A 55,693-nucleotide genomic window follows, 5' to 3' on the forward strand; every position below is an offset into this window, starting at 1 on the left:
GAAGACGAAAAAGATGGCATTGATCGGCGCGCTCGCGCTGGCATTCTCGACGACGGCATTCGCCCAGGCAGCCTCCGATGCGGCAGCCTCGGCGCCGGTGGCGAAGAAGCAGAAGGGCACCAATCTGCATCAGCAGAACAAGGCGCATAAGCTGCACGGCGCATCCGCAGCGGCAGCGGCTTCGGCGCTCGGCACCAATGACAAGGGTCAGCCGCAGTAACCCGCGTCGTACTGCCGCTTGATGAACAAACGGCCGCTTCGTGCGGCCGTTTGCTTTCGAAGCGGCCCGGAAAGCCGGGCCGCGTGCTTCACCGCGTCAGCATCAGGACTTCGCGGCTGCGTATTGATCGCGCAGATCGCGGATGCGGTCGTGGTTCTCCAGCACGCCCTGATACTGGCGCTCCACCACGGCACGGACATCGGCGGGCAGGTCCTTGTCGAGCGCCTCGCGATAATTCTTCTTCGCTGCATCCTCGCCGCGCTCGCATTCGGCGAGGATCGCGTGATCGCTATGGCCGGTTACGGCCGACTTCACGTCGACCCAGCCGCGATGCAGCGCGCCCGACACCGATCCGCCGGTTTCGGGCTTGCCGCCCAGGCGTGCAACGATGTCCTGCAATTCGCGCGCGCCCTCTGCGCACTTTTGCGCGCGATTCTGAAACAGCAGCTTGAGGCTTGGATCACGCGTATCCTCGGCGGCCTTGAGAAAACCCTTTTCGCCGTCCTTCGAGGTTTCGACCAGATCGTTGAGTACCGATACGACATTCGTGCTCATATGAGACCTCCTTTTCGTTAGGACATTGCCACTGCGCAACCCCTGCGGGATGCGGCTCGCGGATTCATGACGCACGCCGCGTGCCCGATCGCGGGCCGCGCGGCATACGCCTTGCTGCCGTCACCGCACTACAGCGCGCGACCGGTTCGGGACGCGCGCACGACAAGGCAACAGGAGAACGCAGTGAAATTTTTCAACCGGCTCGCGCATCGCGAGTTTCTGGTGCTGGCGGCTGTCGCCGCATCGGCGCTGACCTTGCATGTCCGACAAGAAAGCATCGACGCGCACGCGCGCTCGACACACGTTTCGCGCGCGGAATACGGACGCATCTGCGAGCCGCCCATCGCACATGCGGAGAAGGGGCGCGTGCTGCCGGCCGACTGCGCCATTCGCGCCAACGTGCAGCCGAATCGGCCGAACGCCCCCTGGGTCTAGCACAGACGAAAACGCCCGCACGAAGCGGGCGTTTCATGGATACGGCGCGAAACTACGATCACACGCGCGATTGCGCGAACTCGCCAGCCGGTTGCGGCGGCTTCAGCGGATCGAAGTCGCTCCAGCGGCCTTGTTGCCAGCGGCCCGACGCGCGTTCGATGTCCATTCCGCCTGCTTCACGCAGCACCGCCGCGGCCTGATCGTGCGTTTCCGGCGAAACGTGCACGGCCACCAGCACGCCCGCATGACGCGCGGGCTCTTCCGCTTGCGCCGCGCCGTGCGGCTTCTTCTTCGTATGCGACATCGCGCCGACGAGCGATCCGACGTACGCGCCGACGCCCGCCGCGATCACCGAAACCAGCAGCGGCGCCTTGAAGACGGCGAAGATCGCGGCGCCGATGACCGCGCCGACCACCGCGCCGATCGTCACGCCCTTGCCGGCGCCCTTGGGCGCGCCGCTCGCACCCGCATCGGTGCCGACATCGCCGCCGATCGGATGGCGTGCGTGCTGGCCGCTCGGATTGACGAAGAAAAGCGTCACGTCTTCTTCCAGGAAGCCGCGCGCAAAGAGCTTCTGCGCTGCCGTTTCGGCCGCGCGAAAAGTCTGAAATCGGCCCGCAATGATCAGGGACATGTTCCCTCCTTGTTGGCTTGGGTTTTGGGAATGCGTCGTTCAGACGACGAGGCCGCTCACTCGGGCTCCAGGCCGGCGACGCGGAACAATCCGCTCCTCAGCACGGCGGGCTGGCCGCCGTTGTCGTCGAGCACTTCGGCGCACACCGCGCGGATGCGCGACGCGCCTTGTTCGAACGCGGCGAGCAGATCGTCCTCGCGCGGCGATTTCGCGCCGAAGTGATCTTCGAGGGCTTCGGCGGTGATCGAGCAGACGACCGGCTCGCCGTCGATGAGCGCGGCGAAGTGAATCGCGAGATCGTCGCCGTCGTAGACAGGCGGTTCGTCGGCAAACGTGATGTGCATGGTCGAGTCCTCATAAGCGGGACGGGAAACGGAACGCAAGGCGGCGCGACCGGCGACGTGCGCGATCCTCATGACGCCGCCTTCGCTTTTGCGAGCTGCTGCGCCATCTCGTAGTGATGGCTGATGATCGGCAACGCCTTGGTCGCCGCGGCTTTCAGCGCGGTGTCGTTGCCGGTTTCGCTCTCTTTTCTGAACAGTTCGACGGCCTTTTGATGCCCGCCCACGGCCACCTTTTCAATATAGGCCTTGTCGAACTCGGCACCCTGGAGATTTTGCAGGCTGCCAATCACGGCGGTATCGGCGGCGGGCGGCGCGGTGATGCCGTGACGCTTCGCGAGCACGTCGAGATTGCGCGCGAGCTTCGTGTGATCGACGATCATTCGCTGTGCGAACTCCCGCACCTGCCGGTCGCTCGCATGCGTGAGCGCGAGCTTGCTCGCCGTGAGTTCGGTTGCGCCCGCCTGACCCGCGTCCTGCAGGAATTGCTGATCGATGAGCGAGAGCTTCTCGCTTGGCGTCTGTGTCTGCGCGAGCGGCGCGAAAGCAGCGGCGAGCGACAGCACGACCACGCGCGTCACGGATGGAAAGTATTTCGGCATCGGCGGGCCTCCGATGAACATGCGCTCACGCGCGCGCCTTGCCGAGCGCGTCGATCAGCGCCTCGTTGAACGCCGGAATATCGTCGGGCTTGCGGCTCGTGATGAGATTGCCGTCGATCTGCACTTCCTGATCGACCCACGTTCCGCCCGCGTTGCGCACGTCGTCCTGCAGGCTCGGCCAGCTCGTCATCGTGCGGCCCGCGACGATGCCAGCCGAGATCGGCAGCCAGCCGCCGTGGCAGATCACTGCGATCGGCTTCTTCGCGCGGTCGGCGTCCTTGACGAAGGCTTGCGCTTTCGCGTCGAGACGGATCGCGTCGCCGTTGACGACGCCGCCCGGCAGGACAATCGCGTCGTAGTCGGCGGGATTGGCGGCGTCGAAGGTCACGTCGACATCGACCTTGTCGCCCTTGTCGACATGCTTGAAGCCCTGAATCTGACCGGCTTTCTGCGATATGACGTCCACCTGCGCGCCCGCTTCCTTGAGCGCGCGTTGCGGTTCCACGAGCTCGGCCTGCTCGAAGCCGTCGACGGCGAGAATCGCGACCTTGCAACCGTTGAGGGAATTGGCCATGAACACACTCCTTATTGCTGATTTCGACTCTTCCGCGCGTGCGGAATCCATGGTCGAAGTTCAGCAAAGGCTGTGCCCAGCGGAACGGCCGGGCGGCCTTGAGCGGGAAGGGCGGATCAGGCGGGCTCGACGCTGCGTTTGCCCGTCAGACGCAGCACGCTGACGACCGCTGCGGCAGCCGCGAACACGGCTGCGACGCCGAGCGCGATCACCGGGCCTTGCTTGGGCGCGACGCCGAAGATCAGCGCGACGAGCGCGGCACCGAGCGTCTGACCGGTGAGGCGCGCGGTGCCGAGCATGCCGCTCGCGCCGCCGCTGCGATGACGCGGCGCGGAGGCGAGCATCTGACGATTGTTCGGCGACTGGAACAGCCCGAAGCCGAGCCCGCACACGGCCATGCGCCATGCGACGTCGAGGGCCGTCGGATGCGCGCCGACGCTCGCGAGCAGCACGAGTCCGACGGTCAGTATCGCGAGACCGATGCCGCCGAGCAGGCCGGCCGAATACCGGTCCGCGAGCACGCCCGCGAGCGGCGCGACGAACACGATCACGAGCGGCCACGGCGTCATCAGAAACCCGGTCTCGACCTGGCCCATGCCGAAATTGTTCTGCAAAAGGAACGGCAGCGAAACGAACGCGAGCATCTGCGCGCAGAACGAACACACCGACGCGCCGACTGACAGCGCGAACACCGGAATGCGCAGCAGATCGACGGGCAGAAGCGGCGCGCTTTGCGTCAGTTGCCGCTTCACGAAGAAATAGCCGATGACCGCCGTCGCGATGAATTCGGCGACGAGATACGGCCGATGCTCGCCGTGCCCGATGCCGTCGACGGCAACGATCGCGAGGCCGAAAAAGAGCGCGTTCATGATCGCGCTGATGTAGTCGTACGGCTGCCGATGCCCCGGCGTGCGCGGCATCGCGTTCCAGCCGATGGCGAACGCCGCGACGCCGATCGGCACGTTGATCGCGAAGAGCCACGGCCACGTCGCGACCGAAAGCACGCCGGACGCGACGGTCGGCCCGATCACCGACGAGATCGCCACGACCGTCGCGTTGATCGACACGCCGCGACCGAGCTGATCCTGCGGATAGATGATGCGCACGAGCGCCGTGTTCACGCTCATGATGCCTGCCGCGCCGAAGCCCTGGACCACGCGCGCGATGGTGAGCGCAGCGAGCGAGCCCGACAGCGCGCACGCGAGCGACGACAGCGTGAAGAGCGCGAGCCCCGTCATGTACACGCGCCGGTAGCCGATGCGGTCGCCGAGCGAGGCGAGCGGCAGCAGCGATATGGTGATCGTGAGCTGATACGCATTGACGATCCAGACGGAGTCGGCGGGAGACGCGTTCAGATTGCGCGCGATGGTCGGCAGCGCGACGTTGGCGATGGCGCCGTCGAGCACCGCGAGCGTGATGCCGAGCGCGACGACGGCAATGGCCCAGTATCGCTGGGGCAGCGGCAGACCTTTATCGGAGTCCATCGATGGGCGGGAAGTGGCGGGCGGCGCATCGTGTGTCGCGCCGTTTTTTCGAATGGCCAGGACGAAGACGCCGCCACGCGGGGCCGCGTCTTCGCCCGCGTGCTTACTTCAGTTCGTAGAGGCCGGTGTAAGTTGCCGAATCGATCTCGTTGAGATGCGTCATGAAGCGCGCGACGGCATTGGTCACGTTGACATCGAGCGGCAGGCTTTCCGCCGAGAGCGCGTGGATGCGAAAGATGTAGCGATGCGGCTTGTCGCCACGCGGCGGCGCCGCGCCGCCGAAGCCGACCGTGCCGTAGTCGTTGCGCAACTGCAGCGCGCCTGGCGGCAGCAGGCTGCCGTCGGCCTTGCCGGCGTTGCGCGGCAGCGAGCGCACGTCGGGCGGAATGTTGACGACGATCCAGTGCCAGAAGCCGCTGCCGGTCGGCGCGTCGGGATCGTAGACGGTGAGCGCGAGACTGCGCGTTTCGGCGGGCGGATCTTCCCATTGCAGCGCCGGCGATACGTTCTCGCCCGAGCCGCCGAAGGCCTGCTGGTCGAATTCCTGCGCGCGCGTCATGAAGCCGTTCGCCGGAAATTCGTCGGACCAGATGCGGAAATCAGCCATGAGAGTCGAGCCTCCTTCTTATAGCGATGTGGATGGATGCGGCACGGCGCATCGGACTGCGTGGCGCCGCGAGCCTCGCGTGAGCCGGTGCAGCAAACGTGCCCGAGGCGGCAAGGACGAAGCCAGTCGAGTGTAGCATCCGCCCCCGATATCCCGCATGAGCGCGAATGCCGCCGGACGGAATGCGCGAAGACGGCCGGAAGCGGGCGATCGAGCCCTCGAAATATGACGCGCGTTACAATAATGAGATGAATTCAGCCGGCGCGAGCCGAAAGGACGACCATGCCAAACGACCCGCGCCGCGCTGCCGGTCAATTCGTGCCGGCGAGCATGCCGGCGGACGACGCCGACATGTTCGAGCTCGCGCCCGTTTCGCTCTGGCTCGAAGATTTCAGCGCCGTGCGCGAGCAGTTCGAACGCTGGCGCGCGGCGGGCGTCGCCGATCTGCGGTCGTTTCTCGCGGAGAATCCCGGGCGTATCGCGGAGTGCTCGTCGCGCATTCGGGTCGTGAAGGTCAACCGGCGCACGCTGTCGCTCTTTCACGCGAAGGATGTCGATCATCTCGTGCAGAACCTCGATCGCGTGTTCCGCGACGACATGCTCACCACGCACGTCGACGAACTCGAGCAACTCTGGGCGGGTCAATCGCGCTTCGTCAGTCAGACGGTCAACTACACGCTCGACGGCAAGCGTCTCGACGTTCTGCTCAAGGCGGTCGTGCTGCCGGGACACGAGGACACATGGAGCCGCGTGCTCGTCACGATCGAGGACATCACCGAGCTCGAAGCGATGCGCCGCAGCGCCGCCGCGAGCGAGCTCTATGCACGCGGGCTCTTCGAGCATTCGCCGGTGTCGCTGTGGGTCGAGGATTTCAGTTCCGTCAAGTCGTTGCTGGACGATGTGCGCGAGCGCGGCATCGTCGACTTTCGCACTTTCACGAACGTGCACCCGGAGTTCGTCGAGCGCTGCATGCAGGAGATTCACGTTCTCGACGTCAATCAGCACACGCTGCGGATGTTCGCCGCGCCCGACAAGGCGACGCTGCTCGCGCGCCTGTCCGATGTGTTCCGCGACGACATGCAACAGTACTTTCAGGAACAGCTCATCGATTTGTGGGACGGCAAGCTCTTCCAGCAGCGCGAAGTGCTGAACTATTCGCTCGAAGGCCACGAGGTGCACGTGCATCTGCAGTTCTCGGTGTTTCCGGGGCACGAGGCGCGCTGGGATCTCGTGCTCGTCGCGCTGACGGATATCACCGCGCGCAAGAAGGCCGAGGCGTATCTGGAGTTTCTCGGCAAGCACGACGTGCTCACGAAGCTCAAGAATCGCTCGTTCTATATCGATGAGATCAATCGTCTCGAACGCAAAGGCCCGTTCCCGGTGACGGCGATCGCCATCGACGTGAATGGCCTTAAGGCCGTCAACGATCAACTCGGCCACGCCGCCGGCGATGCGCTTCTGCGGCGCGCCGGCGAAGTGCTCGCCAAGGCGGTGGAGAAGCCGTTCCAGGCGGCGCGCATCGGCGGCGACGAGTTCATGGTGCTCTTGCCGGGCACCGACGAACGCGGCGGCGAGACGGTCATCGAGAGCATTCGCCAGTTGCTCGAAGTGAACAATCAGTTCTATTCGGGCAATCCGCTTTCCTTCGCGACGGGCGCGGCCACCGCGCACGAAGGCGAGCGTCTCGAACCGATGCTGCAACGCGCCGATGCCGCGATGTACGCGGAAAAGCGCGCGCATTACGACGGCGCGAGCGAGTGATCACTGCGACTGTGTGACTTCGTCGATGCCGCGGCTGAGCGCCGGACACGCTTCGCCGATCTGCTTCTTGTACTCGGCGGGATTGCTCGTCTTCAGCTTGTCGAAGCGATCGACGGTCGGTTGCGCCTGCGCAAGGCCGAGCTTCCATTCGCCATCGAAATCGGGTGCGTCGGGATAGCTTGTCCGCACGACGTTCTTGAAGCGCGCGACCTTGGCGGCGTCGATATGACAGACATCCGCCGCGCCCCGAGCGATGTTCGCGCTCGTCATCACGCCTTCCGCAGCCGCCAGTTCCTTCGATGACGGATGGCCCGGCGGCATCGCGGTCTGCGCCATCGCACACAGGCACCATGTGGTCAGAACGGCGGGAACGAGTAGGGTCGAGCGCTTCGTCGGCATGTGATTTTTCGCTTTGTTCGTGGGGTCAAAAAATTATAGGTGAAGCCCTCCGTGCGCAACGTCTGTTATGGCGAGGATGCGTCAATATCGCGTGCTAGAATCGATTTTCAACGCCGTTCTCAGACAGAAAAATGAAAAAAGGAAGCAAGGCCGCTAGCGCCGCGCCCTCGTCGACCACGGAGCAGGGGCGGCGCAAGTACGATCCTGAGGAGACCAAGCGGAACATTCTCGACATCGCCACGCAGGAGTTCTCGGCGATGGGACTCGCGGGCGCGCGCGTCGATGCCATCGCGGAGCGCACCAACACCACGAAGCGCATGCTGTATTACTACTTCGGCAGCAAGGAAGGGCTGTACGAAGCGGTTTTGGAGCAGGTCTATGGCGATATCCGCGCGCTCGAACAGGAATTGCAGCTCGCAGAAATGGAGCCGGAGGAAGCGCTGCGCGAATTCGTCGGCTTCACGTTCGACTATCACGACAAGCATCGCGATTTCGTGCGGCTCGTGACAATCGAAAACATCCACGGCGCGAAGTACATCGAACAATCGAAGACCTTCAAGGCGCGCAATTCGACGGTCGTGAAGACGATCGAAGATCTCATCGCGCGTGGCGTCGCTGCCGGCAAGTTTCGCGAAGACGTCGATCCGATCGACCTGCATCTGATGATCAGCTCGTTCTGCTTTCATCGCGTGGCGAACCGTCATACCTGGGGCGCGGCGTTCGGGCGCGATCCGTCGGGCGCGCGCTCGCGTGCGCGTCATCGCGAGATGATCGTCGATGCGGTGCTGCGGTTCATGCGGCGCGACGGCTGATTTCCCCGCGCGCAAAGCAAAACGGCGACGCTCTCGCGAGGTCGCCGTTTTTTCATTGCTGCCGATGCATCAGCGTTCCAGCAGGCTCTGGAAGTGCGCGAACATGCGCTCGGCATCCGGCTCCAGCCCGGTGAAGATGCGCAACGCATCGACCGCCTGACACACCGCCATCCCGCCGCCGCTCACCGTGCGGCAGCCGAGCGCCTTCGCCACTTTCAGCAGCTCGGTTTCGAGCGGGAAGTACACGATTTCCGCGACCCACAGTTCCTTGTGCAGATACTCGGCCGGCAACGGCAGGCCGGGCAGTTTCGCCATGCCGGTCGGCGTCGCGTGGATGAGGCCGCTCGCGCCGGCGAGCGTGTCGCGCAAGTCGCCGCCGCTTTTCACGACGCGATCCGGAAAGCGCGCCGCGAGCTCGGCGGCGAGCGAAGCCGCGCGGGCGTCGTCGGAATCGAAGAGCGTGAGTTCGCGCGCGCCCATCGTGAGCGCCGCGTGCGCGACGGCCGCGCCCGCGCCACCCGCGCCCAGTTGCACGACGCGTTCGAGCGGCGCGTCCGGCAGACCGCGCTGAAACGCGCGCGCGAAGCCCGACCAGTCCGTGTTGTAGCCGATGCGCTTGCCGTCCTTCAGCACGACGGTGTTGACCGCGCCGAGCGCGCGCGCGTCGGGATCGAGGTCATCGAGCAACGGGATCACGCTTTGCTTGCACGGATACGTGATGTTCAGGCCGTCGTAACCCATGCGCTCGGCGGCATCGAGCAGATCGGGCAGGGCGGACGGCTCCAGTTCCAGCGCCTGCAGGTCGATGCGCCGGTAGACGTAATTGAGTCCGAGGTTGCTGCCTTCCTTTTCGTGCATGGCGGGGGTGAGCGAGCCGCCGATGCCCGATCCGATCAGGCCGATGAGATACGAAGTCTTGTTGGTCATGCGAGCGCTCCGGCATGGATGAGCACTGCATGCTGCAGTGCGAGATGAATACGTCGCAGTGTGAACGCCCGCGCGAGGCTTGTCGGTTCGTGTTTCCACTGATTTGTACGGTCTAGTTAGTTTGTTATTATCTCGCAGAATGACATGGATTGCGCGCGTTCGCCATGCGGACGTCCTACACTGGAAGGCACCGCTCGATCCATCCCGCATTCACTGAATTGCAACGAGGAGGCAGCGATGCTGCGTTCGATCCGCACTTCCATCGCGACGGTTTCCATCAGCGGCACGCTTCCCGAGAAGCTGCACGCTATCAAGGCCGCCGGGTTTGACGGCGTCGAGATCTTCGAGAACGACCTGCTGTATTTCGACGGCACGCCCGCCGACGTGCGCCGCATGTGTGCGGATCTCGGCCTCGAGATCTATCTGTTTCAGCCGTTCCGCGATTTCGACGGCGTGAGCGCCGAGCGTCTCGCGCGCAACGTCGAGCGCGCGAAGCGCAAGTTCGAGCTGATGCACGAGCTCGGCACAGACCGCATTCTCGTCTGCAGCAACGTGTCGCCGGATACGATTCGCGACGACGCGCTCATCGTCGACCAGCTCGGCGTGCTCGCCAAAATCGCGGAAGAAGCGGGGGTGATCGTCGCGTACGAAGCGCTCGCGTGGGGCCGCTACGTCAACTCGTACAAGCACGCGTGGAAACTCGTCGATGCCGTGAATCATCCGAGTCTCGGCCTCGCGCTCGATACGTTCCACACGCTGTCGATCCGCGATTCCGTCGACGAGATCGCGTCGATTCCGGGCGAGCGCATCGCGTTCGTGCAAATCGCCGATGCGCCCATTCTCGCGATGGACGTGCTCGAATGGAGCCGTCACTATCGGTGCTTTCCGGGGCAAGGCGCGTTCGATGTCGCACGCTTCACCGCGCGCGTGCTGGAAGCGGGCTACAAGGGGCCGCTGTCGCTCGAAATCTTCAACGACGGCTTTCGCGCCGCGCCGACCGCGATCACGGCGGCGGACGGCTATCGCTCGCTGCGCTTTCTGGAAGAGCAGACGCGCGAGCTGCTGGTTTCCGAAGGCAAGGCCGTGCCGCCGGAGCTGTTCAATCCGCCCGCGCCGCCCGAGCACATCGGCTTTCAGTTCCTCGAATTCGCCGTCGACGATTCGACGCGCGAGCATCTGTCGCAATGGCTCGGACGGCTCGGCTTCAGGCTCGCGGGCAAGCATCGCTCGAAGGATGTCGCGCTGTATCGGCATGGCGCGGGTTCGATCGTGCTGAACGCCGAGGCCGATTCCTTCGCGAGCGCGTTCTTCCAGAAGCACGGCTTGTCGCTGTGCGCGTCGGCGTTTCACGTCGATGACGCGAAGCAGGCGTTCGAGCGCGCCGCCGCGTATGGCTCGCAGCCGTTCTCGGGGCGCGTCGGTCCGAACGAGCGCGTGGTGCCGGGCGTGCAGTCGCCCGACGGCAGCCTCGACTATTTCGTCGACGAAGCGAAAGGCGGCCCGACGTTGTGGGAATCGGATTTCATCCTGACGGACATCGACGGGCCGTACGAAGTCGGGCCGCTGTCGCGCATCGATCACGTGTGCCTGTCGCTTCCCGCCGATGCGCTCGATACCTGGGTGCTTTTCTTTCGCAGCGCGTTCGGTTTCGAGACCGAGCCCGCCGTGCTCGTGCCCGATCCGTACGGGCTCGTGCGCAGCCGCGCGGTGCGAAGCCGCGATGGTTCGGTGCGAATCGCGCTGAATGCGTCGATGGATCGCTATACGGCGGTGTCGGAGTCGCTGTCGACGTATCGGGGCTCGGGTCTGAATCACGTCGCGTTCAGCACGCCCGATATCTTCGACGCGATTCCGCGCCTCGAAGCCGATGGCGTCAAATTCCTGCGAATCCCGCGCAACTACTACGACGACCTTGTCGCGCGTTTCGGCCTGCCCGACGAGCAGATCGATCAGATGCGCGAGCACAATATCCTCTACGACCGCGACGAGCGCGGCGGCGAGTTCTTCCATGCGTACACGGAGCAGCTCGATCAGCGCTTCTTCCTCGAAGTGATCGAGCGGCGCGGCGGCTACGACGGCTACGGCGCGGCCAACGCGGCGGTGCGGCTCGCCGCGCACGCGCAACAGCGCGCGCGTCAGTCGGCCTGAAGACGCTCAGGCGCTTGCGGTTTTTCCGCTGCCCGCGGCGAGTTCACGCTCGCGCCTGAGTTCTTCTTCGCGGGCGCGGCCGGCGGCCTCAAACGCGTCGATGTGCAGAAACAGCCGATGCACGGTCTGGATCTGCGTATGAGAGAGATGTGACCGACGCGTGATCGATGCGAGCCGCTCGCGCCAGTACGAAGGCGGCAGCAGCGGGCCGCCGAGATCGCACGACAATGAACGGCGCAGCACCAGTTCGAGGTGCGTCAGGTCTTGGTCTGCCAGCAACGCCGAAAACGCGCCCTGCGGCTTTGTATCGGGAAATGGGTCCATTACTCCGATGGCGGCGCGATCAGGCGGAACTTGATAGGTGCAAACCCTGGTTTTCGCCGATTTTTCGGATACGCGGCGAACGAAAGCGTTTGCTATACTCTGCGCTCGCTTCGCCGACGCTGTCGGCCCTGCGCGGTCCGCTCCCCGTAGTTCAATGGATAGAACGAGTGCCTCCTAAGCGCTAGATGCAGGTTCGATTCCTGCCGGGGGGACCACGATTCCCGCACGCCGTTTTTCCCCCTTCTTTTTCTTCGCCGTATCCGGTCCGCATTGGACCGCGCGCGCTTTCCCGTCGATAATGCGTCCACTCCGGTCACGCCATCACGGCTCGCGCGCTCATGACGGAAATTCAATCCGCGGTGCTCGTCTTCGTTCTCCTTCTGGCCAGCACGGGCATCGGCGCGATCGTGCGGCCGCTTCTGCCCGAGGAACACAAGGCGCAGGAGACGGTGCAACTGGTCCAGTTGCTCGTCGGCATGCTGGTCACGTTCGCGGCGCTCGTGCTCGGCCTTCTGACCGCATCGGCGAAAACGGTTTTCGACACGACCAACAACGACATGCGCAGCTACGCGTCCTCGATCATCGAACTCGATCGCACGATGCGCGACTACGGCGCCGAACTCGGTCACGCGCGGCAACTCCTGCGCAAATACACGGCGGCGGCGGTGGCGAGCACGTGGCCGAGCGAGCCGCGGCCGCCCGGCGAATATCCGGCGGTCGAGGCACCGAACAAGAACGACAGTCTCGCGAGCAGCACGCTCGGCGCCATGCTGAGCGAGGCGCAGCGCGAAGTGCGCTTGCTGGTTCCGCGCGATGACTATCATCGCCAGCTCGCGGTCGAAGCCGCCGCGCGCTTCGAGCAGCTGATCGCGCTGCGCTGGAAGCTGATCGAGGAGGCGCACGGATCGATTTCGTATCCGTTCGACCGGATTCTCGTCGGCTGGCTGCTCATCATCTTTCTGTGCTTCGGGCTGATCGCGCCGCGCAACGCGCTCTCGCTCGTGACGATCATGCTCGGCGCGCTGTCGATCGCGTCGGCGGTGCTCGTGATCCTCGATCTCGATACGCCGTTCACCGGGCCGATCATGGTCGGCAGCCAGCCGATGCGCGACGCGCTCTCCTACGAATCCCGCTGATGCTCTACGACGATCCGCGCCTCGTCGCGCTCTACGACGTCCTCAATCCGTTCGCCGCCGACACGGCGTTTTATCTCGCGCTGGCGCAATCGGCGCGGCACGTCGTCGATCTGGGTTGCGGCACGGGGTTGCTGGCTTGCGAGCTGGCCAAGCGCGGCCATCGCGTGACGGGCATCGATCCGTCGCCGCAGATGCTGCGCGTCGCGCGCTCGCGTCCCGACGGCGACGAGGTGACGTGGATCGAAGGCGACGCGAGCGCGCTGCCGTTCGTCGGCGCGGCCGATCTGCTCGTGATGACGGGCCACGTCGCGCAAGTCTTTCTCGACGATGACGCGTTTCTCGCGACGCTCAAAGCCGCGCGCCGGGCGATCCGGCCGGGCGGCGCGATCGCGTTCGAGAGCCGCCATCCGGCGGCGCGCGCGTGGGACAACTGGACGCGCGAGCGTTCGTCGAGATGCGTGAGCGCGCCCGATGGACGCGCGGTGGAAGTGTGGCAGGAGCGGCACGCCGAGCCCGATCCGCTTTCGACGGGACGCGTCGCGTTCACGACGCATTACCGCTTCATGCCGACGCCCGATGCGCCGGAGGAAACGCTGAGCGCCGTGAGCGAGCTGCGCTTTCGCACGCGTGACGAACTTGCGCGCTTGCTGACCGATGCGGGTTTCGCAAAAATCGACTGGTTCGGAGACTGGAACCGCGCGCCGGTCGATGAAGTGAGCCGCGAGTTGATCGCGGTGGCGCGCTGACTGGATCAAGTTCAATCGCCTGACTTAACGCGTTGGCATTCTGTCCAGCGGATCGATGTTCTTCGCATTGCTTGAACCTCGGCGCGCGCGGTGTCATGCGCGAACCCTATGCGTTTCGCCGGGATCGATAAGTTGACGCGCCGAAAACCTCGGACGTTTGCAATCTAATTCGCGATATTATCCTGATAATAGGCTTTATAAAAATAGCAGTTGCGCATCTAAACCTGTACATCGGAAAACAATTTATCACAGAATAAACGCCGAAATTTCCTAAATCATCGTTGTATTCGGCGCATCATGATCGACCTGTGAGCGTCGGCGATTACACTTATAGTGTTCAGGCCTTAGCGGAAGATGCGAAGGTTAATTCCGAAGGTCTGCTGAAGGGCAAGCGTCTGTTGATTTTCGGCAATTATCGCGCATGGCTCGGATCGTCAATTTGAGACCCAGTTAGACATCCGGCTGGTTCGGGCCTTAAGGCGCATAAAAGCAAATGGTTCGCACTTTATGAATTCAACCCGTCCCATCTCGGCATCGGATTTCTCGATGTCGCGAAACCTCTACAAGTCAGCGGTCAAGGAATCGTCATGATCGGGATTGTGATGCGTACGAAGGACCGGCCAGTCCTTCTGCGTAGAGCGCTGAAAAGCGTCATGCGGCAATCGTGGAAAAAATGGCACGTCGTCATTGCTAATACCGGTGATCCGCGAGTCGTTCAACGCGTGCTGGAAAGCTTGGGAGCCACCGACGGTCTAGCTATCGAGATAGTGCATCTGGACAAGGAGCTCAGCGCGGAAGATGCAACGAACGCGGCGCTGGAGCGTCTGAGCGGCGCAGAGCATATCGCATTTCACGACGATGACGATAGCTGGGCCCCGGATTTTCTGGGAATCTGCGTTAGGCAATTAGAAACATTATCGGAAATATATCCGGCAACGGTGGCCGTGATAGCTTTGGGAAAACGCGTCGATGAGGAAATCGACGGTAACGTGGTGCGTGCCAAAAGCACGGAGCTGATGCGGCCGCATATGAGCGCGGGATTTATTTCGCTTAATGCGATGGTGGTCGAAAATCAGTTCAAGAACATTCAGCTACTCGTAAAGAAAAGTGCGGTTGCCAAAATTCGCTTCAATTCGCTATTCGGCGGAATGTCAGACTGGGATTTTCACCTTCGTCTGCTCATGGCAGGAGATATCTATGTTATTCCGCAGGTGCTAGTGTTTTCTCACGTCCGAAGCTCGGTACGCGGCCCCTATGCAAACCGTTCGGCCGCCGCTCGTGCATTTGCCGGGACCGTCGCAGAAGCAACGATTTTGGGAAATGCCTGGCTTAGAGCCGACATTTCATCGGGAACAGTCGGCCTTGGGTTTCTGAACAGCATTCGACCGGTTCTTGAGCACTTGTCGTGGTACGCGACGCAAAGCAGCAACGCGTCCCGAGCGATGCTCGAACGATTACACGGCGACATAGGGGCCTTGGGGGCGGAGCTGTCGAACGTGTCCGGCAGAGTCTCACGTCGTCCAGTGCGAAACGTGTTCAAGCTCGGCTATTTGTGGCTGCGCTCTGGCCGCGCACTTCATTACTTGCTTCAGTTCTTGCGGACGGCGAATTCGGTCGGCTTGCGGCAAGCCGTGGACCGAACAAAAACCTGGTTACTCCTGCAGCGATAGATATGTGGCGCATAAACAAGAATTGCAGTTTTGAGGACGCAAAACGTCTGATCGACGAAGCAGGAATCGTGTCGTTCGACGTGTTCGATACGCTCATTCATCGTCTGGTTGCAAGACCTGCTGACGTTTTCGACTGGGTGGCGGCTCAATTGCGGCACGATGAGTACACTGAATTGGATTACGGGATGGTCGACTCGTTTCCGGCGAATCGACTTCTCGCAGAAATTCAGACGCGCGAGAAGTACTACAGGCTCCGCAACTCCTACGAAGTGACTTACGACGAGATCTATGAAGAGTTGGCATCGCAACTGGGAGCGGATCGCCTGGTTGACCGGTTCAAGGTGGTAGAACTCCAGGTGGAGCGGGCAATCGTCTATTGCAACCCAGTCATGCGGGAGCTAGTGCAATACGCGCAAGCCATTGGCAAGCCCGTGGTGCTTTGCTCCGACATGTATCTCCCGTCGACGGTCATTCTCGAACTCATTCAGGCATGCGGATACGGAAAGATAGAACTGGTGGTGTCCTGCGAGGAGGGAGCCAGCAAGCACGAAGGCTCTCTTTTCGCGATCGCTGCAAAAAGGGCAGGCGGCACGACGCGGGGCATGCTGCACTTCGGTGACAACCTCCACGCAGATGTAGAAATGGCGAAGCGCGCTGGCGTGAAGGGCGTGCATTTCGATTATCTCGCCCGCATCGAGTCCGATTTCTTACGGAATCCGATAGTGTCGTCAGTGGACATGCCGCACACCGCCAGTCTCATCGCCGGCGGGACGCGGGCAGTACTTATGCAGAGAAAGCGCGAGGTGGCGGAGCCATGGTTCGACATCGGCGCACAGGTGTTTGGGCCGTTGTTCCTCGGCTACTTCATCTGGATGATGCATCAGTTGAAGCTGGACAACGTTGACAAGGTTCTGTTCTTCGCGCGTGACAGTTACCTGTTCCATAAGCTGTATGAGCAGTACGCGGAGCAAATGGGTGTCAAAATTCCGAGCGAGTACGTTTACATTTCGCGCGCCGCCACGCTCCTGCCGAGCTTCGTCGATTTTCCGCCCGATCGTGTGTGGCATCTTTTCGGTGGAAAAACGGAGAGAACGGTCAAGCAGCATTTCAAACGTCTGGGGCTCGACGTTTCGCGTAATCGTGCCGCGATAAAGGCGGTCGGCTTCGCAAGCGAAGACGAGCGAGTAGTAGGCGGCGACATGCGAATGCACCGGCTGATCAGTATTCTTCTTTCGCAACTCATGGACGTCGCAGCCGAGCAGCGTGCGCTGGTATCTGCGTACTTGTCGAAGACAGTTATCGGATGCAAGAGAATCGCCGTGTCTGACATTGGCTGGGGAGGAAACATGCAAGGGGGCCTCTCACGTATCCTCCAGACGTCTCGAAGCGACTTCCGTACGTTTGGCTATTATTTCGGGACTTTCGAATCGGTGAGAATCAATCAGCTACCGAGTGACGCCTACTTCGGTTTCATGGTTCAGAACAGCGATCCCCGTCACGAAACGGAGCTTTTGCAAGCGGGGGGCGTCGAAATTCTGGAGTTTGCGACGGTAGCACCGCACGGCACGACATTGGGATACCGTCGTGAAGGAGAGGAGATCGTTCCCATACTCGAGGAGAACAACGAAGACATCGCCGTGCAAAAGCTTGCGGCGGAGGTTCAAGCTGGCGCGCTCGAATATGTGCATACGGTCTTGCCGACGATCCTGGCTTTCGGCTACGAGAAATTCATCTCGCCGGCATGGGCGCAGCCGTTCAGCCGACTGGTCGAGCGTCCGAGCAAGAGCGAGGCGGCGTTATTCGGCGCGCTCACGCACTCGGATTCTGCAGGCGACACCAGCGCACGAACGAGCCTCGCCGAACGGCTTGACGTCAAAAATGGCCGGCCGAGCAACGAGGAAATCGCGCTCAGCAGAGCTCGCTCTTTCTGGAAGGCTGGTTTTGATGTATTGAATGCGCTAACTTAAAACAAGTAGCTGGATTGCTGAGAGGAAGAAGCGCCGCAAATGGCTCGCGCACGACGCGAGGACGCATTGCACGCTTCGTTCAAGTCCCATCGAAAATAACGAAGCATCAGACCGGCAAATCGTATGACGCATTTCGTCCTGTTCGTTCCACTCGTCGCTCCGGTGGAAGGAACTGCTCATTACTATTGGGTAATCCTGAAATGGCTTCACGCGTTCAGAGCAAAGCAGTCGACCATTCTTTTACCGCGGTACTACTTGAATATCGAATCCGACCTTTCTCGTTGGGAACTGTCGGACTGGTCAAAGCAGTTTCACGAGTATAACGTGGGGAATTTGGATTCTGAAAGGGTCCGGCTGGTTTGCTATGAAGACGGTTTGACGGACTGGTCACTTGACAAAGCACCGCTTGAGCGGTTCATCTCTTACGTGACACGAGACTTTTCGGAATTGCATCGATATTTCGCAGACGCCTTTTCGCGCTTGAAAGCGCTGCATCAAGAAGTTGTCGCGGTCACATGGCTCAATTGTCCGTCAATGCGACGCGCGGCCCAAGAGTCCGGTTGCGCGCTTGTTTTCAATGAGATCGGACCACTGCGAAAACCGTATTACGCACAATGCGCCTACTGGGACACGAGCGGAGTCAACGGAGATACTGAAGTCGGCATCCGGTGGCAGCGCGAGAAAGCCGCATTTCGCGATTGGGTCGGCGATCGAGGTGACGCCGCGATTTCCGAGACTCTCGAATCGGTACTGATCTCGGATGCAGCGCGCGAGATGTATCGTTCTTCGGAAGGCTCGCATACGATCGGCGTCGCGCTGCAGGTGGAAACGGACTCTAACGCGCTCGCCTTCAGCAAAGGATGGAACAATCTCTCGCTGCTCGAATTCGCGTCGAGATCAACCTCCGAACACACTCCGCTTGTCCGATATCATCCGAACGGAAAGGCGCTTTATCCCGGCAAGGTCGACCTGGGAAGCTCGCCATTGAAATTCCTTGGCGCGATTCAGGAATTATGGACCATCAATTCGAGCCTCGGGATCGAGGCGGTACTGTGGCGCAAAAAGGTTCGATTCTTCGGTAGCACCCCTATTCAGACTTTTTTCGACGAGTCCGGCGAGTCGTCACGGTTATTTCGGATATGGTTCTTCCTGACTTATTTGATACCGTATTCGCTGTTGTTTTCGTCTAAATACTACTTATGGCGGTTATCGAACCCTTCAGTTGCGGACATCGCAGAAAAGCACTTCGTTTCGTTTCAGAATCAACGGCGCGGTGAACGGCTCGTGGGCAAAAAGCCAGTTCCGGAAACTAGCGGCCGAACGCTGGAGGTTGATGCTCCAAATAAACTCCTTGATGAGCTCTTCAATCTGAGACGTCAGTGCGCTGAGCAAAATACCAGTATCTCACAACTGCAAACGTTCATTCTCGACCGTGATCGCTGGATAAGCGATAGGGACGGCTGGATCAAAGAGCGTGATCAGTGGATCGAGGAGCGAGACGCCAGAATTCGGGTGCTGGAAACCTGCGGCATCGAGCACAACGCAAGTTCGGAAAGACCGGATGGCCGAAGCGCTGCCGAGGAACTCGCGCTGAATGACCGCAACGTTGCGCTTGATCGGCTGTCGGCAGAAGCCGAAGTGTTACGGCTGGAGTTGGCGGAGTCGAAGGAAGCGCGGGAAATTGAAAAGCAAGAACACGAGCGTTTAAGGGAGGAATTTGCAAACATCAACGCGCAGAAAGCAACGGAAGTCGCGTTGCGCGAGAAAGCAGAAAGCGATGCGGTGATGTTGAGTAGCAGGCTGGCGGCGCTAGAATTGCGCCATGACCGACTGCTTCATGCCGCGCGCATCGTAGCGTCATATCTGCAAAGTAGATTGGTCACAACCAGATGGCGCACCCGCCACCTTGTCGCGATGCTAAAACTTTGCGATTGACAGGGCCTGCGCCGCGCCGCCAATTAGGCGCGGCGCCAGCATCAAAACTCGACGACGACGAAATCGGCCTTGCCCACGTCGCACAGCGGGCAGCGCCAGTCGGCGGGGATGTCGTCGAAACGGGTTCCGGCAGCGATGCCATCGTCCGGCAGACCTTCTTCCTCGTTGTAGATCCAGCCGCAAATCAGGCAGACCCAGCTTTTGAATTCGATGACTTCGCTCACGACAGACTCTTGATTCGAAAGAAATAAACGGACCGCGTGCGTTCGAAGACGATGCGCGGCGCAGCGAGCCGGCATCTTACCGTAATCGGCGCGATCGTTCCCCGATCGCCGTAGGCAGGATGGTCCCGATTCCGGCGTGCCGAAAGCCCGGTGTATGCTTTTCGAGGCTCCGGCGCCGACTCGCGCCATCGACCGGTTTCACAACGTGGAGAAAACGATGAAGAAAAAGCTCTTGGGCGCGATGCTGACGGGCGCGGTCCTGCTCACCCAGTACGCCGGCGCGGCGCATGCGCAGGCGCGCGTCTATTTCGTCGAACCGAAGGATGGCGCGACCGTCACGAGCCCCGTGCACGTCAGATTCGGCGTCGACGGCATGTCGGTCGCTCCGGCGGGCACGATGACCGATGGAACCGGCCATCACCACCTGCTGATCGATAGCAAGCCGCTGCCCAAAGGCACCGTGATTCCCGCGAACGACACGTCGCTGCACTTCGGCAAGGGCCAGACCGAAGCCGACGTGAAGCTGCCGCCCGGCGATCACACGCTGACAATGCAGTTCGGCGACGGCGCGCACCGCTCGTACGGCCCCGAAATGAGCCAGACGATCAAGGTGCACGTGCAGTAAGTTGTTTCGGCACGACGCGAGGAAAGGCCGCCACGGAGCGCATCCGGGCGGCCTTTCGCGCTTGCTGGCGCTGCGCGCCTCGTCCGTTCGGCCAATGGCGGAGGCAGCGTGCGTGATCGCGCGCCGCGCCCGGTACAATGGCCGCTTCCATCGGTTGCTCGCGTGTTCGGCGCCGATTCTTCGCCATTCATCCGGTTTTCCCATGTCGCTTTATTCCATCTCGGACGCGCAGCTCGCGTTCGGCCACGTCGCATTGCTCGACCACGCCGACTTCTCGCTCGAAGCGGGCGAGCGTGTCGGGCTGATCGGCCGCAACGGCGCGGGCAAGTCGTCGCTTCTCAAGATCGTCGCGGGGCTCGCCGCGCCCGACGACGGGCTCGTCACGCGTCAGAGCGAGCTCACGACCGTCTACGTGCCGCAGGAACCCGAGTTCGATCTCGACGCATCCGTGTTCGATGTCGTCGCGTCCGGCCTCACCGAAGCGCGCGCGTTGCTCGACGAGTACGACGCCGTCGCGCACGCGCTCGCCGATACGCCCGAAGGCGCGAAGCACGACGAGCTGCTCGCGCGCATGAACGCGCTGCAGTCGGCGCTCGATACCCGCGACGCGTGGAACTGGCGCACGCGCGTCGCGACGACACTCGCGCAGATCGGTCTCGATGGCGATGCCCGCGCAGGCGATCTGTCCGGCGGCATGAAAAAGCGCGTGGCGCTGGCGCGCGCGCTCGTCGTTCAGCCCGACGTGCTGCTGCTCGACGAGCCGACCAACCACCTCGACTTCGACGGCATCCGCTGGCTGGAGGATCTGCTCGTCACGTTGCGCACGGGCCTGCTCTTCATCACGCACGATCGCGCGTTTCTGGATCGCGTGGCGACGCGCATCGTCGAACTGGATCGCGGTCGGTTGCTGTCGTATCCCGGCAATTTCAGCGCGTATCAGACGAGGAAGGCGCAACAGCTCGAAGTCGAGCAGATCGAACAGGCGAAGTTCGACAAGCTGCTCGCGCAGGAAGAAGTGTGGATCCGCAAAGGCGTCGAGGCGCGGCGCACGCGCAGCGTCGGACGCATCGCACGGCTCGTCGAAATGCGCAAGGAACGCGCCGAGCGCCGCAACGTGCAGGGCAATGTCAGGCTCGATGTCGGGCAGGGCGAGAAGTCCGGCAAGATCGTCGCTGAACTGACCGATGTGACCAAACGCTACGGCGAACGCACGATCGTCGACCGGTTCACGGCAACTGTCATGCGCGGCGACAAGATCGGTCTCGTCGGCCCGAACGGCGCGGGCAAGACCACGCTGCTCAAGCTCATCCTCGGCGAACTGCAGCCCGACGAAGGCCGCGTGCGGACCGGCACCAACATTCAGGTCGCGTATTTCGATCAGATGCGCGCACAGCTCGATCTCGACAAATCGCTTGCCGACACCATCAGTCCCGGCAGCGAATGGGTCGAAGTGAACGGCGTGAAGAAGCACGTCATGAGCTATCTCGGCGACTTCCTGTTCGCGCCCGAACGCGCGCGCTCGCCGGTGCAGTCGCTCTCCGGCGGCGAGCGCAATCGCCTGCTGCTCGCGCGCCTTTTCGCGCGGCCGGCGAACGTGCTGGTGCTCGACGAGCCGACCAACGATCTCGACATCCCGACGCTCGAACTGCTCGAAGAACTGCTGGCGGATTACGACGGCACCGTGTTGCTCGTGAGCCACGACCGCGCGTTCCTCGACAACGTCGTGACGTCGGTGTTCGCCGCGGAAGGCGGCGGCAAGTGGCGCGAATATGTCGGCGGTTTCTCCGACTGGCAGGTTCAGCGCGAACGTTCGGAGCGCATTGCCGAAGAAGCGGCGCGTCAGACCGCGAAGGACACGCCGAAAGACGATGCGCCGAAAGACAGCGCCGCCGGCCGCAATGCGCAGCGCACGGTGAAGCTGTCGTTCAAGGAACAGCGCGAACTCGAAGCGCTGCCGGGGCGCATCGCCGAACTCGAAGACGAGCAGAAGGTTATCGGCGCGCAACTCGAAGACGGCTCGATCTTCGCGAAGGACGCGAAGGAAGGCGCGCGTCTTTCCGAGCGACACGCGGCGATCGAAGAGGAGTTGCTCGTCGCCCTCGAGCGCTGGGAAGAGCTCGAAGCGAAGCGCAAATAGCGGCTCGCGCCCGCTGTGCGTGTGCTGAACGCATGTACGCGAACGAAGCGCGTTTTATCGCGCCGAGGTGGGCGCGGCGGGCGAAAACCGCTATTCTCCTAGCGCGGCTCGGATCGGCGGGCGTTTTTTTGCCTCGCTTTCAACGCATCCGGCCAGGCACAACATCAAGCATTTGCCGGCAGATCGGGCGTCATGTCGTGACATTCCGTCAGGCGTTCGAGAGCCGGATCAACGTTCAACTATGTCCACGAAAAAATCCAGCGCAATGGCGACAGGCACTGAACGAGGCAAGCGCCAGGTCATGAACGCCAAGGCAGCCGGCTACAGCGAAGCATCGATCAAGGTGCTCAAGGGCCTGGAGCCGGTCAAGCAGCGGCCCGGCATGTACACGCGGACCGAGAATCCGCTGCACATCATTCAGGAGGTGATCGACAACGCCTCCGACGAAGCGCTCGGCGGCTTCGGCAAGCAAATCACCGTCACCGTGCATCAGGACAACTCCGTGACCGTCGAGGACGACGGCCGCGGCATTCCTTTCGGGCTGCATCCGGAAGAAGGCGTGCCGGTCGTCGAGATCGTCTATACGCGGCTGCATGCGGGCGGCAAGTTCGATAAGGCCGCGGGCGGCGCCTATACGTTCTCGGGCGGTCTGCACGGCGTCGGCGTCTCGGTGACGAACGCGCTCGCAACCCGTCTCGAAGTCACCGTCTGGCGCGACAACAAGGTCGCGCAGCTTGCGTTTTCCAATGGCGACGTCATCGAAGAACTGACGACGCGCCCAGCCGAACGCGGCGCGAAGAAGAGCGGCACGCGCGTGCGTGCATGGCCGAATCCGAAGTATTTCGACTCGCCGAATCTGCCGCTCGGCGAATTGCAGCGCCTCCTGCGTTCGAAAGCCGTGCTGTTGCCGGGTGTCGAAGTGGTGCTCGTCATCGAGAAAACGGGCGAGCGTCAGACGTGGAAATACGAAGACGGTCTACGCGGTTATCTGCTCGAAGGCATGGGCGGCAGCGAACTGCTGATTCCGTTGTTCGAAGGCGAACGCTACGCGGAAAGCTCGAAGAACACCGAGGAAACCTTCGCGGAAGGCGAGGGCGCGTCGTGGGTCGTCGCGTGGACCGAGGAAGGCCCGCTGCTGCGCGAATCGTATGTCAACCTCATTCCGACGCCCGCGGGCGGCACGCATGAATCCGGTTTGCGCGACGGTCTCTTTCAGGCGGTGAAGAACTTCGTCGAGATTCACAATCTCCAGCCGAAGGGCGTCAAGCTGCTCGCGGAAGACGTGTTCGCGCGCGTGTCGTTCGTGCTGTCGGCGAAGGTGCTCGATCCGCAGTTCCAGGGGCAGATCAAGGAACGCCTCAATAGCCGCGATGCCGTGAAGCTCGTGTCGTCGTTCTCGCGGCCGGCGCTGGAGTTGTGGCTGAATCAGCACGTCGAATACGGCAAGAAGCTCGCGGAGCTCGTGATTCGCCAGGCGCAGGCGCGCACGCGCGCGGGCCAGAAGATCGAGAAGAAGAAGAGTTCGGGCGTCGCCGTGTTGCCGGGCAAGCTCACCGATTGCGAATCGACGGATATCTCCCGCAACGAACTCTTTCTCGTCGAGGGCGATTCGGCGGGCGGCTCCGCGAAAATGGGCCGCGACAAGGAGTTCCAGGCGATTCTCCCGTTGCGCGGCAAGGTGCTGAATACGTGGGAAACGGAACGCGACCGGCTCTTCGCGAACAACGAAGTGCATGACATCGCGGTGGCGATCGGCGTCGATCCGCACGGTCCCGACGATCAGATCGATCTGTCGAATCTGCGCTACGGCAAGATCTGCATTCTCTCCGATGCGGACGTCGACGGCGCGCACATTCAGGTTCTGCTGCTCACGCTCTTCTTCAAGCATTTCCCGCAACTGATCGAGCGCGGCCATGTGTGCGTCGCGCGTCCGCCGTTGTTCCGAGTCGATGCGCCCGCGCGCGGCAAGAAGCCCGCGCAGAAGCTCTACGCGCTCGACGAAGGCGAACTCGAAGCGATCCTCGACAAGCTGCGCAAGGACGGCGTGCGCGAAACGGCGTGGACCATCAGCCGCTTCAAGGGCCTCGGCGAAATGAGCGCCGAACAGCTCTGGGACACGACGATGAACCCGGACACGCGCCGTCTTCTGCCGGTCGCGCTCGGCGATCTCGGCTTCGATCTCACCGTTTCGCGCATGACGATGCTGATGGGCAAGGGCGAAGCGGCCTCGCGCCGAAGCTGGCTCGAAGAAAAGGGCAACGAAGTCGAAGCGGACATCTGACGCGAACGCATTAACACGGACATTCGATGGGAATCACAGACGATCTCTTCGCCGAACAGACTGCACCGGACGGCGAACAACTGACGCTCGGCGATTACGCCGAACGTGCTTATCTCGACTACGCGGTGAGCGTGGTGAAGGGCCGCGCGCTGCCCGACGTGTGCGATGGACAGAAGCCCGTGCAGCGCCGCATTCTCTACGCGATGAGCGAGATGGGCCTCGCGGCCAACGCCAAGCCGGTGAAGTCGGCGCGCGTGGTCGGCGACGTGCTGGGTAAATATCACCCGCACGGCGATCAATCGGCGTACGACGCGCTGGTGCGTCTCGCGCAGGACTTTTCGATGCGCTATCCGCTCATCGACGGCCAGGGCAATTTCGGCTCGCGCGACGGCGACGGCGCAGCGGCCATGCGATACACCGAAGCGCGTCTGACGCCGATCGCGCGTTTGCTGCTCGATGAAATCGATCAGGGCACGGTCGATTTCATGCCGAACTACGACGGCTCGTTCGAAGAGCCGAAGCTATTGCCCGCGCGCTTGCCGTTCCTGTTGCTGAACGGCGCATCGGGCATCGCGGTCGGGCTGGCGACGGAAATTCCGTCGCACAATCTGCGCGAAGTCGCGCAAGCCGCTGTCGCGATGATCCGCGATCCGAAGATCGGCCACGCGGGCTTGATGGAGAAACTGCCCGGACCGGATTTCCCCGGCGGCGGGCAAATCATTTCATCGCCGACGGAAATCTCGACGGCCTACGAAACCGGACGCGGCAGCCTGAAGGTGCGTGCGCGCTGGAAGATCGAGGATCTCGCGCGCGGCCAGTGGCAGGTCGTCATCACGGAATTGCCGCCGGGCGTGTCGAGCCAGAAAGTGCTCGAGGAAATCGAGGAACTCACGAATCCGAAGATCAAGCTCGGCAAGAAGACGCTCACGCCCGAGCAGGTGCAGACCAAGCAGTCGATGCTCGCGCTGCTCGACGCCGTGCGCGACGAGTCGGGCAAGGACGCGCCCGTGCGGCTCGTGTTCGAGCCGAAGTCGAGCCGTATCGATCAGACCGAGTTCGTCAACACGCTGCTCGCGTACACGAGCCTCGAATCGAACGCGTCGATCAACCTCGTGATGATCGGCTCGGATGGCCGGCCGCGTCAGAAGGGCATCGTCGAGATCCTGCACGAGTGGATCGGCTTTCGCTTCGTCACGGTGACGCGGCGCACGCAGCATCGTTTGGGCAAGGTCAACGACCGCATCCATATTCTCGAAGGACGAATGATCGTCTTCCTGAATATCGATGAAGTCATCCGCATCATCCGCGAGTCGGAGGAACCGAAGCAGGCGCTGATCGCGCGCTTCAATCTCTCCGACCGGCAGGCCGAAGACATTCTCGAAATCCGCCTGCGTCAGTTGGCGCGGCTGGAGGCGATCAAGATCGAACAAGAGTTGTCCGACTTGCGCGACGAAAAGACGAAGCTCGAAGAACTGCTCAACAGCGACGCCGCGATGAAGCGCGTGCTGATCAAGGAAATCGAAGCGGACGCGAAGCAGTACGGCGACGATCGCCGCACGCTGATTCAGCAGGAGAAGCGCGCGACGTTCGAGGCGCGTGTCGTCGACGAACCGGTGACGGTGGTCGTGTCGCAGAAGGGCTGGGTGCGCGCGCTGAAGGGCCACGGGCTCGATCCGGCGGGCTTCACGTTCAAGCAGGGCGACGGGCTGTACGCCGCGTTCCAGGCGCGCACGCCGGATTCGCTCGTCGCGTGGGGCAGCAAGGGTCGCGTGTATTCGGTGCCGGTTTCGGCGTTGCCGGGCGGACGCGGCGATGGCGTGCCGGTGACGTCGCTGATCGAGCTCGAATCGGGCACGCATCTGCTGCATTACTTCGCGGCGAATGCTGAACAACAACTGCTGCTGGCATCGAGTAACGGCTTCGGCTTCATCGCGAAGCTCGGCGACATGGTGAGCCGCCAGAAGGCCGGCAAGGCGTTCATGACGATCGATGAAGGCGCGGCACCGCTCGCGCCGATGCCCGTCATTCCGGGCGCAATCTATGTCGCGTGCTTGTCGAGCGCAGGCAAACTGCTCGTCTTCGGCATGGACGAGATGAAGACGTTGTCGGGCGGCGGTCGCGGCGTCATTCTGATGGGCCTCGATCCGAAGGAAACGCTGCGCCAGGCGCTCGCCATCGATGCGCGCGGCGTGATGATGATCGGCACCGGGCGCGGCGGGAAGGTGAGGGACGAGAAGCTCAGCGGATCGCAGTTGCAACTGCATCTCGGCAAGCGATCGAGAAAGGGAAGGGCGCCGGATTCGTCGTTGAAGGTGACGGAGCTGCGGCCGGTGTTCGAGGGGTGATGTTTCAATGGGGCGCCGCGCGCGCTCCATGACAGCATGAAGCCCGCTCAGTGCGGGCTTTTTATCGTCTGTCGTTCGCGAGATTCAGACATCAATCATTTCAACGCTTCTTGGCATCAGTCAGCCCAAGCTCTCGCAGCTGATGCGTGGCCAGTTTCGCGGGCTCGGCGAGGCGAAGATGCTCGAACTGCTCGCGCGCCTTGGTCGCAATGTGCAGATCGTCGTCGGTCCACCGCGGCGCTCGGCGAAGCCGGGGCGGGAAAGCTGCCCGGCGGCCGATATCCGTCACTAAGGCAAGCCTCGGACTGGCATGAGGCATCGGCAAAACATATCCCATTCGCGCGATCCTTAGGGTCACGAATAATCTGATTCTTTCGCGTGCCACGCTGTCATCGTCGAACAAAATCGGCCGGGCGGGGAACTCCACACTCCGCGCGTATTCCTATGCCTTGTGCCTGCACGTACTCAACAACTCAAATCAGCCCCGGAATACACAATGAACAAAGCCATCGAAGCGGCGCTCTTTCTGCATTTGCTCGGCGTCGCCGTTTGGATAGGCGGAATGATCTTCGCGCATTTCTGCCTGCGTCCCGCGCTCGGCGATCTCACGCCGCAACTGCGTCTTCCGCTTTGGGAGTCGGTATTCGCGCGCTTCTTCAACTGGGTGGGCGCCTCGGTGATCGTCATCCTGCTCACCGGCGGTTTCCTGCTCATGCAATTCGGCGGCGGTCATGCGGCGTGGCCGCTGCACGCGATGGCCGGTCTCGGCATCGTGATGATGCTGATCTTCGGTCACATCCGCTTCGCCGTTTTTCCGCGCATCCGCCGCGCGGTGCAGGCGCAGAACTGGCCCGATGGCGCGAGGGCGGTCGGCACCGTGAGAAGGCTCGTCGTGATCAATCTCGTGCTGGGCGTCGTGACGATCGGCACGGCGGTTCTTTCGCGCGGCTTCTGATTCGACCCGTCGCTTAAACGCCGCGCTCGTCGCTGAGCGCGGTGCTCGATTCGTGGCCGGCGTCCTTGCGCGATCGCGGGGCGTGTCCGCGCGGCCATCCGCATACGCCGAAACGGTCGAGCAGCGCCTGCACGCCATCCGCCGGCACCGGGCGAGAGAACAGGAAGCCTTGCGCTTCCACCGGCCCGAGCGCGGCGAGCCACGCAATCTGCTCCTCGCGCTCCGTGCCTTCGACAATCACCGTCAACCCGAGCGAGCGCGCCAGATTGACGATCGCCGACACCATCACGCAGACGCTGCGATCTTCCGGAATCGCCTGGATGAACGAGCGATCCACCTTCAGCGTATCGACCGAAAAGCGGTTCAGATACGACAGCGACGAATATCCCGTGCCGAAGTCGTCGAGCGCGATACGCACGCCCAGCCGCTTCAGCGCGACGATCTTCTCCTGCACGAGCTCCGGATACTCCACCATCACGGTCTCGGTGATTTCGAGCTCCAGCTTGTCGGGCGGAATGCCGCTCGCCTCGATCGCGCGCGCGACCGTCTCCAGCAAATCGCCGCGCCAGAACTGCACGGCCGAAATGTTCACGGCGAGCGACAGTCCCGTATACCCGTCGCGCTGCCATTGCGCGAGCTCCATGCACGCGGTGTGAATCACGAAATCGCCGACCGCGACGATCAGTCCTGTCGATTCCGCCACCGGAATGAACTCGTTCGCCGGAATGAGCCCGTGCTGCGGATGATTCCAGCGCACGAGCGCCTCGAAACCGGTGATGCAGCGGCGCGTCAGATCGATCTTCGGCTGATAGACGAGGAAAAGCTGCTGCTCCGTCAACGCGACGCGCAGTTGCTGCTCCCACTTCATCAAATGGTCCGCGCGATGCGACAACTGCGGCGAATAGAACTGATAGCAGTTCCGGCCCGCGTCCTTCGCGCTGTACATCGCGAGATCGGCCTTCTTCAGCAGATCGATTTCGCTCTCGTTCGACACGGAAAAGAGCGCGATGCCGATGCTCGCATGCAGCACGAACGCGCTGCCGCGCACGTCGAAGGGCGTGGCGAACATCGTCGAGATGTCGTCGGCGAGCGTGACGGCGCGTTGCTCGACGTCGTCGCCCTTCACGACGACCACGAACTCGTCGCCGCCGATGCGCGACAGCGTGCCGCTTTGCCCGACCGTTTCGGCGAGCCGCGACGCGGTCATCTGCAGGACGATGTCGCCGGCGTTGTGGCCGAGCGTGTCGTTGACGGTCTTGAAGTTGTCGAGATCGATGAAGAGCAGCGCCAGGCGCCCGATGTTTTCCGGCTGCGCCACGTCGAGCCTGAGCGCGCGCAGCGTCGAATACCGGTTGCGCAGGCCGGTGAGCAGGTCGTATTCGACGAGATGCGTCATCTCGCGCTCGCGCCCGAGCAGCTTGCCGATGAGGCCCGTCGCGACCGCGAAGAAGCCGAGCATCGCGAGCGAAATGAAGCTCGCCATCAGCAGATAGACATTGCGCGTGTGGTTGTAGTCGACCATCTCCTCGCGCTCGGACAGGCCGACGAGCACGCCGAGCGGATAGCCGTCGATATGCCGGTACGACACGATGCGCTTCACGTGATCGATCGGATCGACGTAGATGCCCGACGCGTGATCGGTCGTCGGATACACGCCGGTCGCGCTGAACGCGGCGTGCGAGCGATCGGCCGGGCCGCTGCGCGCGCTGCCTTTCGCCGGGGCGCTCGCGGCGGCATTCGCGGCGGCGCTCTCGGCCAGGCTGCCGCCCGTGCTGCGCGCGAGCACGGAGCCGTTGTCCGACACGACCGCGATCACGCCTTCGTGCCCGATCGACGCGACGTTGTAGAAGTCGTTCGTGAAATACGCCGGGTCTTCCGACACGACCACGACGCCCGCGAACGAGCCGTCCGGATGATTGAGCCGCCGCGTGATCTGCAGCGTCCAGAGCCCGGATACCCGCCCGCGCACCGGGCGGCTGATGTAGAGCAGATCGTCGTTCGAATGCGCGTGGACCTTGAAGTGTTCGCGGTCGGAGAGATCGATCGGTTTCGGATGCGGATCGGATGTATTGGCGATCAGCGTCCCGTATTCGTCGATCAGCGAAACCTGCACGAGCGTGTCGCTTTGCACGACGCCTTTTTCGACGGTGGCGATCAGATCGAAGTTGTCGGGCGACTTCTCGTACTCGTATTTGACGAAGCGCGTGATCTGGTCGACCTGGTGAATCGCCTTGATGGTGTGCTGTTCGAGCGCCGACGAAAGAATGGCGGCGGACGACATCGACTCATGCGTGGTCGCTTCGCGCTCGACCGACAGCCGGGCGAAGATCACCGCCCACAGCAGCACCAGCACGAAGGTGCCGAGCACGGGAATCGCGAGAAGCGCGCGCCGACGCCGCGCCGACGGCGCGCCGAGGACGGTGTCGGAAAAGGCGTGGGAGCGCGTGCGCTTCATGGGGTGTCCGTCGGCGCTCTGTCGCGTGGCGCCTTGCGTGCTGCGGACTGCGCGAGGTGGATGAAGCGATGCATGTTCTGAGGCGTTCGACCGAAACGAGTGAATATACCGCGCGCGGCGCACAGCGGATGATCGGCGGATATTTTCTCCGAGACCCGATCCACATCTCGATCCACCTCAGGTCCGCGCGCGACGGCCGTTCGGCGAGCCGTTTGCCGCTGCAGCGCCCGAAGCCCGGCATGAGCGAGACGGCGAGCATCCGGTGTCGTCGCGTGCATACGTTTGCGCTGCGGCGCGAGCGGCTCACCCTCACGACGCCTGTCGCCCGCCGATGTGAACCGCCATTGCGTTCCGATCCCCGATTGTTCAGATATTAACGAAGCCGCCGGGATTAAGAAAGGGGCCGCGCTTGGGGGTATACGCGCGGCGTCGGGCAGCGCGTAGGTCATTGTTTCAGATGCGGAATGTGCCGTCGATCACAGTTACCGAGGCGCCGCCGATCCAGATCGGTGCGCAGTCCGCCCCATCGTCATATTCGATGCTGACGCGGCCATCGCGGCCGAGCGCCGTGCCTTGTCTCACCGTGAAGCGCTGGCCGGGCCGCTGGTCCCGCGCGCGCAGCAGCGTCGCGAGCGCCGCGTTCGCGCTGCCCGTCACCGGATCTTCGATGTTCTCCGCGCCGAGCAGAATCACGCGCAATTCGAACGTCGCGGGTCCGCCGGCTTCGTGCGGCCCATACATGGCGATGCCGTGCGTGCCGACCTCGGCGACGAGCGCCGCGAGCGTTTCGCGCGCCGCGCCTTGCAGCGACGTCGCGAAACACTGCGCCGCGTCCTTCACGCGCACGACGAGCCACGGCACGCCGTTGTCCAAGGCGGCGGGCGGCGAACTGAAATCGATTACGGCGGGCGCGAGTGCGGCGGCGAGGCGCTCGCACTGCGCATCTGAAAGCGGTGCGATGGTGGCGGGCGGCGCGGCGAACGCCCACTCGCCGCCATCGGCATCGCCATTGGTATCGCCGCGTTGCGCGAGCTCCACGAGTCCGACGCCGCATTCCTGCACGAGCCGGCCGGGCGTCTTCGGCGTGTAACCGGCATCGATGAGCGCGTGCGCGCTGCCGAGCGTCGGATGTCCGGCGAACGGCAGTTCGACTGCCGTCGTGAAGATGCGTACGCGGTAGTCGGCGCGCGGATCGTTCGGCGGCAGGAGAAACGCCGTCTCCGACAAATTCGTCCAGCGGGCGATTTCCTGCATGCGCTCGGCCGTGAGGCCTTCGGCGTCGAAGATCACCGCGAGCGGATTGCCCTTGAATGGAACGGCTGTGAAGACATCGACCTGCTTGAACTGGACGGTGCGTGAGGACATGGTTTGGGAATGAGTTCGATGGAAGGGCCATTCTGCCCCCAATACACTCCGGCGCGGTCTGTGAAAGGCCGCGGTCCGCGCTTCACGTTGCGGTCTGGCGCCGGGCGCGAGCGACCAATGCGGCGGCAAGCCGCTTCGTCGGCGTTTCACCTTCGACGGTCGACAATGCGAAGTACGCGATCTCGCTGGCGATCGACTATCACCGATCTGAAGGGCGTCTCCGCCGCGGCATACGATTCGCTGACCTTCCGCGTCGCCGTGGTGCGCCCGATGGGGCTGGACCTCGAGTTCCAGAGCTTCGGCCGTCCGGCAAAGTAAGACTCACATGAAGTGACGTGACGCACGCCCCGTTCTCGCGGTCCGGAGACGGGGCGTTGTCATTGGTGCAGGCGTTGGTTCGCCTCCATGCAGAAGCGAAAGCGCGCCTTACGCGACTTCCGCGATCAGCTCGATCTCGACGCACGCGCCGAGCGGAATCTGCGCGACGCCGAACGCCGAGCGCGCGTGCTTGCCGGCATCGCCGAAGATTTCCGCGATCAGCTCGGACGCGCCGTTCGTGACGATGTGCTGCTCGGTGAAATCGAAGGTCGAGTTGACGAGGCTCATCACCTTGACGATGCGCTTGACCTTGTTCAGATCGCCGACGTGCGCGTGCAGCGTCGCGATCAGGTCGATGGCGACGCTGCGCGCCGCCGCCTTGCCTTCTTCCGTCGTGATGTTGTCGCCGAGCTTGCCGACGTGGACCTTGCCGTCCTTCTTCGCGATGTGTCCGGAGAGATACACCGTGTTGCCGCTCTGCGCGCTCATCACGTAAGCGGCGGCGGGCGCGCCCGCGACGGGCAGGTCGATGCCGAGTTCCTTCAGCTTGTCGTACACGTTCGATGCCATCGGTTGCTCCTCTAAACGTTGAAATCAGATGCTCGCGCGGATCAGCGCGCCGAGCTTCGCGACGCCTTCGTCGATCGTGGCGGGCGGCACCGTCACGAACGAAAGACGCATGGTGTTGTGTTCGGCTTCGTTGGCGAAGAACGGGCCGCCCGGCACGAAGGCCACATTCTGCGCGATCGCCTGTTCGAGCAGCTTCATCGAATCGATGTGTTGCGGCAGCTTCACCCACACGAACATGCCGCCTTCCGGCCGGTTCCATTCGACGCCCGCGGGCATGTGGCGTTCCAGTGCGTCGAGCATCGCGTTGCATTGATCGCGATAGAGCGCGCGGATCTTGGGAACGTGCGTGTCGAGGAAGCCGTCTTTCACCACCTCATAAACGATGCGCTGCGTGAGGCTCGGCGTGTGCAGGTCGGTCGCCTGCTTGGCCTGCACGAGTTTGAAGTGCAACTCCTCGGGCGCGATGATGTAGCCCACGCGCAGGCCCGGCGCCAGCACTTTCGAGAACGAGCCGAGATGCACGATGTGATCGGGCGCCATCGACAGCATCGTGGGCAGCGGCGCGCCCGCGTAGTCCAGCGCGCCGTAGGGATCGTCCTCGATCACCGGGAACGACGCTTTTTGAGCCAGCGCGGCGAGCGCGCGGCGGCGTTCGAGCGGCAGGCGGCGGCCGGTCGGGTTCTGGAAATTCGGCTGCGCGTAGAGCAGGCGCGCGTTCGCGGTGAGCGTGGCGTCGAGCGCTTCGGGGATCAGGCCCGATTCATCGGTCGGCACCTGCACGTAGTGCGGCTCGAATAGCGAGAACGACTGCAGCGCGCCGAGATACGTCGGCGTTTCGACGAGCACGCGGCTGCCCGGATCGACGAGCGTCTTGCCGAGCAGGTCGAGCGCCTGCTGCGAGCCCGTCGTGATGAGCACCTGCGTCGGACGGATATGCGCGCCGTTCACCGAATACCGCTTCGCGATCCACTCGCGCAGTGGCATGTAGCCTTCGGTCGCGCTGTACTGGAGCGCGGCGGCGGGCTGGTCGCGCAGGATGCGTTCGGAGGCGTGGCGCATTTCCTCGACGGGGAACGTCGCCGGCGAGGGCAGGCCGCCCGCGAACGAAATGACTTCCGGCCGCTCCGTGACCTTCAGGATTTCGCGAATCGCCGAACTGGTGAGCTTGCGAGCACGTTCGGAGAGTTGCCACGGCGTGGCGCGGAGATCGGCTTGATTCATGAAATGCCTCGATTGTCTCTGGGGTGATTTCTTATCGCGGAACGTACCGCAAACGTCGATTATCGCGCGAAGGCGTCATCTTGCGTGCGTCGTGCCGGCAGCGACCACGGCCGGCTGCGGCGCGGCGCGCACGGCGGACTTGCGCCCGAGCACGACCGTCACGATGACGGCGGCCGCGTACAGCCACGTCGACCCGCTTACGTGCTCGCCGAAGAAGAGCGCGGAAAACGCCATCGTGAAGAAGATCTGCAGCAGTTGCACTTGCCCGACGCGCGCGATGCCGCCCATCGCGAGTCCGGCGTACCACGCGAAGAAGCCGATGAACTGCGAGAACAGCGTCACGTAGCCGAACGCGAGCCAGGTCTTGAGAGCGAGCGGTTCGGGATGCGTCGCGTGGCTGCCGAACAGTTGCGCCCACGCGAGCCAGCCGACCGGCAGCAGCAGGAACGGCGCCGAGAGCACGAGCGCCCAGCAGATGACCTGCCAGCCGCCCATCTGACGCGCGAGCCGCGCGCCTTCCGCATAACCGAGCGCGCCGATGCCGACCGCGACGAGCATCAGCAGGTCGCCGGCCTGCAGCCCGCCGCCGCCCGCCTGCAACGCGAACGCGACGACGATCCCGCTGCCCGCGATCGCGCTCGCCCAGAACGCCTTCGACGGCCGCTCGTGCGAGAGCCACGCGGCATAGATGGCGACGCACAGCGGCTGCAGGCCGTTCACGACCGCGCCGTGCGACGCGGGCACGGTTTTCATCGCCCACGCGGAAAACACCGGAAACGCGATGATGACGCCCAGCGCGACCACCGCGAGGCTCTTGACCTGCGGCCACGTCGGCAGCTTTTCGCGACGCCACAAAAGCAGCGCGGCGGCGGGAATGGCCGCCACGAGCGCGCGTCCGAGGCCGTTCAGGATCGGATTGACTTCCGCGACGACGATGCGCGTCATCGGCAGCGTCAGGCTGAAAATGACGACGCCGATCAGGCCGAGCAGCATGCCTTCGGTTTCGCGGGTCTTCATTGTGCGGTGTCTCCGTGGTCGGTCATGTCGGGTGAATCCGTTTTCTTCGGGCGACGTGGCTTCGATGCCGCCCGCGCCTCGGCCTGTTCCGCCGATTCGCCGAGCGTGAGCGTCGTGCCATCGGGCAGATCGAACTGCGCGACGAGCACCGGCGCGCCCGCCGTCTCCTCGACGCGCATCAGATGCGCCGCGCCGAGCCACGCGAGCTGCTCCGCCACGGCCCGCGCGCGCGGATGAAACCCCGTCAGCGAACGCAGCGCGATGCCGGTTTCCGCCAGCGCGCCGCTCGGATGACGCGGCGTGTCCCACTGAATCAGCGACGGCAGCACGCCATCGCCGGCGCCCTGCCACGCGGGGAACGCGCCGTCGTCGGGTACGGTCAGGCCCCAGGTATTGCCTGCGCGCGACATCGCCGCGACGGGCGCGATGCGCTCCGGATACTGCTCGCGCCAGCGCGCGAGCGACTTCGGCCGGTCCACGCGCGCGACCCAGTGCACGAGCTGCGGTCCGTGCTCGTCGAGGCGGCGCTGCATCGACGGATCGTCGAGTGCGAAAAGGCGTGGCCGCGCTGCTTCCGCATTCGCCGCCGGATCGATCGCGATCACTTCGAGATACGCGCCGCCCCACAGATTCAGCAACCGGTTATGCGTGCCCATCAGCGGATGCGCGCCGCCGGGCGCGGTTTCCACGCCGAATTTCGCGGCGACGAACTGCGCGCCTTCTTCCAGCGTGCGTGCGGCGATTACGAGGTGATCGAGTTTCAGTCGATGGTCGGTCATGACGGGCAAAGCGATAAAAAGGGCCGATAGCATAGCGCTTCGTTCGCACGCGACGCGCAGCCCGAAAGCAAAATGTAGCCGCTTGCACCGGAACAGTAACGGTACAATCGGCCCCATACTATTCGGTACACTTTTTGACGGCCCAGTCACGCTGCGCGCCGCAGACCGGAGGCCCGCATGTCCGTTCCGCTCGATCAGATTCCCGCCCCGCACGACGCCGCGCAGCTCACGCTCGTCGATCAACTGGTGCAATGGGGGCGCAGGCGCATCGACGAGCGCGTGTTTCGTCCGGGCATGCGGATGCCGTCGATCCGCAAACTCGCGCTGGATAAAGGCGTGTCGCGCTTTACCGTGGTCGAGGCGTACGAGCGGCTCGTCGCGCACGGCTATCTCGATTCGCGGCGCGGCTCCGGTTTTTACGTGCGCGAGCGCATCGCGCCGACGCTCGTCGCGAAGGGCGAGACGCCCGCCGTCGCGGCGGATCGCGAGCCGGTGCAGAACACCATCGACGTGGTCTGGCTGCTGCGCAACATGCTGCATACGTCCAGTCCTGAAAAAGGGCCGGGGCTCGGCTATTTGCCGGGCCGCTGGCTCGACGGCGAATTGATCACCAACGCGCTGCGCTCGCTGTCGCGCCAGAGCGGGGCGCAGATGCTGGGCTTCGGCACGCCGCAAGGGTTTTTGCCGCTGCGCCAGCAGTTGCAGACGCGGCTCGAGGAACTCGAGATCGGCGCGTCGGCGGCGCGGCAGATCGTGCTCGTGTCGGGCATCACGCAGGCGATCGATCTCATTTCTCGTCTCTATGTGAAGCCGGGCGATGCCGTGATCGTCGGCGATCCGGCGTGGTTTCAGATGTTCGGCCGCTTCGCTTCGCAAGGCGCGCGGCTCGTCGGCATGCCGTACACGCCCGACGGCCCCGATCTCGATGCGCTGGAGACGCTCGTCGCGACCTGGCGGCCGAAGATGCTCATCATCAATTCGGTGCTGCAGAATCCGACCGGCACGTCGCTGACGGCGGCGCAGGCGTACCGCATCCTGCAACTCGCGCAGGAATACGACTTCATCGTCGTCGAGGACGATGTCTACGGCGATCTGTGTCCCGCTGGCTTTCCCGCGACGCGCCTCGCATCGCTCGATCAGTTGAAGCGCGTGATCTTCCTCGGCAGCTTTTCGAAGACGCTCGCGGCGAATCTGCGCGTCGGGTATATCGCGGCGGCGCCGGAAGTCGCGAAAGCGCTCGCGGATCAGAAGATGCTCGTCGGCATGACGAGTCCCGAGCTCAACGAGCGCGTCGTCTACAAGGTGTTGACGGAAGGGCATTACCGGCGTCACGTCGAGCGGCTGCGGGCCCGGCTCGACGGCGTGCGCGACAAGACCGCGCGCATGCTGGAAAAAACCGGCCTCAGACTTTTCGCGCCGCCGGCTGCGGCGGGCATGTTCCTGTGGGCGGACGCGGGCATCGATTCCGATGGACTCGCGGCAGCCGGACACGAAGCCGGCTTTCTGCTGACGCCCGGCAGCCTGTTTTCGCCGCATCAGTCTCCGACGACGTGGATGCGCTTCAACATCGCCAATTGCGGCGATCCGGCCTTGCCCGCCTTGCTGTCGAACTATCTGGAAAAGGCCGCGCGGCGCAGCGCCTAGCGGCGCCGTCCGGCAAGCCTTGGCAGATTGCGGCGCGCGGCGGGCGCGCGGATGAACTCCGCGAGCACGGTCTCATAGAGCGCGAGCGCGCCGGGCGTATGCCGGTAGCGATGCTCGTAAAGGCGGTTTTGCCCGTCGCAGAACTTGAGCGCGAAATAATCCGCGAGCAGGTTGCCTTGCGCTTCCATGTTGTAATCGCAGAGGCGCTTGTCATCGGCGAGCGTGTACGCATACCGCAGGCCGATGCGAATCGCGCCGCGCAGCCGCACCGGATAGCCGAGCTGGAATTGCCAGACATGCGTCATCTCGTGGATGAACCACATGCGGTCGGCGATGTCGCAGGCGGAGAAGTCGTCCTGAAAACATCCGCGCGGAAAATAGAGGTTGCCGTTCGGCGCCATCGCCGTGCGGCGCGGCTGCAGGCCGAACGGCAGATAGGCGCGCGCGTGCACGCGCACCCGCGAATAGTCGATGGCGTCGCGGAAGATCGAACGGGCGATGTCGATCTCGCCGGGTGTGAGTGCGCGGGCGGTGCGGTGCATGCAGGCATCATAACGGCGTGCACATCGCTCTTGAAATCGAGCGGCGCGCCCTTATATCGGACGAATTCGGCCAACACGGCCAACGCATCCGCATCAACGAAATCAAAGAGGAACCGACATGGCGCAAGAAACCATGAGCTTTCAGGCAGAAGTGAAGCAGCTTCTGCATCTGATGATCCATTCGCTCTACAGCAACAAGGAAATTTTCCTGCGCGAGCTGATTTCCAACGCATCCGATGCCGCGGACAAGCTGCGCTTCGAAGCCATCGAGAACAGCGCGCTCTACGAGAACGATCCGGATCTGCGCATCCGCGTGTCGTTCGATAAAGCCGCGCGCACGGTCACCATCGACGACAACGGCATCGGCATGAGCCGCGACGAAGCGATTTCGCACCTCGGCACGATCGCACGTTCGGGCACCAAGGAATTCTTCTCGAAGCTCTCCGGCGACCAGCAGAAGGACGCGGCGCTCATCGGGCAGTTCGGCGTCGGCTTCTATTCGGGTTTCATCGTCGCGGACAAGATCACGGTCGAGACGCGCCGCGCCGGTCTTGCGGCGAACGAGGGCGTGCGCTGGACGAGCGCGGGCGAGGGCGATTTCGAAGTCGAGGACATCGAGCGCGCGCAACGCGGCACGACCATCACGCTGCATCTGCGCGCGGACGAGGACGAGTTCCTGTCGACGCATCGTCTGAAGTCGATCATCCAGAAGTATTCGGATCACGTCGCGCTGCCCATCCTGATGAAGAAGGAAGAGTGGGACGCCGAAAAGAGCGAGATGGTCTCGAAGGACGAGGACGAGACCGTCAACCAGGCGAGCGCGCTCTGGACGCGTCCGAAGAACGACATCACGGACGAGCAGTACAAGCAGTTTTATCAGCACGTTTCGCACGATCACGACGAGCCGCTCGCGTGGACGCATAACCGCGTCGAAGGCCGCAGCGAGTACACGCAACTGCTGTACGTACCGAAGCACGCGCCGTTCGATCTGTGGAACCGCGAGCATCGCGGCGGACTGAAGCTCTACGTGAAGCGCGTGTTCATCATGGATGACGCCGAGCAACTGCTGCCCGCGTATCTGCGTTTCGTGAAGGGCGTCGTCGATTCCGCCGATCTGCCGCTCAACGTATCGCGCGAAATCCTGCAGGAAAGCCGCGACGTGAGGGCGATTCGCGAAGGCGTGACCAAGCGCGTGCTGTCGATGCTCGAAGAGCTCGCGACGTCTTCGGCCGAAGCCACCGAAGACGCCGACAAGCAGAAGTACGCCACGTTCTGGAACGAGTTCGGGCAAGTGCTGAAGGAAGGCATCGGCGAGGACTTCAGCAATCGCGAGCGCATCGCGAAGCTGGTGCGTTTCGCATCGACGCACAACGACAGCAACGAGCAGAACGTGTCGCTCGCGGACTACGTTGCGCGCATGAAGCCCGAGCAGACGAAGATCTATTACGTCACCGCCGATAGCTGGCAGGCCGCGAAGAACAGCCCGCATCTCGAAGTGTTCCGCAAGAAGGGCGTCGAAGTGCTGCTGCTGACGGACCGCGTCGACGAGTGGATGCTGTCGTTCCTCAATGAGTTCGATGGCAAGCCGCTGCAGAGCGTCGCGCGCGGCGACCTCGATCTCGGCGCGCTCGACGACGAGGAAAAGCAGCAGCAAGAGAAGGTCGGCGAGGAAATGAAGCCGCTCGTCGAGAAGATGAAGGAAGCGCTCGAAGGCAAGGCGAAGGACGTGCGCCTCACGTTCCGTCTCACCGATTCGCCGAGCTGTCTCGTCGCGGATGAAGGCGACATGAGCGGTTATCTGCAACGCATGCTGAAGGCAGCGGGGCAGAACGCGCCGCAAGCGGAACCGATTCTCGAAGTGAATCCTGAGCATCCGCTGGTGAAGTCGTTGAATGCGGATAACGCCAATTTCGTCGACTGGTGTCATCTGCTGTTCGATCAGGCGTTGCTGGCCGAAGGCGGCGCGCTGGAGGACCCGGCGAGCTTCGTGAAGCGCACGAACGCGTTGTTGCTTGCGCGGTAAGTCCTTGCAGGTGATTTGAATGAACGCGCCGCCGGGGAACCGGCGGCGCGTTTTTTACTTGCTCTTGCGTTCCTTGTTCGACTGAGCGATGAGCGATGCCGCCATCCTTCGGGTCTCTTCCGAATACTTCGGGCTTCTCAATGCTTGCGATGCCTTGTGTTCCATTGCCGCGCCGGTCTGTTTGTTCGTGTGGCGCTGCGCGAGAACCGATCCCGCGAAGCTCTTCGCAATCTTCGATGCGTGCGGATCATGCAATGTCTTTTCGGCGATCTCGGTGACTGCTTTCGACGACTGTTTCTTGTTGATTGTCATAGTCTTGTTTCATTCATTCTTCGTCTGGACGCCGCGCCTCGGTGATGCAGTGTTCGCGGCCAATCCCCTTATATCCGTGGATGGCGAGCAATTCCAGCCGAAACGTCCGAATAGCGGGTGCCTCTATAATCCGCCGCATGCTCACGCCCAACGATCCCATCGACGCACACTGGCGCGTCGTCCCGCTTGCCTCGCTCACCGACGCTCAAAAGGACTGGCTCACGCGCGGCGGCTCGCTGACCGCGCATCTGCGCACGCTCGGCGCGGTGACGGTCGAAGTGACGCGCGAAGCCGTCGATATGCCGTGGCGCGACGAATGGCGCGCGCTCGATGTCACGCCGCGCACGCCCGTCTGGACGCGCGAAGTCACGCTCAAGGTCGATGGCGAGCCGTTCGTCGTCGCGCATAGCGTCGTGCCGCTTTCGCACAGCACGGGTATCTGGCAATCGATGCGCCGTCTGCGCACGCGTCCGCTTGCCGAACTGCTTTATAGCGATGGCAGCGTGTCGCGCTCGGCGCTCGTCAGCAGAAGGATCACCGCGCGGCATCCGCTGCATCGGCTGGCATCGGCGCATGGGGAAAGCGCGCATGCGCTCGTCGCGAGGCGATCAGTGTTCAAGCGTCACGGCGCGCCGCTGATGGTCACCGAATGCATGCTCGATGCGCTCTGGACGCGCCTCGACGTATCAGCCGCGAAAAAGCACCATTGGGAACACGCGCGTTCGCTCGAACATCTGAGCTCGCATGCGAAGCGCGTCGCGCACGGCGAGGCGAAATGAAGCTCGCGGGATTCGAACCGGTCGGCGATGACGCCACGCACACCCTCATCCTCGGCAGCTTTCCGGGCGTCGCATCGCTGGCGGCGACGCAGTATTACGCGCATCCGCGCAATCAGTTCTGGCGGCTCGTCGGCGCGGCGATCGGGGAATCGCTGCACGAACTGAGCTACGACGAACGTCTGGCGCGCGTGAAGCAGCACGGCATCGGCTTATGGGACGTACTCGCCGCGTGCGAACGCGAAGGCAGTCTCGATGCCGCGATCCGCAACGCATCGCCCAACGACTTCGCCGTGTTCCGCACGCGCTTCCCGAACTTGCGCAAGGTCTGCTTCAACGGCAAGACCTCGGGCAAGTTCGCGCCCGTCCTTGCAGCGGCAGGCTACGCGACGCTCGTGCTGCCGTCGTCGAGCGCGGCCAATGCTATCCTCTCGTTCGATCAAAAATTGCGCATCTGGCGCGACATCCTCACCGCACAATGACGAATCTCATCAAGCGCGCGTCGGCCGAAGCCCGCGCGTTCGGCCGCAAGAAAGACAACGCCAAATCGAAGCGCAATCGCGACGATGACGAGCTCGCGAACGCCCCGCGCATCGAGGCGCCGCGCAAGCCGCGCTTCGCGCCCGTGACGTTCTCGGAAGAGGGCGGCGTGCGCTATCTGCATTTCGGCACCGAATGGGTGCAAGGCGCGATGCGTTTGAAGAAGCCCGATCACATCGAGCTCGAATACGCGCAGCAGATGATGGCGTGGCTGCTCTTCATCGAAACGCCCGAGCGCATTGTGCAGCTCGGGCTCGGCGCGGCCGCGCTCACGAAGTTCTGTTACCGCTTTCTCAAGCGCGCGAAGGTCGAAGCGGTCGAACTGAACCCCGCAGTCGTGATCGCCGCGCGCGCGATGTTCGAACTGCCCTATGACGACGCGCGCCTCACCGTCACCGAGCGCGACGCGTGGGAGTTCGTCAACGATCGCGCGAACCACGGCACGATCGGCGCATTGCAGATCGATCTCTACGACGCCACCGCGCGCGGCCCCGTCCTCGACAGCGTGTCGTTCTATCGTGCGTGCCGCGCGTGTCTCACGCCCGAGGCGGGCGTCGTCACGATCAATCTGTTCGGCGATCATCCGAGCTTCGTGCGCAACATGCGGCATCTGAACGAAGCGTTCGATCATCGCGTGATCGCGCTGCCCGAAGTGCACGACGGCAATCGCGTCGCGCTCGCCTTCGCCGGTCCCGCGCTCGACGTGCCATTCGCCGCGCTCGAAACGCGCGCGAAGCTCATCGAAGCCCAACTCGGCCTGCCCGCGCGCAAGTGGGTGAAGGGTCTCGCCGAAAGCGCGGGCATCCCGACGACGGGTTCGTTCTCCATCTGACCGAACATGCATCGGGCCGGAACGTGCGTTCTGGCCCTTTCGCGGCCATCACAGAAGCAAGCAGAGAAATCAGCGGAATCTGAATAGTCGGGATTCTCCCTGATTTGAGCGCTATTTATCGGTCCATATACTCCCTCTGTTATTTCGGGGCGCTTCAAGCGGCATGTCTACCCGACGACCGGCATCCCGCCGGGCTCGCAATAACGACAAAACAAGAGGAGACCGTTCATGGCTCACGAAGCTACGACCGGCACCGGACAACCGCGCAACAAGCATTGGCTGTGGCTTCTGATCCTTCCGTGGATCGGTGTGGTCTGGGTGCCTTTCTACAACAAGATCGAGCCCGTTCTGTGGGGCTTTCCGTACTTCTACTGGTATCAGCTGCTGTGGGTGCTGATCAGCGCCGTCATCACCGCCGTCGTCTATAAGAAGACGAAGGCGCTGCCCTCGGGACGAAAGAACGGAGGCGCGCGATGATGAACACCACCGCAACCTTCGTCTTCGTCCTCTTCTTCGTCGGCGTCACGATTCTCGGCTTCATCGCCGCGCACTGGCGCAAGGGCGATCTCGCCCAGCTCGACGAATGGGGCCTCGGCGGACGCCGCTTCGGCACCATCGTCACGTGGTTCCTGCTCGGCGGCGATCTCTATACCGCCTACACGTTCGTCGCGGTGCCGGCGCTCGTGTTCGGCGCGGGCGCGACGGGCTTCTTCGCGCTGCCGTACACGATCCTCATTTATCCATTCGCGTTCGTCGTGTTTCCGAAGCTCTGGAGCATCGCGAAGCGTCACGGCTATGTGACCGCCGCCGACTTCGTGCACGCGCGCTACAACAGCCGCATGCTCGCGCTCGCCGTCGCGCTGACGGGCATCGTCGCGACCATGCCGTACATCGCGCTGCAACTCGTCGGCATCGAAGTGGTGATCGGCGCGCTCGGCTTCTCGACGCAGGGCTTCGTCGGCGATCTGCCGCTCATCATCGCGTTCGCGATTCTCGCCGCGTACACGTACACGTCGGGCCTGCGCGCACCCGCGATGATCGCCGTGGTGAAGGACGTGCTGATCTACGTCACCATCATCGCCGCGATGATCGTGATTCCAGCGCAGCTCGGCGGCTTCGGCCATATTTTCAGCACCGTGCCGCCTGAAAAGCTGCTGCTGAAAGCGCCCGATGCCGCGAGCCTGAACGGCTACAGCGCGTACGCGACGCTCGCGGTCGGCTCGGCGCTCGCGCTCTTCCTGTACCCGCACTCGGTGACGGCGATTCTGTCGTCGAATTCGGGCAACACGATCCGCCGCAACATGTCGCTTCTGCCGGCGTACTCGCTCGTGCTCGGCCTGCTCGCGCTGCTCGGCTACATGGCGCTCGCCTCGGGCGTGAAGGACATGCCGGAATACGCGCAGTACTTCAAGGCCTACGGCGCGAACTTCGCCGTGCCGGCGCTGTTCCTGCACTACTTCCCGTCGTGGTTCGTGGGCGTGGCGTTCGCGGCGATCGGCATCGGCGCGCTGGTGCCGGCGGCGATCATGTCGATCGCGGCGGCGAACCTGTACACACGCAACGTGCATCGCGAGTTCGTCAACACGAACATGACGCCGGAGCAGGAGACCAACGTCGCCAAGCTCGTGTCGCTGATCGTGAAGGTCGGCGCGGTGGTGTTCATTCTCGCGCTGCCGCTCACGTACGCGATCCAGCTGCAACTGCTCGGCGGCATCTGGATCATCCAGACGCTGCCCGCGCTCGTGCTCGGCCTCTATACGCGCGTGCTCGATCATCGCGGCTTGCTGATCGGCTGGGCGACGGGCATCGGCGTCGGTACGTGGATGGCCGTGTCGCTGCAACTCAAGGGCTCGATCTATCCGCTGCATCTGTTCGGCTATGTCGTGCCGGGCTACGCGGCGGTGTGGGCGCTGATCGCGAACCTCATCGTTTCGATCGTCGTGAGCGTGCTCGTGCGCGTTCTCGGCCTCAAGCGCTCCGACGACCGCACGCGTCCGGAAGATTATCTGGACATCGTGGAAGGCTGATTCCGGCCGTCGCGCACCTGCCCGGCGCGGCGCGCGAAAAGCTGGTAAAACGCCCGTAACAGGCTTCTCGCCTTTGCGGGCGTTTTTTTGGACAGCCTTCGTGTGAGCGAACCATGCTTTCTCCGACATCGACGTCAATCAGGCGCGGCCGTCTCTCACGCCTCGTTCACTGGGTCACGTCGCCGTACTTCCGATACCGGCACGCGAACCTGATCCACGGGCTGCGCGTCGGCCTTGCCGTGGCGATGTCGATCGCCGTCACGACGGGCGTCGACATGCCGCACGGCATCTGGGCGACGGTGTCGGTGCTCGTCGTGATCGGCGGGCTGCAGCACTACGGCAACATCCGCAAGAAGGCCGCCGAACGCGCCATCGGCACGACGCTCGGCGCGGGCTTCGGCCTCGTGCTGATTCTCGCGGAGACGCTGACCGGCTCGCAGATGGTGTTCTTCGTGCTGATGTGCCTGGTCGCGGGCGGCTGCGCGTATTACGCCATCGGCAAGCCGGGCTATGTCGCGCTGCTCACGGCGATCACGATGGTCATCGTTTCCGGGCACGGCGACTTGCCGCTTTCCACGGGTTTGTGGCGCACGGCCAATGTGATGATCGGCGTCGTGATCGCGCTCGCGTTCTCGTTCGTGCTGCCGCAATACGCGACGTATTCGTGGCGCTACCGTCTCGCGGACAATCTGCGCGAATGCGCGAGGATCTACGGCGCTTTATTGGATGGCACGCCGCTCGTCGCCGAGGACACGGCGCGCCGCATGTATGCGATGAGCCAGCGGCTCGTGCAGGCGCGCGCGCTGATGGAGTCGGTCGCGAAGGAAACCGATGTGCCGATGGCGCGGCTGGAAGAGATCCAGCGCCTGCATCGCTCGATTCTCGCGGCGCTGGAAATGCTCGTGACGTCGATGCCGGAAGTCTCGGGCGCAACGCCCAGCCGTTTTGCGATTGCGTGCTCGCCGGGCGAATACGCGGTGCGCGGACAGCTCCTGCAGATGGCGCGCGCGCTGCGCTTCGGGCGCGTCGGTTTGCTGTATCGCGCGATGGATGCGTCGGGCGCGCCGCAATCGATCGCCGCCGACGACGAGAACGCGACGACGCAGGGCATGCACTGGCTCGCGATGCGTTTCGTCGAGCAGGTGGATCGCTTGCGGATGCGGCTGTCGGAAATCGAGCGGCAGTGGAATATCGAAGGGGCGCGGCCGCTCAATCCATGAAGCAGTGAATGCTCAGGCTGCCTGCACTTCGGCTTCGTGCACCACGTTGATGAGCCAGGGCACGCCGAAACGATCCGTCAGCATGCCGAAGCCTTGTGTCCAGAACGTGGATTGCCACGGCGTGAGCACGTTGCCGCCTTCGGCGAGCATGTTGAAGATGCGCTCGCCGGATTGCGCGTCGTCCGCGGCGATCGACAGCGTGAAGCCCGAATAGTCCTTGCGCGGCTGACCATAGCGGCCGTCGGACACCAGAATCGCGTTCGGGCCGACGCAGAATACCGCATGCATGATCTTGTCTGCCCAGTCGGGCGGGGCGTTGCCGCCGTCCGGCGCATCGCGGAAGCGCACCAGCGCGGCGATCTGCGCCCCGAACGCGGCCTGATAGAGTTCGAGCGCCTCGGCGCAGTCGCCGTTGTAGAAGATATAGGTATCCAGTTGCATGACCGAATGACTCCGTGCATATAAAGCGGACATGCCGCCAGAGCCCGAAAGTCTATTGCAACGGCGTCCTACGTCGACTCGGAAACGGTCAAATTACGTCAAGAAGCAGCGAAATGGAAAAAACCGCAAATCGCACCAGTGATCCGGCGCGATTCGCGGTTCTGTTTTCAGCGCGCTTATTGCAGCGCGGTGATCAGCTTTTCGAGCTTGATCGCATCGGCGGCGAAAGCGCGGATGCCTTCCGCGAGCTTTTCGGTCGCCATGGCGTCGTCGTTGACGAGGAAGCGGAACGTCGGCTCGTCGACGGCGATCTTCTCCACGTTCTCGTTCTTCACGCTCTCCGGCGAGAGCTTGCGCTCGACCTTTTCGTTGCTGTCGGCGAGTTTCTTCAGCAGATCGGGGCTGATCGTGAGCAGGTCGCAGCCCGCCAGTTCGGTGATCTGACTCACCGTGCGGAAGCTCGCGCCCATGACTTCCGTCTTGTAGCCGAACTTCTTGTAGTACGAGTAGATGCGGCGCACCGACTGCACGCCCGGATCGTTCGCGCCGCCGTTTTTCACTTCGTCCCATTCCGCGCCGGCCGACTTCTTGTACCAGTCGTAGATGCGGCCGACGAACGGCGAAATAAGCTGCGCGCCCGCTTCGGCGCACGCGACCGCTTGCGCGAGCGAGAAGAGCAGCGTCATGTTGCAGTGAATGCCTTCCTTCTGCAGCACTTCGGCCGCGCGGATGCCTTCCCACGTCGACGCCAGCTTGATCAGCACGCGATCACGACTGATGCCCGCGTTCTCGTACAGCTTGATGATGTCGTGCGCCTTGTCGATGGACGCTTTCGTGTCGAACGACAGGCGCGCGTCGACTTCGGTGGACACGCGGCCCGGAATGATCTTGAGAATCTCGGTGCCGAACGCGACGAGCAGATTGTCGATGATCTGCGGCATCGGCTTCTTCGCGTGCTCCTTGACGGTCTTTTCGAGCAGCGGCTTGTAGTCGTCCTTCTGGACGGCCTTCAGGATCAGCGACGGATTGGTCGTCGCGTCCTGCGGCTTGAATGCGATGAATTGCTGGAAGTCGCCCGTGTCGGCGACGACGGTCGTGTATTGCTTGAGCTGGTCGAGAGCGGATGTCATGTCGAGTCTCAGACGCGTGGCGTCTTGTCAAATTGCGGTAAACAACCCGCGGATTGCCCATGATTGCGACGCCGCGCGGCGACTTCGTTCGCGCGGCGCGCCCCTGAATTCATTTTCCCATTCTAGTCCCGAGCGCGGCGAACGCGCTGATACCGTGCGCGCACGCACGCGGCGTGCCGGAATTCGACCGGCGCGCCGCCTCGCGCGTTCAATCGCGTCCAAGCGCGTTCAGTCGCGTTCAATCGGCCGCGTAAGCGAGCTCGTGCCAGCGCCGCACCGTGCCCGAGCCCAACTGGCCGCGCGCGAAACGCATCTTGCGCACTTCGTCGAGCGCGTGCGCGTCTTTCGCCGGATCGCCGCAGTTCATCTTCAGGACGACGTCCTGGACGTGCCCGGCGTCGTCGAGCAGCACGCGCACGATCGTCTTGCGCTTAGGTGCGGTGCCAGGCGGCGTGGAGCGCGCCAGCAGTCTGTCGATCAAAGCCATGACGGAAATGCCAAAAACGATTGCGGAAGCATCGGCCGGAAATCGGGGCCGATTCCGCCATTGTAGGCTGCGTCAGGCGCGTCTGGCATTGAGCACGACATGCGTCACAACGCCCGCGATCAAGCCCCAGAACGCGGAGCCGATCGACAGCAGCGTGAGGCCCGACGCCGTCACCATGAACGTGACGAGCGCGGGCTCGCGTTGACGCGCGTCCTGCATCGCGTTGGCGAGGCCGCTCATGATCGAGCCGAAGAGGGCGAGCGCCGCCACCGACACGACGAGCTCCTTCGGAAACGCCGCGAACAGCGCCGCGATGGTCGCGCCGAACGTGCCCGCGAGCAGATAGAACACGCCGCACCAGACGGCCGCCGTGTAGCGCTTGTCGCGATTCTCGTGCGCCTCGCGGCCGGTGCAGATCGCGGCGGTGATGGCGGCGAGATTCACGCCGTGCGAGCCGAACGGCGCGAGCACGAGCGACGCGAGGCCGGTCGTCGAGATGAGCGGGGCGGAAGGCGTCGTGTAGCCATCGGCGCGCAACACGGCGATGCCTGGCACGTTTTGCGAGGCCATCGCGACGACGAAAAGCGGAATGCCGATGCTGATCGCCGAGGCGATCGAGAACGCGGGCATCGTGAAGACGGGATGCGCGAGCGCCACATGAAAGCGCGAAAAGTCGAGCAGCCCGAGCGCGCCCGCGACCGCGATGCCGACGACGAGCGTCGCCGGGATCGCGTAGCGCGGCAGGAAGCGCTTGCCGGTGAGATACGTGAAAAACATCACGATGACGAGCGAGGTGCGATGCTCGGCGGCGCGAAAAATCTCGATGCCGATCTCGAACAGGATGCCCGCGAGCAGCGCGGCGGCGATGCCCGACGGAATGCGCTTCATCAGCGTGTCGAACCAGCCGGTCAGGCCGACGGCGGTCAAGAGCACCGCGCAGACGATGAACGCGCCGATCGCATCGGCGTAGGCGACGTTCGGCAGCGACGAGACGAGCAGCGCCGCGCCCGGCGTCGACCATGCGACGACGATCGGCGCGCGATAGCGCAGCGACAGGCCGATCGTGCAGACCGCCATGCCCATCGAGAGCGCCCAGATCCACGAGGAAATCTGCGCATCGGACAAATGCGCGGCCTGGCCCGCCTGGAACATCAGGACGAGTGAACTGGTGTAGCCGGTCATCATCGCGACGAAACCGGCGACGATCGTGGAGAGCGACGTATCAAAGAGGAAACGCGGCGCGGCGGGCGCCGGAGCGGAAGCTTTCATTCGGGTGTCTCGATTACTTCGACAGGGCGCGCATGGCGGTTTCGAGGCCGGCCATCGTCAGCGGATACATGCGATTGCCGAGCACGTTGCGGATCGCGGAGATCGACTGGCGATATTCCCATAGCCGCTCGGGCTCGGGATTGAGCCATGCGTGATGCGGGAATTGATCCGCGAGACGGCGCAACCACACCGCGCCGGCCTCGGCATTGTTGTATTCGACGGAGCCGCCCGGCTGCAGCACTTCGTAGGGACTCATGGTGGCGTCGCCGACGAAGATCAGCTTGTAGTCCGGCGTGAACCTGTGCAGCACGTCGAAGGTCGGCGTGCGCTCGGTGTGACGGCGGCGGTTGTTCTTCCACAAATAGTCGTACACGCAGTTGTGGAAGTAGTAGAACTCGAGATGCTTGAACTCGGCCTTCGCCGCCGAGAACAACTCTTCGACGCGCTTGATGTGATCGTCCATCGAGCCGCCGACGTCGAGCAGCATCAGCACTTTCACGTTGTTGTGGCGCTCGGGCACCATCTTGAGATCGAGCCAGCCGGCGTTGGCGGCGGTGCTGCGGATCGTGCCGGGCAGATCGAGCTCTTCGTTCGCGCCTTCGCGCGCGAAGCGCCGCAAGCGCCGCAGCGCGACCTTGATGTTGCGCGTGCCGATTTCGACCTGATCGTCGTAATCCTTGTACGCGCGCTCGTCCCACACTTTCACGGCGGTGCGGTTCCCCGCCGATTCCCCGCCGATGCGAATGCCTTCCGGGTTGTAGCCGCCATGCCCGAAGGGCGACGTGCCGCCCGTGCCGATCCATTTGTTGCCGCCTTCGTGACGCTCCTTCTGCTCGTCCATCAGTTCCTTCAGGCGTTCCATGAGCTTGTCGAGGCCGCCCAGCGCCTCGATGCGCTTCTTTTCTTCCGCCGTGAATTCGCGTTCGAGCCGCTTCCTGAGCCAGTCGAGCGGAATGTCGAAGACTTCGTCGGGAAGCTGCGTCAGGCCGTGGAAATACGCGCCGAACGCGCGATCGAACTTGTCGAAGTACTTCTCGTCCTTCACGAGCGTCATGCGGGCGAGGAAATAGAACTCGTCGAGCGACGGCGAAATGACCTGCGCCTTCAGCCCTTCGAGCAAGGTCAGATATTCCTTCACCGAAACGGGCAGCTTCGCGTCGCGCAGCGAGTAGAAGAAGTCGATCAGCATGGCGCGCTCTCCATCGTGCTTAACGTTCGAGCCGGAAATTCAGATTGGCGCGCACCGCCGGCCATTCCGAGCGGATGATCGAAAACACGACGGTGTCGCGCAACACGCCGTCCTTGCCGACCTGATGATTGCGCAGAATGCCGTCCTGCTTCGCGCCGAGCCGCGCGATCGCCGTGCGCGACGCGTGGTTCATGAAATGCGTCCGGAATTCGACGGCGATGGCATCGAGCCTGTCGAAGGCGTGCGTGAGCAGCAGCAGTTTGGCTTCGGTGTTGAGCGCGGTCTTCTGCACGCGCTTCGCATACCACGTATGCCCGATCTCCAGCCGACGATTCGCTTCGTCGACGTTGAAGTAACGCGTCGATCCGACGATGTCGCCGCTCTTCGCATCGATCACCGCGAACGGATGCGCGCCCGAGCGGTCGCGCATGTCGAGCGCGGTGTCGATATAGGCGCGCGTCTTGTCGGGCGGCGGCACGAAGGTGTACCAGAGCTTCCACAATTGGCCATCGCTCGCAGCGGCCGTGAGGGCCTGCTCGTGCTCGGGCGTGAGCGGCACGAGCCTGACGTGTTCGCCTTGCAGCGTGACGGGTTCGATCCAGCGGCTCATGTCGTTATCAGCGATGGTTGCGGTTCATGAACAGCAGCCGCTCGAAGAGCGCGACGTCCTGTTCGTTCTTGAGCAACGCGCCGTGCAGCGGCGGCACGATCTGTTTCTGATCCGACGAGCGCAGCGCCTCGGGCGGAATGTCTTCGGCCAGGAGCAGCTTGAGCCAGTCGAGCAGTTCGGACGTCGACGGCTTCTTCTTCAGGCCCGAGACCTGGCGCAGCTCGAAGAAGCTCTGCATCGCCGCGGCGAGCAGATCCTGCTTGATGTTCGGAAAATGCACCTCGACGATGGCCTTCATCGTCTCCGCGTCCGGGAACTTGATGTAGTGGAAGAAGCAGCGGCGCAGGAACGCGTCGGGCAACTCCTTCTCGTTATTCGACGTGATGATGACGAGCGGCCTGTGCTTCGCTTTCACGAGCTCGCGCGTCTCGTAGACGTAGAACTCCATGCGGTCGAGTTCGCGCAGCAAGTCGTTCGGAAATTCGATGTCCGCCTTGTCGATCTCGTCGATGAGCAGCACGCTCTGCTGGTCCGACTCGAACGCCTGCCACAGCACGCCCTTGACGATGTAATTGCGGATGTCCTTCACGCGCTCGTCGCCGAGCTGCGAATCGCGCAGGCGCGAGACGGCGTCGTATTCGTACAGGCCTTGCTGGGCTTTCGTCGTCGATTTGATGTGCCACTGCAGAAGCGGCATGCCGAGTGCTCCCGCAACTTCCTCAGCGAGCATGGTCTTGCCGGTTCCCGGTTCGCCCTTGATGAGCAGCGGCCGTTGCAGCGTCATCGCGGCGTTCACCGCGAGCTTGAGATCGTCGGTTGCGACGTATTGCGATGAGCCTTCGAAACGCATGACGAAGATCCGGTTGGCAAAAAAATCCCAGTATAAGTCAGAAGACCTTTCCGCATTGAGGCGCGCCCGGTATCGTTTGAGCCGCTTTATCGGCAGGTCGACGCTGCATGCCCGAGCGCGGGTGAAGCGTGCGCGCAAGCGGGTTCATCGCGTGTACAGGGACGAATTGTCGCAGGGCAAACGGCTGCTTTTCAGCCGATTCCCCTTGTCAGCAGGGCTTCGGCGCGGTTCGCGTGTGGACGGAGGGTAGGTCGCGCGGTACAATTAGCGCGATTTTTTTGGCCTGCGTGGCGACAGACCCTGCAACAGCAAACAGTCCCGAGAAGGTTGTATTGCGCTCGGCGCGGGCCGCGGCCTTGTGAGCGCCGGATTTCCCCTCAAGCCAGGTTAGAAGAGCTATGAACAATTTCGTCGGCAAATGTGCCGTGATTGCAGCGCTGTCCGGTCTCGCCGGCTTCGCGAGTGAGGCGTCGGCCGACGTCGTCGGCAACGCGAAGGCCGCAGAGGGCAAGGTTGCGATGTGCATCGGCTGCCACGGCATCCCCGGCTATCGCACCGCGTACCCCGAGGTGTACGAAGTGCCGATGCTGGGCGGCCAGAACGCGCAGTACATCGCCAATGCGCTGCATGCCTACAAGAAGGGCGACCGTCATTTCGACACGATGCGCGCCATCGCGACGACGCTGTCGGATCAGGATATCGCCGATATCGCCGCGTACTACGCTGCGCAGACTCCCCAATCGAAGAACAATCCCGACAAGTGATCCGCGCGTGAACGCAAAGCGACAACGGGAAGGAGAATTCATGAAGCCGTCCAAGGCACTTCACTCAAGCTTCAAGGCAGCGAGCGCCGCAGCGGCGCTCATCGGCATGACGGCGTTCGGCAGCGCGCACGCAGCCGATGTCGCAAACGGCAAGGCGCTTTCCGACAGCCACAACTGCGCGGCCTGTCACGGTCCCGGTCTGAACAAGCCGGTGAGCGGCGAGTATCCGCGTCTCGCGGGTCAGCACGCGACGTACATCTACTGGGCGCTGCGGCAGTATCAGATCGGCGGCAACAACCCGAACTTCGGACGCAACAACGCCATCATGGCGGCGCAGGTGCAGAACCTGTCGCAGAGCGATCTGAAGGATCTCGCGGCATACATCGAATCGCTCGATGGCAGTCTCGTGCTGAAGAAGTAAGCGCGATTTCTCCCGCAATCCGCACAACGAAACACCCCGCTCGAAGCGGGGTGTTTTGCTTGATGCGTCCAGTTTCGATGCTTAGTCGCGCGAAGCACGGCGCTCGATCAGCGCGAGATAGGCGTCGGTGTCGGGCGGGGTGCCGGAGCGCTGCGCTTCCCAGATGATCTGGCCGAGGCAATCCATGATCGCGTGCTGCGCGTCGTGCGGCGAGCCGAGGCGTGCGACGAGCCTGTCGTGCGCGCGGCGGATGCCCGGCGGCTGATCGATCGAAAGCTGCTCGCTGATCGCGAGATGCATCGACAGATGCAGAAACGGGTTCGTCTGACCGCGATCGGGCGAGTAATCGGCTTCGCGCGATTCGGGGTTCACGAGCGCGTCGTGATATTCCGGATGCTCGCCGATCCAGTCGGCGGCCATGCTTTCGAGCGGCGTCAGAATCTCGCCGGCGCGCTCCTTGCGCCACGTTTCGGTGAAGAACTGGCGAACTTCGTCGCGGCTGGGGTTGAACATAACGTATTGATTCGATTGCGGGTTTCTGAATCCGCTATTGTAGACCGCGATGCGCAGGTTCTGCCCAAACCCTCTTCATTCGACGGGCGCGGGCGTCTTCGGCCGATACTCGCAGAGCGGCTCGATCGCGCAATGCCAGCATTCCGGCACGCGCGCCTTGCAGACATAGCGTCCATGCAGGATCAGCCAGTGATGCGCGTCGTGCAGAAATTCCTTCGGCGTGAATTTCTCGAGCGCGGTTTCGACGGCGCGCACGTCCTTGCCCGGCGCGAGCCCGGTGCGATTCGCGACGCGAAAGATGTGCGTATCGACGGCGATAGACGGCTGCCCGAACGCGATGTTCAGCACGACGTTCGCGGTCTTGCGGCCGACGCCCGGCAGCGCTTCCAGCGCCTCGCGATTGTCCGGCACCTCGCCGCCGTGCTGCTCGACGAGCATGCGGCACGTCGCGATCACGTTCTTCGCCTTCGTGCGATACAGCCCGATCGTGCGGATGTATTCCGCTACGCCTTCCTCGCCGAGCGCGAGCACCGTTGCCGGCGTGTTGGCGACGGGAAACATCTTGCGCATCGCCTTGTTGACGGAGACGTCGGTGGCCTGCGCGGAGAGCATTACGGCGATCAGCAGTTCGAACGGCGTCGTGTATTCGAGCTCGGTCACCGGGTGCGGATTCAGGCTCTGCAAGGTCTCGTAGATCGCGCGGCGCTTCGTGGCGTTCATGATTCGATGTCCGTTCTTACGCGGGTTTATCGCCTTTATCGGGATGGGACGCGTTTGCGTCGTCCGTAATGCCAAGACGGCGGCGGCGCGCTTCCGCTTCGTCGATCTGCGCCTGCACGGCCGCGCTCACGTGAGCCGTGTTCTTGGGACCGGCGCCGAGCTTCGCCATCTCTTCTTTCTTCTTGCGCGCGCGCTCCAGCGCGGCCTGGATGATCGCGCGTTTCTTCGCTTCCGGATCGTCGCTCGCGGGCTGCGCTTCGTGCGTGGCCTGCGTCGCTTGCGCTGTTTGCGCCGCCCGCGCGGCCTGACGCGCGCTCGCGCGTGCCTGCGCCTCGGCGCGCTCGCGCTCCAGACGTGCCACGCGGCGGTCGTGCCGGGCGCGCGCAGCATCGGCTTGTTCCTGACTCCACGCGTCCCAGCCGGTGCGATCGCCGGTCACGGGCACCATCGCGATGCAATCGACGGGGCAGGGCGGCACGCACAGATCGCAACCCGTGCACAGTTCGGCGATGACCGTGTGCATCTGCTTCGCGGCGCCGACGATCGCATCGACCGGACACGCCTGCATGCACAGCGTGCAGCCGATGCACACGTTCTCGTCGATCACCGCGACGGGCCGTGCGCGCTCGACGCCATGCGTCGTATCGAGCGGTATATCGGGCGCGCCCAGCAGCGCGGCGAGACGCGCGACACCTTCGGCGCCACCCGGCGGGCACCGGTTATAGCTCGCCTCGCCCGCGGCGATGGCGTCGGCGTAGGGCCGGCAGGCCGGGTAGCCGCACTTGGTGCATTGCGTCTGCGGCAGCAGGTCTTCGATGCGCTCGGCGAGCGTCTTGGAAAAGGTTGCGGTCACGAGGAATTGCGATGATGCCTTGGGGACTGGCGCAGCGTGGGCGAAGATCGCGTTGGGAATCGCGCGGTGCGCTTCGGATGCGAGGAAAACGCTTCGGCGTCCACGACGACGGGCACGCTGCCTGTTCGGCGCGCGTCCCGTTTCGCGGGCGCACGCTCGGCTTTGATCGACATTATCGCCGAAGTCGTCAACAGTCGTGCCGAATGGCTTCTACTCCCAATTGCCAACGTCCTTTCGATGTGCGCATAATCGAAGCGCTTTTCCGTTTGACCGCAGGACGGTGTTTCCCAATAACCCTGGGCAGCGCCCGTTCACGTCATGTACCCAATGCGGGCCGCGTGACGCTAATCCGGCAACGCGGCTCCCGAGTCATGCCACCATGAATCAGCCGAAAATCAAAAGAGATCCTGAAGGCACCCGGCGCCGTATTTTGCTTGCCGCCGCAGAAGAGTTCGCGGCCGGTGGCTTGTTCGGCGCCCGTGTCGATCAGATTGCGCGTCGGGCGGAGACCAATGAGCGCATGCTCTATTACTACTTCGGTAGCAAAGAGCAGTTATTCACCGCCGTGCTCGAACATGCGCTATCGGCGCTCGTCGAAGCGGAACGCACGCTCGAACTCGACGGCATTGCGCCTATCGAAGCGATGACGCGTCTCGCGCATTTCGTCTGGGATTACTACCGGGATCATCCGGAGTTGCTGCGCCTCATCAACAACGAGAATTTGCACGAGGCGAGATATATCAAAGGATCGAATCGAATACGCGAGCTCATTTCGCCGATCGTCGCGACGCTCACGGCCATTCTCGATCGCGGTCAGAAAGCCGGACTGTTTCGCACCGACGTCGATCCGCTCAAGTTCTACATCATCCTGTCGGGACTCGGTTATTACATCGTTTCGAATCGCTTCACGCTGGAAGCGACTTTCGGGCTCGATTTCAGCGAGCAGGCGCAGCGCGAGCAG

56 protein-coding genes and 1 tRNA gene (2 of these 57 cut by a window edge) are annotated in these 55,693 nt (G+C 63.2%); 28 read left to right on the forward strand and 29 right to left on the reverse strand.

Going from position 1 to position 55,693, the window contains the following annotated elements; translation table 11 throughout:
- A protein-coding gene (locus tag NCR93_RS04300; protein WP_008350777.1) for a hypothetical protein crosses the window boundary here: on the forward strand, nt 1-220 show its 3' portion. It extends 2 nt beyond the left edge of the window; only the last 220 of its 222 coding nucleotides appear in the window; the start codon is cut by the window's left edge — 1 of its three bases falls inside, at nt 1; its stop codon occupies nt 218-220.
- 102 nt (nt 221-322) lie between these two features.
- On the opposite strand, the gene NCR93_RS04305 is transcribed toward NCR93_RS04300, so the two are convergent.
- Nucleotides 323-775: a PA2169 family four-helix-bundle protein gene (locus tag NCR93_RS04305; protein ID WP_008350776.1), complete on the reverse strand. Its 453-nt coding sequence runs from the start codon at nt 773-775 to the stop codon at nt 323-325.
- Between the two features lie 183 nt (nt 776-958).
- Between NCR93_RS04305 and NCR93_RS04310 the strand changes: the two genes are divergently transcribed.
- Nucleotides 959-1,210 carry a hypothetical protein gene (locus NCR93_RS04310; protein ID WP_175981827.1) on the forward strand — a complete coding sequence of 84 codons (252 nt, stop codon included), beginning with the start codon at nt 959-961 and terminating at the stop codon, nt 1,208-1,210.
- Nucleotides 1,211-1,268: 58 nt separating this feature from the next.
- Here NCR93_RS04310 and NCR93_RS04315 read toward each other — a convergent pair whose 3' ends face one another.
- The 6 genes from NCR93_RS04315 to NCR93_RS04340 form a co-directional block, all read right to left on the reverse strand.
- Complete coding sequence (locus NCR93_RS04315; protein ID WP_034471300.1) at nt 1,269-1,844, reverse strand: glycine zipper domain-containing protein; 576 nt, start codon at nt 1,842-1,844, stop codon at nt 1,269-1,271.
- A gap of 56 nt (nt 1,845-1,900) precedes the next feature.
- Complete coding sequence (locus NCR93_RS04320) at nt 1,901-2,260, reverse strand: DUF1488 family protein (RefSeq protein WP_008350770.1); 360 nt, start codon at nt 2,258-2,260, stop codon at nt 1,901-1,903.
- Nucleotides 2,257-2,787 (reverse strand): DUF4142 domain-containing protein, encoded by a 531-nt coding sequence (locus tag NCR93_RS04325; RefSeq protein WP_239295193.1) that lies wholly within the window; start codon nt 2,785-2,787, stop codon nt 2,257-2,259. The genes NCR93_RS04320 and NCR93_RS04325 overlap by 4 nt, the downstream gene beginning before the upstream one ends.
- A gap of 25 nt (nt 2,788-2,812) precedes the next feature.
- Nucleotides 2,813-3,361 carry a type 1 glutamine amidotransferase domain-containing protein gene (locus NCR93_RS04330; RefSeq protein ID WP_008350765.1) on the reverse strand — a complete coding sequence of 183 codons (549 nt, stop codon included), beginning with the start codon at nt 3,359-3,361 and terminating at the stop codon, nt 2,813-2,815.
- A gap of 116 nt (nt 3,362-3,477) precedes the next feature.
- Nucleotides 3,478-4,845, reverse strand: coding sequence for an MFS transporter (locus NCR93_RS04335; RefSeq protein ID WP_034471296.1), 1,368 nt, complete (start codon nt 4,843-4,845; stop codon nt 3,478-3,480).
- A 103-nt stretch (nt 4,846-4,948) separates the two neighbouring features.
- Nucleotides 4,949-5,452, reverse strand: a complete 504-nt coding sequence (locus NCR93_RS04340) for a YbhB/YbcL family Raf kinase inhibitor-like protein (protein ID WP_034471294.1) — start codon at nt 5,450-5,452, stop codon at nt 4,949-4,951.
- Nucleotides 5,453-5,734: 282 nt separating this feature from the next.
- Here NCR93_RS04340 and NCR93_RS04345 point away from each other — a divergent pair, with 282 nt between their 5' ends.
- Nucleotides 5,735-7,213 (forward strand): sensor domain-containing diguanylate cyclase, encoded by a 1,479-nt coding sequence (locus NCR93_RS04345; RefSeq protein ID WP_008350760.1) that lies wholly within the window; start codon nt 5,735-5,737, stop codon nt 7,211-7,213.
- On the opposite strand, the gene NCR93_RS04350 is transcribed toward NCR93_RS04345, so the two are convergent.
- Entirely contained in the window at nt 7,214-7,612 is a 399-nt protein-coding gene (locus NCR93_RS04350; RefSeq protein ID WP_239295192.1) for a hypothetical protein, read from the reverse strand.
- Nucleotides 7,613-7,743: 131 nt separating this feature from the next.
- Between NCR93_RS04350 and NCR93_RS04355 the strand changes: the two genes are divergently transcribed.
- Complete coding sequence (locus NCR93_RS04355) at nt 7,744-8,424, forward strand: TetR/AcrR family transcriptional regulator (protein WP_008350756.1); 681 nt, start codon at nt 7,744-7,746, stop codon at nt 8,422-8,424.
- A 69-nt stretch (nt 8,425-8,493) separates the two neighbouring features.
- Here NCR93_RS04355 and NCR93_RS04360 read toward each other — a convergent pair whose 3' ends face one another.
- A complete protein-coding gene (locus tag NCR93_RS04360) occupies nt 8,494-9,351 on the reverse strand; it encodes a shikimate dehydrogenase (protein ID WP_034471290.1) in 858 nt (285 codons plus the stop codon).
- Between the two features lie 249 nt (nt 9,352-9,600).
- Here NCR93_RS04360 and NCR93_RS04365 point away from each other — a divergent pair, with 249 nt between their 5' ends.
- A complete protein-coding gene (locus NCR93_RS04365) occupies nt 9,601-11,499 on the forward strand; it encodes a bifunctional sugar phosphate isomerase/epimerase/4-hydroxyphenylpyruvate dioxygenase family protein (protein ID WP_033536690.1) in 1,899 nt (632 codons plus the stop codon).
- 6 nt (nt 11,500-11,505) lie between these two features.
- Here NCR93_RS04365 and NCR93_RS04370 read toward each other — a convergent pair whose 3' ends face one another.
- Nucleotides 11,506-11,823, reverse strand: coding sequence for a hypothetical protein (locus NCR93_RS04370; RefSeq protein ID WP_008350750.1), 318 nt, complete (start codon nt 11,821-11,823; stop codon nt 11,506-11,508).
- A gap of 140 nt (nt 11,824-11,963) precedes the next feature.
- Between NCR93_RS04370 and NCR93_RS04375 the strand changes: the two genes are divergently transcribed.
- From NCR93_RS04375 to NCR93_RS04400, 6 genes are all read left to right on the forward strand, one after another.
- Nucleotides 11,964-12,038, forward strand: a tRNA-Arg gene (locus tag NCR93_RS04375).
- Nucleotides 12,039-12,161: 123 nt separating this feature from the next.
- Nucleotides 12,162-12,959: a bestrophin-like domain gene (locus NCR93_RS04380; protein WP_008350748.1), complete on the forward strand. Its 798-nt coding sequence runs from the start codon at nt 12,162-12,164 to the stop codon at nt 12,957-12,959.
- Nucleotides 12,959-13,705, forward strand: a complete 747-nt coding sequence (locus tag NCR93_RS04385) for a class I SAM-dependent methyltransferase (protein WP_175981831.1) — start codon at nt 12,959-12,961, stop codon at nt 13,703-13,705. The genes NCR93_RS04380 and NCR93_RS04385 overlap by 1 nt, the downstream gene beginning before the upstream one ends.
- A 587-nt stretch (nt 13,706-14,292) precedes the next feature.
- Nucleotides 14,293-15,375 (forward strand): glycosyltransferase family 2 protein, encoded by a 1,083-nt coding sequence (locus NCR93_RS04390; protein WP_175981833.1) that lies wholly within the window; start codon nt 14,293-14,295, stop codon nt 15,373-15,375.
- A gap of 2 nt (nt 15,376-15,377) precedes the next feature.
- A complete protein-coding gene (locus tag NCR93_RS04395; protein ID WP_239295191.1) occupies nt 15,378-17,342 on the forward strand; it encodes an HAD family hydrolase in 1,965 nt (654 codons plus the stop codon).
- Between the two features lie 123 nt (nt 17,343-17,465).
- A complete protein-coding gene (locus tag NCR93_RS04400; protein WP_250532176.1) occupies nt 17,466-19,277 on the forward strand; it encodes a GT99 family glycosyltransferase N-terminal domain-containing protein in 1,812 nt (603 codons plus the stop codon).
- A 41-nt stretch (nt 19,278-19,318) separates the two neighbouring features.
- On the opposite strand, the gene NCR93_RS04405 is transcribed toward NCR93_RS04400, so the two are convergent.
- Complete coding sequence (locus NCR93_RS04405) at nt 19,319-19,501, reverse strand: rubredoxin (protein WP_008350739.1); 183 nt, start codon at nt 19,499-19,501, stop codon at nt 19,319-19,321.
- A 217-nt stretch (nt 19,502-19,718) separates the two neighbouring features.
- Between NCR93_RS04405 and NCR93_RS04410 the strand changes: the two genes are divergently transcribed.
- From NCR93_RS04410 to NCR93_RS04435, 6 genes are all read left to right on the forward strand, one after another.
- A complete protein-coding gene (locus NCR93_RS04410; protein ID WP_033536673.1) occupies nt 19,719-20,126 on the forward strand; it encodes a DUF4399 domain-containing protein in 408 nt (135 codons plus the stop codon).
- A 202-nt stretch (nt 20,127-20,328) separates the two neighbouring features.
- Complete coding sequence (locus NCR93_RS04415) at nt 20,329-22,263, forward strand: ATP-binding cassette domain-containing protein (RefSeq protein WP_175981841.1); 1,935 nt, start codon at nt 20,329-20,331, stop codon at nt 22,261-22,263.
- Nucleotides 22,264-22,564: 301 nt separating this feature from the next.
- Entirely contained in the window at nt 22,565-24,544 is a 1,980-nt protein-coding gene (locus tag NCR93_RS04420) for a DNA topoisomerase IV subunit B (protein WP_008350734.1), read from the forward strand.
- A gap of 26 nt (nt 24,545-24,570) precedes the next feature.
- Nucleotides 24,571-26,889, forward strand: a complete 2,319-nt coding sequence (gene parC, locus NCR93_RS04425) for a DNA topoisomerase IV subunit A (protein ID WP_008350732.1) — start codon at nt 24,571-24,573, stop codon at nt 26,887-26,889.
- Between the two features lie 97 nt (nt 26,890-26,986).
- Entirely contained in the window at nt 26,987-27,181 is a 195-nt protein-coding gene (locus NCR93_RS31895) for a helix-turn-helix domain-containing protein (RefSeq protein WP_277621788.1), read from the forward strand.
- Nucleotides 27,182-27,385: 204 nt separating this feature from the next.
- On the forward strand, nt 27,386-27,844 hold the full coding sequence (locus NCR93_RS04435; RefSeq protein WP_008350729.1) for a CopD family protein: 459 nt from the start codon (nt 27,386-27,388) through the stop codon (nt 27,842-27,844).
- Nucleotides 27,845-27,857: 13 nt separating this feature from the next.
- Here NCR93_RS04435 and NCR93_RS04440 read toward each other — a convergent pair whose 3' ends face one another.
- The 6 genes from NCR93_RS04440 to NCR93_RS04465 form a co-directional block, all read right to left on the reverse strand.
- Complete coding sequence (locus tag NCR93_RS04440; protein WP_034471280.1) at nt 27,858-30,299, reverse strand: bifunctional diguanylate cyclase/phosphodiesterase; 2,442 nt, start codon at nt 30,297-30,299, stop codon at nt 27,858-27,860.
- Nucleotides 30,300-30,752: 453 nt separating this feature from the next.
- On the reverse strand, nt 30,753-31,664 hold the full coding sequence (locus NCR93_RS04445) for a PhzF family phenazine biosynthesis protein (RefSeq protein WP_175981845.1): 912 nt from the start codon (nt 31,662-31,664) through the stop codon (nt 30,753-30,755).
- Nucleotides 31,665-32,090: 426 nt separating this feature from the next.
- Nucleotides 32,091-32,552: a RidA family protein gene (locus tag NCR93_RS04450; protein WP_008350722.1), complete on the reverse strand. Its 462-nt coding sequence runs from the start codon at nt 32,550-32,552 to the stop codon at nt 32,091-32,093.
- 24 nt (nt 32,553-32,576) lie between these two features.
- Nucleotides 32,577-33,773: an aminotransferase-like domain-containing protein gene (locus NCR93_RS04455; protein WP_008350720.1), complete on the reverse strand. Its 1,197-nt coding sequence runs from the start codon at nt 33,771-33,773 to the stop codon at nt 32,577-32,579.
- Nucleotides 33,774-33,848: 75 nt separating this feature from the next.
- Complete coding sequence (locus NCR93_RS04460) at nt 33,849-34,790, reverse strand: DMT family transporter (protein WP_008350719.1); 942 nt, start codon at nt 34,788-34,790, stop codon at nt 33,849-33,851.
- A complete protein-coding gene (locus tag NCR93_RS04465) occupies nt 34,787-35,569 on the reverse strand; it encodes a VOC family protein (protein WP_239295189.1) in 783 nt (260 codons plus the stop codon). The genes NCR93_RS04460 and NCR93_RS04465 overlap by 4 nt, the downstream gene beginning before the upstream one ends.
- A gap of 177 nt (nt 35,570-35,746) precedes the next feature.
- On the opposite strand from NCR93_RS04465, the gene NCR93_RS04470 reads away from it, so the two are divergent.
- Nucleotides 35,747-37,213, forward strand: a complete 1,467-nt coding sequence (locus tag NCR93_RS04470; RefSeq protein ID WP_034471274.1) for an aminotransferase-like domain-containing protein — start codon at nt 35,747-35,749, stop codon at nt 37,211-37,213.
- On the opposite strand, the gene NCR93_RS04475 is transcribed toward NCR93_RS04470, so the two are convergent.
- The gene (locus tag NCR93_RS04475) at nt 37,210-37,755 is read right to left on the reverse strand and encodes a hypothetical protein (protein WP_034471272.1); all 546 of its coding nucleotides are present in this window, start codon (nt 37,753-37,755) and stop codon (nt 37,210-37,212) included. The two genes, NCR93_RS04470 and NCR93_RS04475, sit on opposite strands and share 4 nt — an antisense overlap.
- A 118-nt stretch (nt 37,756-37,873) precedes the next feature.
- Here NCR93_RS04475 and htpG point away from each other — a divergent pair, with 118 nt between their 5' ends.
- On the forward strand, nt 37,874-39,778 hold the full coding sequence (gene htpG / locus NCR93_RS04480) for a molecular chaperone HtpG (RefSeq protein ID WP_175981849.1): 1,905 nt from the start codon (nt 37,874-37,876) through the stop codon (nt 39,776-39,778).
- Nucleotides 39,779-39,832: 54 nt separating this feature from the next.
- Here the strand turns inward: htpG and NCR93_RS04485 are convergent, their stop codons facing one another.
- Complete coding sequence (locus NCR93_RS04485) at nt 39,833-40,090, reverse strand: hypothetical protein (protein WP_034471270.1); 258 nt, start codon at nt 40,088-40,090, stop codon at nt 39,833-39,835.
- Nucleotides 40,091-40,227: 137 nt separating this feature from the next.
- Between NCR93_RS04485 and NCR93_RS04490 the strand changes: the two genes are divergently transcribed.
- From NCR93_RS04490 to NCR93_RS04515, 6 genes are all read left to right on the forward strand, one after another.
- The gene (locus NCR93_RS04490) at nt 40,228-40,869 is read left to right on the forward strand and encodes a chorismate--pyruvate lyase family protein (protein ID WP_175981851.1); all 642 of its coding nucleotides are present in this window, start codon (nt 40,228-40,230) and stop codon (nt 40,867-40,869) included.
- Entirely contained in the window at nt 40,866-41,348 is a 483-nt protein-coding gene (locus tag NCR93_RS04495; RefSeq protein ID WP_175981853.1) for a DNA-deoxyinosine glycosylase, read from the forward strand. Before NCR93_RS04490 ends, NCR93_RS04495 begins: the two co-directional genes overlap by 4 nt.
- Nucleotides 41,345-42,238: a class I SAM-dependent methyltransferase gene (locus tag NCR93_RS04500; protein WP_175981856.1), complete on the forward strand. Its 894-nt coding sequence runs from the start codon at nt 41,345-41,347 to the stop codon at nt 42,236-42,238. The genes NCR93_RS04495 and NCR93_RS04500 overlap by 4 nt, the downstream gene beginning before the upstream one ends.
- A gap of 228 nt (nt 42,239-42,466) precedes the next feature.
- Nucleotides 42,467-42,715 (forward strand): DUF3311 domain-containing protein, encoded by a 249-nt coding sequence (locus tag NCR93_RS04505; RefSeq protein WP_008350708.1) that lies wholly within the window; start codon nt 42,467-42,469, stop codon nt 42,713-42,715.
- Entirely contained in the window at nt 42,715-44,265 is a 1,551-nt protein-coding gene (gene mctP, locus NCR93_RS04510) for a monocarboxylate uptake permease MctP (RefSeq protein WP_008350706.1), read from the forward strand. Before NCR93_RS04505 ends, mctP begins: the two co-directional genes overlap by 1 nt.
- Before the next feature lie 113 nt (nt 44,266-44,378).
- Entirely contained in the window at nt 44,379-45,485 is a 1,107-nt protein-coding gene (locus NCR93_RS04515) for an FUSC family protein (protein ID WP_175981858.1), read from the forward strand.
- Nucleotides 45,486-45,497: 12 nt separating this feature from the next.
- On the opposite strand, the gene NCR93_RS04520 is transcribed toward NCR93_RS04515, so the two are convergent.
- From NCR93_RS04520 to NCR93_RS04550, 7 genes are all read right to left on the reverse strand, one after another.
- Nucleotides 45,498-45,926, reverse strand: coding sequence for a VOC family protein (locus tag NCR93_RS04520; protein ID WP_008350703.1), 429 nt, complete (start codon nt 45,924-45,926; stop codon nt 45,498-45,500).
- A gap of 176 nt (nt 45,927-46,102) precedes the next feature.
- Nucleotides 46,103-47,056 carry a transaldolase gene (gene tal / locus NCR93_RS04525; protein ID WP_008350701.1) on the reverse strand — a complete coding sequence of 318 codons (954 nt, stop codon included), beginning with the start codon at nt 47,054-47,056 and terminating at the stop codon, nt 46,103-46,105.
- A 238-nt stretch (nt 47,057-47,294) separates the two neighbouring features.
- Nucleotides 47,295-47,543 carry an energy transducer TonB gene (locus NCR93_RS04530; RefSeq protein ID WP_175981860.1) on the reverse strand — a complete coding sequence of 83 codons (249 nt, stop codon included), beginning with the start codon at nt 47,541-47,543 and terminating at the stop codon, nt 47,295-47,297.
- A gap of 72 nt (nt 47,544-47,615) precedes the next feature.
- Entirely contained in the window at nt 47,616-48,812 is a 1,197-nt protein-coding gene (locus tag NCR93_RS04535; protein WP_175981862.1) for a benzoate/H(+) symporter BenE family transporter, read from the reverse strand.
- A gap of 13 nt (nt 48,813-48,825) precedes the next feature.
- On the reverse strand, nt 48,826-50,001 hold the full coding sequence (locus NCR93_RS04540; protein WP_008350694.1) for a vWA domain-containing protein: 1,176 nt from the start codon (nt 49,999-50,001) through the stop codon (nt 48,826-48,828).
- Nucleotides 50,002-50,020: 19 nt separating this feature from the next.
- Nucleotides 50,021-50,611, reverse strand: a complete 591-nt coding sequence (locus NCR93_RS04545; RefSeq protein WP_008350692.1) for a GNAT family N-acetyltransferase — start codon at nt 50,609-50,611, stop codon at nt 50,021-50,023.
- A 7-nt stretch (nt 50,612-50,618) separates the two neighbouring features.
- Nucleotides 50,619-51,461 (reverse strand): AAA family ATPase, encoded by an 843-nt coding sequence (locus tag NCR93_RS04550; RefSeq protein WP_008350690.1) that lies wholly within the window; start codon nt 51,459-51,461, stop codon nt 50,619-50,621.
- A 398-nt stretch (nt 51,462-51,859) separates the two neighbouring features.
- Between NCR93_RS04550 and NCR93_RS04555 the strand changes: the two genes are divergently transcribed.
- Together NCR93_RS04555 and NCR93_RS04560 are read left to right on the forward strand one after the other, a co-directional pair.
- Complete coding sequence (locus NCR93_RS04555) at nt 51,860-52,225, forward strand: c-type cytochrome (RefSeq protein ID WP_008350687.1); 366 nt, start codon at nt 51,860-51,862, stop codon at nt 52,223-52,225.
- Between the two features lie 40 nt (nt 52,226-52,265).
- The gene (locus NCR93_RS04560; RefSeq protein WP_008350685.1) at nt 52,266-52,646 is read left to right on the forward strand and encodes a c-type cytochrome; all 381 of its coding nucleotides are present in this window, start codon (nt 52,266-52,268) and stop codon (nt 52,644-52,646) included.
- 81 nt (nt 52,647-52,727) lie between these two features.
- On the opposite strand, the gene NCR93_RS04565 is transcribed toward NCR93_RS04560, so the two are convergent.
- The 3 genes from NCR93_RS04565 to rsxB form a co-directional block, all read right to left on the reverse strand.
- On the reverse strand, nt 52,728-53,159 hold the full coding sequence (locus NCR93_RS04565; protein WP_008350683.1) for a DUF1841 family protein: 432 nt from the start codon (nt 53,157-53,159) through the stop codon (nt 52,728-52,730).
- Nucleotides 53,160-53,234: 75 nt separating this feature from the next.
- Nucleotides 53,235-53,879 carry an endonuclease III gene (gene nth / locus NCR93_RS04570; RefSeq protein WP_008350681.1) on the reverse strand — a complete coding sequence of 215 codons (645 nt, stop codon included), beginning with the start codon at nt 53,877-53,879 and terminating at the stop codon, nt 53,235-53,237.
- A 16-nt stretch (nt 53,880-53,895) separates the two neighbouring features.
- A complete protein-coding gene (gene rsxB, locus NCR93_RS04575; protein WP_034471253.1) occupies nt 53,896-54,732 on the reverse strand; it encodes an electron transport complex subunit RsxB in 837 nt (278 codons plus the stop codon).
- A gap of 379 nt (nt 54,733-55,111) precedes the next feature.
- Between rsxB and NCR93_RS04580 the strand changes: the two genes are divergently transcribed.
- Nucleotides 55,112-55,693, forward strand: partial view of a TetR/AcrR family transcriptional regulator gene (locus NCR93_RS04580; RefSeq protein ID WP_008350673.1) — the 5' portion only. 51 nt of this gene lie beyond the right edge of the window; 582 of the gene's 633 nt are visible here — the first part of the coding sequence; it begins with the start codon at nt 55,112-55,114; the stop codon falls past the right edge of the window.

Origin of the sequence: Caballeronia sp. ATUFL_F1_KS39, assembly GCF_023630985.1 — a bacterium.
GTDB lineage: Bacteria > Pseudomonadota > Gammaproteobacteria > Burkholderiales > Burkholderiaceae > Caballeronia > Caballeronia zhejiangensis.

Bases quoted from the DNA above. Each gene is read 5' to 3' on its own strand.
- NCR93_RS04380 (WP_008350748.1), top strand. From the start codon at position 12,162: ATGACGGAAATTCAATCCGCGGTGCTCGTCTTCGTTCTCCTTCTGGCC.
- NCR93_RS04335 (WP_034471296.1), bottom strand. From the start codon at position 4,845: ATGGACTCCGATAAAGGTCTGCCGCTGCCCCAGCGATACTGGGCCATT.
- NCR93_RS04465 (WP_239295189.1), bottom strand. From the start codon at position 35,569: ATGACCGACCATCGACTGAAACTCGATCACCTCGTAATCGCCGCACGC.
- NCR93_RS04345 (WP_008350760.1), top strand. From the start codon at position 5,735: ATGCCAAACGACCCGCGCCGCGCTGCCGGTCAATTCGTGCCGGCGAGC.
- NCR93_RS04485 (WP_034471270.1), bottom strand. From the start codon at position 40,090: ATGACAATCAACAAGAAACAGTCGTCGAAAGCAGTCACCGAGATCGCC.
- NCR93_RS04420 (WP_008350734.1), top strand. From the start codon at position 22,565: ATGAACGCCAAGGCAGCCGGCTACAGCGAAGCATCGATCAAGGTGCTC.
- NCR93_RS04540 (WP_008350694.1), bottom strand. From the start codon at position 50,001: ATGCTGATCGACTTCTTCTACTCGCTGCGCGACGCGAAGCTGCCCGTT.
- NCR93_RS04475 (WP_034471272.1), bottom strand. From the start codon at position 37,755: ATGCACCGCACCGCCCGCGCACTCACACCCGGCGAGATCGACATCGCC.
- NCR93_RS04330 (WP_008350765.1), bottom strand. From the start codon at position 3,361: ATGGCCAATTCCCTCAACGGTTGCAAGGTCGCGATTCTCGCCGTCGAC.
- NCR93_RS04410 (WP_033536673.1), top strand. From the start codon at position 19,719: ATGAAGAAAAAGCTCTTGGGCGCGATGCTGACGGGCGCGGTCCTGCTC.
- NCR93_RS04470 (WP_034471274.1), top strand. From the start codon at position 35,747: ATGTCCGTTCCGCTCGATCAGATTCCCGCCCCGCACGACGCCGCGCAG.
- NCR93_RS04550 (WP_008350690.1), bottom strand. From the start codon at position 51,461: ATGCGTTTCGAAGGCTCATCGCAATACGTCGCAACCGACGATCTCAAG.
- NCR93_RS04415 (WP_175981841.1), top strand. From the start codon at position 20,329: ATGTCGCTTTATTCCATCTCGGACGCGCAGCTCGCGTTCGGCCACGTC.
- nth (WP_008350681.1), bottom strand. From the start codon at position 53,879: ATGAACGCCACGAAGCGCCGCGCGATCTACGAGACCTTGCAGAGCCTG.
- NCR93_RS04315 (WP_034471300.1), bottom strand. From the start codon at position 1,844: ATGTCCCTGATCATTGCGGGCCGATTTCAGACTTTTCGCGCGGCCGAA.
- NCR93_RS04460 (WP_008350719.1), bottom strand. From the start codon at position 34,790: ATGAAGACCCGCGAAACCGAAGGCATGCTGCTCGGCCTGATCGGCGTC.
- NCR93_RS04325 (WP_239295193.1), bottom strand. From the start codon at position 2,787: ATGCCGAAATACTTTCCATCCGTGACGCGCGTGGTCGTGCTGTCGCTC.
- NCR93_RS04440 (WP_034471280.1), bottom strand. From the start codon at position 30,299: ATGAAGCGCACGCGCTCCCACGCCTTTTCCGACACCGTCCTCGGCGCG.
- NCR93_RS04500 (WP_175981856.1), top strand. From the start codon at position 41,345: ATGACGAATCTCATCAAGCGCGCGTCGGCCGAAGCCCGCGCGTTCGGC.
- NCR93_RS04545 (WP_008350692.1), bottom strand. From the start codon at position 50,611: ATGAGCCGCTGGATCGAACCCGTCACGCTGCAAGGCGAACACGTCAGG.
- NCR93_RS04450 (WP_008350722.1), bottom strand. From the start codon at position 32,552: ATGGCATCGAACGTGTACGACAAGCTGAAGGAACTCGGCATCGACCTG.
- NCR93_RS04390 (WP_175981833.1), top strand. From the start codon at position 14,293: ATGATCGGGATTGTGATGCGTACGAAGGACCGGCCAGTCCTTCTGCGT.
- tal (WP_008350701.1), bottom strand. From the start codon at position 47,056: ATGACATCCGCTCTCGACCAGCTCAAGCAATACACGACCGTCGTCGCC.
- NCR93_RS04370 (WP_008350750.1), bottom strand. From the start codon at position 11,823: ATGGACCCATTTCCCGATACAAAGCCGCAGGGCGCGTTTTCGGCGTTG.
- NCR93_RS04515 (WP_175981858.1), top strand. From the start codon at position 44,379: ATGCTTTCTCCGACATCGACGTCAATCAGGCGCGGCCGTCTCTCACGC.
- parC (WP_008350732.1), top strand. From the start codon at position 24,571: ATGGGAATCACAGACGATCTCTTCGCCGAACAGACTGCACCGGACGGC.
- NCR93_RS04535 (WP_175981862.1), bottom strand. From the start codon at position 48,812: ATGAAAGCTTCCGCTCCGGCGCCCGCCGCGCCGCGTTTCCTCTTTGAT.
- NCR93_RS04320 (WP_008350770.1), bottom strand. From the start codon at position 2,260: ATGAGGATCGCGCACGTCGCCGGTCGCGCCGCCTTGCGTTCCGTTTCC.
- NCR93_RS04520 (WP_008350703.1), bottom strand. From the start codon at position 45,926: ATGCAACTGGATACCTATATCTTCTACAACGGCGACTGCGCCGAGGCG.
- NCR93_RS04400 (WP_250532176.1), top strand. From the start codon at position 17,466: ATGACGCATTTCGTCCTGTTCGTTCCACTCGTCGCTCCGGTGGAAGGA.
- mctP (WP_008350706.1), top strand. From the start codon at position 42,715: ATGAACACCACCGCAACCTTCGTCTTCGTCCTCTTCTTCGTCGGCGTC.
- NCR93_RS04395 (WP_239295191.1), top strand. From the start codon at position 15,378: ATGTGGCGCATAAACAAGAATTGCAGTTTTGAGGACGCAAAACGTCTG.
- htpG (WP_175981849.1), top strand. From the start codon at position 37,874: ATGGCGCAAGAAACCATGAGCTTTCAGGCAGAAGTGAAGCAGCTTCTG.
- NCR93_RS04490 (WP_175981851.1), top strand. From the start codon at position 40,228: ATGCTCACGCCCAACGATCCCATCGACGCACACTGGCGCGTCGTCCCG.
- NCR93_RS04360 (WP_034471290.1), bottom strand. From the start codon at position 9,351: ATGACCAACAAGACTTCGTATCTCATCGGCCTGATCGGATCGGGCATC.
- NCR93_RS04455 (WP_008350720.1), bottom strand. From the start codon at position 33,773: ATGAATCAAGCCGATCTCCGCGCCACGCCGTGGCAACTCTCCGAACGT.
- NCR93_RS04350 (WP_239295192.1), bottom strand. From the start codon at position 7,612: ATGCCGACGAAGCGCTCGACCCTACTCGTTCCCGCCGTTCTGACCACA.
- NCR93_RS04340 (WP_034471294.1), bottom strand. From the start codon at position 5,452: ATGGCTGATTTCCGCATCTGGTCCGACGAATTTCCGGCGAACGGCTTC.
- NCR93_RS04305 (WP_008350776.1), bottom strand. From the start codon at position 775: ATGAGCACGAATGTCGTATCGGTACTCAACGATCTGGTCGAAACCTCG.
- NCR93_RS04555 (WP_008350687.1), top strand. From the start codon at position 51,860: ATGAACAATTTCGTCGGCAAATGTGCCGTGATTGCAGCGCTGTCCGGT.
- NCR93_RS04495 (WP_175981853.1), top strand. From the start codon at position 40,866: ATGAAGCTCGCGGGATTCGAACCGGTCGGCGATGACGCCACGCACACC.
- NCR93_RS04435 (WP_008350729.1), top strand. From the start codon at position 27,386: ATGAACAAAGCCATCGAAGCGGCGCTCTTTCTGCATTTGCTCGGCGTC.
- NCR93_RS04505 (WP_008350708.1), top strand. From the start codon at position 42,467: ATGGCTCACGAAGCTACGACCGGCACCGGACAACCGCGCAACAAGCAT.
- NCR93_RS04355 (WP_008350756.1), top strand. From the start codon at position 7,744: ATGAAAAAAGGAAGCAAGGCCGCTAGCGCCGCGCCCTCGTCGACCACG.
- NCR93_RS04530 (WP_175981860.1), bottom strand. From the start codon at position 47,543: ATGGCTTTGATCGACAGACTGCTGGCGCGCTCCACGCCGCCTGGCACC.
- NCR93_RS04445 (WP_175981845.1), bottom strand. From the start codon at position 31,664: ATGTCCTCACGCACCGTCCAGTTCAAGCAGGTCGATGTCTTCACAGCC.
- NCR93_RS04385 (WP_175981831.1), top strand. From the start codon at position 12,959: ATGCTCTACGACGATCCGCGCCTCGTCGCGCTCTACGACGTCCTCAAT.
- NCR93_RS04560 (WP_008350685.1), top strand. From the start codon at position 52,266: ATGAAGCCGTCCAAGGCACTTCACTCAAGCTTCAAGGCAGCGAGCGCC.
- NCR93_RS04565 (WP_008350683.1), bottom strand. From the start codon at position 53,159: ATGTTCAACCCCAGCCGCGACGAAGTTCGCCAGTTCTTCACCGAAACG.